The 57,671-nt window shown below is 45.8% G+C and carries 45 protein-coding genes (1 of these 45 running past the window's edge); 23 read left to right on the forward strand and 22 right to left on the reverse strand.

All coding sequences use genetic code 11. The annotated features are described in order from the left end of the window. Positions 1-86 precede the first annotated feature (86 nt). Entirely contained in the window at positions 87-1,277 is a 1,191-nt protein-coding gene (locus tag L4D19_RS00110; protein WP_428450608.1) for a potassium/proton antiporter, read from the reverse strand. A gap of 510 nt (positions 1,278-1,787) precedes the next feature. On the opposite strand from L4D19_RS00110, the gene L4D19_RS00115 reads away from it, so the two are divergent. After that, entirely contained in the window at positions 1,788-1,937 is a 150-nt protein-coding gene (locus tag L4D19_RS00115) for a hypothetical protein (RefSeq protein WP_160653307.1), read from the forward strand. A 97-nt stretch (positions 1,938-2,034) separates the two neighbouring features. Here L4D19_RS00115 and L4D19_RS00120 read toward each other — a convergent pair whose 3' ends face one another. From L4D19_RS00120 to L4D19_RS00130, 3 genes are all read right to left on the reverse strand, one after another. Further along, entirely contained in the window at positions 2,035-3,834 is a 1,800-nt protein-coding gene (locus L4D19_RS00120) for an alpha-amylase family protein (protein WP_428450609.1), read from the reverse strand. A 126-nt stretch (positions 3,835-3,960) separates the two neighbouring features. Next, the gene (locus L4D19_RS00125) at positions 3,961-4,893 is read right to left on the reverse strand and encodes a MalM family protein (RefSeq protein ID WP_428450610.1); all 933 of its coding nucleotides are present in this window, start codon (positions 4,891-4,893) and stop codon (positions 3,961-3,963) included. A 130-nt stretch (positions 4,894-5,023) separates the two neighbouring features. Next, the gene (locus L4D19_RS00130; RefSeq protein ID WP_428450611.1) at positions 5,024-6,379 is read right to left on the reverse strand and encodes a carbohydrate porin; all 1,356 of its coding nucleotides are present in this window, start codon (positions 6,377-6,379) and stop codon (positions 5,024-5,026) included. A 373-nt stretch (positions 6,380-6,752) separates the two neighbouring features. Between L4D19_RS00130 and glgX the strand changes: the two genes are divergently transcribed. Continuing rightward, positions 6,753-8,702 (forward strand): glycogen debranching protein GlgX, encoded by a 1,950-nt coding sequence (gene glgX / locus L4D19_RS00135; protein WP_428450612.1) that lies wholly within the window; start codon positions 6,753-6,755, stop codon positions 8,700-8,702. Between the two features lie 93 nt (positions 8,703-8,795). Here the strand turns inward: glgX and L4D19_RS00140 are convergent, their stop codons facing one another. Then, complete coding sequence (locus tag L4D19_RS00140; RefSeq protein ID WP_428450613.1) at positions 8,796-9,902, reverse strand: tyrosine-protein phosphatase; 1,107 nt, start codon at positions 9,900-9,902, stop codon at positions 8,796-8,798. 454 nt (positions 9,903-10,356) lie between these two features. Here L4D19_RS00140 and L4D19_RS00145 point away from each other — a divergent pair, with 454 nt between their 5' ends. The 5 genes from L4D19_RS00145 to L4D19_RS00165 are packed head-to-tail and all read left to right on the forward strand — an operon-like array spanning position 10,357 to position 16,010. Next, positions 10,357-11,487 (forward strand): efflux RND transporter periplasmic adaptor subunit, encoded by a 1,131-nt coding sequence (locus tag L4D19_RS00145; protein ID WP_428450614.1) that lies wholly within the window; start codon positions 10,357-10,359, stop codon positions 11,485-11,487. After that, a complete protein-coding gene (locus L4D19_RS00150; protein WP_428450615.1) occupies positions 11,480-12,787 on the forward strand; it encodes a TolC family protein in 1,308 nt (435 codons plus the stop codon). Before L4D19_RS00145 ends, L4D19_RS00150 begins: the two co-directional genes overlap by 8 nt. Continuing rightward, positions 12,784-14,001, forward strand: a complete 1,218-nt coding sequence (locus L4D19_RS00155) for an ABC transporter permease (protein WP_428450616.1) — start codon at positions 12,784-12,786, stop codon at positions 13,999-14,001. Before L4D19_RS00150 ends, L4D19_RS00155 begins: the two co-directional genes overlap by 4 nt. A gap of 1 nt (position 14,002) precedes the next feature. Next, positions 14,003-15,283: an ABC transporter permease gene (locus tag L4D19_RS00160; RefSeq protein ID WP_428450617.1), complete on the forward strand. Its 1,281-nt coding sequence runs from the start codon at positions 14,003-14,005 to the stop codon at positions 15,281-15,283. After that, the gene (locus tag L4D19_RS00165; RefSeq protein ID WP_428450618.1) at positions 15,276-16,010 is read left to right on the forward strand and encodes an ABC transporter ATP-binding protein; all 735 of its coding nucleotides are present in this window, start codon (positions 15,276-15,278) and stop codon (positions 16,008-16,010) included. Before L4D19_RS00160 ends, L4D19_RS00165 begins: the two co-directional genes overlap by 8 nt. 109 nt (positions 16,011-16,119) lie before the next feature. Here the strand turns inward: L4D19_RS00165 and L4D19_RS00170 are convergent, their stop codons facing one another. Beyond that, the gene (locus L4D19_RS00170; protein ID WP_428451384.1) at positions 16,120-17,757 is read right to left on the reverse strand and encodes a glycoside hydrolase family 13 protein; all 1,638 of its coding nucleotides are present in this window, start codon (positions 17,755-17,757) and stop codon (positions 16,120-16,122) included. A gap of 238 nt (positions 17,758-17,995) precedes the next feature. Between L4D19_RS00170 and L4D19_RS00175 the strand changes: the two genes are divergently transcribed. Then, a complete protein-coding gene (locus L4D19_RS00175) occupies positions 17,996-18,910 on the forward strand; it encodes a LysR family transcriptional regulator (protein WP_428450619.1) in 915 nt (304 codons plus the stop codon). A 138-nt stretch (positions 18,911-19,048) separates the two neighbouring features. Here L4D19_RS00175 and L4D19_RS00180 read toward each other — a convergent pair whose 3' ends face one another. From L4D19_RS00180 to glgC, 3 genes are all read right to left on the reverse strand, one after another. Beyond that, the gene (locus L4D19_RS00180) at positions 19,049-20,935 is read right to left on the reverse strand and encodes a methyl-accepting chemotaxis protein (protein ID WP_428450620.1); all 1,887 of its coding nucleotides are present in this window, start codon (positions 20,933-20,935) and stop codon (positions 19,049-19,051) included. 337 nt (positions 20,936-21,272) lie between these two features. Next, complete coding sequence (glgA, locus tag L4D19_RS00185) at positions 21,273-22,778, reverse strand: glycogen synthase GlgA (protein ID WP_428451385.1); 1,506 nt, start codon at positions 22,776-22,778, stop codon at positions 21,273-21,275. A 10-nt stretch (positions 22,779-22,788) separates the two neighbouring features. Then, positions 22,789-24,006 (reverse strand): glucose-1-phosphate adenylyltransferase, encoded by a 1,218-nt coding sequence (gene glgC, locus L4D19_RS00190; protein ID WP_428450621.1) that lies wholly within the window; start codon positions 24,004-24,006, stop codon positions 22,789-22,791. Positions 24,007-24,372: 366 nt separating this feature from the next. Between glgC and L4D19_RS00195 the strand changes: the two genes are divergently transcribed. Beyond that, entirely contained in the window at positions 24,373-25,794 is a 1,422-nt protein-coding gene (locus tag L4D19_RS00195) for an alpha-amylase family glycosyl hydrolase (protein ID WP_428450622.1), read from the forward strand. Positions 25,795-25,850: 56 nt separating this feature from the next. Here the strand turns inward: L4D19_RS00195 and L4D19_RS00200 are convergent, their stop codons facing one another. Next, positions 25,851-26,126, reverse strand: a complete 276-nt coding sequence (locus L4D19_RS00200) for a PepSY domain-containing protein (RefSeq protein ID WP_428450623.1) — start codon at positions 26,124-26,126, stop codon at positions 25,851-25,853. A 334-nt stretch (positions 26,127-26,460) separates the two neighbouring features. On the opposite strand from L4D19_RS00200, the gene L4D19_RS00205 reads away from it, so the two are divergent. Both L4D19_RS00205 and L4D19_RS00210 read left to right on the forward strand, forming a co-directional pair. After that, complete coding sequence (locus L4D19_RS00205; protein ID WP_428450624.1) at positions 26,461-26,844, forward strand: hypothetical protein; 384 nt, start codon at positions 26,461-26,463, stop codon at positions 26,842-26,844. Between the two features lie 11 nt (positions 26,845-26,855). After that, positions 26,856-28,241 (forward strand): class II fumarate hydratase, encoded by a 1,386-nt coding sequence (locus L4D19_RS00210; protein WP_428450625.1) that lies wholly within the window; start codon positions 26,856-26,858, stop codon positions 28,239-28,241. Positions 28,242-28,322: 81 nt separating this feature from the next. On the opposite strand, the gene L4D19_RS00215 is transcribed toward L4D19_RS00210, so the two are convergent. After that, positions 28,323-29,030, reverse strand: coding sequence for an EAL domain-containing protein (locus L4D19_RS00215; protein WP_428450626.1), 708 nt, complete (start codon positions 29,028-29,030; stop codon positions 28,323-28,325). A 398-nt stretch (positions 29,031-29,428) separates the two neighbouring features. On the opposite strand from L4D19_RS00215, the gene L4D19_RS00220 reads away from it, so the two are divergent. Then, positions 29,429-30,133 (forward strand): HAD family hydrolase, encoded by a 705-nt coding sequence (locus L4D19_RS00220; protein ID WP_428450627.1) that lies wholly within the window; start codon positions 29,429-29,431, stop codon positions 30,131-30,133. Between the two features lie 47 nt (positions 30,134-30,180). On the opposite strand, the gene L4D19_RS00225 is transcribed toward L4D19_RS00220, so the two are convergent. Continuing rightward, positions 30,181-30,936 carry a DeoR/GlpR family DNA-binding transcription regulator gene (locus L4D19_RS00225; protein ID WP_428450628.1) on the reverse strand — a complete coding sequence of 252 codons (756 nt, stop codon included), beginning with the start codon at positions 30,934-30,936 and terminating at the stop codon, positions 30,181-30,183. 135 nt (positions 30,937-31,071) lie between these two features. On the opposite strand from L4D19_RS00225, the gene L4D19_RS00230 reads away from it, so the two are divergent. The 9 genes from L4D19_RS00230 to L4D19_RS00270 all read left to right on the forward strand — a co-directional run bounded on the left by L4D19_RS00230 (position 31,072) and on the right by L4D19_RS00270 (position 39,971). Then, positions 31,072-31,710 (forward strand): HAD-IA family hydrolase, encoded by a 639-nt coding sequence (locus L4D19_RS00230; protein ID WP_428450629.1) that lies wholly within the window; start codon positions 31,072-31,074, stop codon positions 31,708-31,710. A 203-nt stretch (positions 31,711-31,913) separates the two neighbouring features. Further along, positions 31,914-32,450 carry a cytochrome b gene (locus L4D19_RS00235; protein ID WP_428450630.1) on the forward strand — a complete coding sequence of 179 codons (537 nt, stop codon included), beginning with the start codon at positions 31,914-31,916 and terminating at the stop codon, positions 32,448-32,450. 2 nt (positions 32,451-32,452) lie between these two features. Beyond that, the gene (locus L4D19_RS00240) at positions 32,453-33,022 is read left to right on the forward strand and encodes a YceI family protein (protein WP_428450631.1); all 570 of its coding nucleotides are present in this window, start codon (positions 32,453-32,455) and stop codon (positions 33,020-33,022) included. 201 nt (positions 33,023-33,223) lie between these two features. Further along, positions 33,224-33,940, forward strand: a complete 717-nt coding sequence (locus L4D19_RS00245; protein WP_428450632.1) for a DUF2076 domain-containing protein — start codon at positions 33,224-33,226, stop codon at positions 33,938-33,940. A 353-nt stretch (positions 33,941-34,293) separates the two neighbouring features. Further along, positions 34,294-35,052, forward strand: a complete 759-nt coding sequence (locus L4D19_RS00250; RefSeq protein ID WP_428450633.1) for a hypothetical protein — start codon at positions 34,294-34,296, stop codon at positions 35,050-35,052. Positions 35,053-35,170: 118 nt separating this feature from the next. After that, positions 35,171-35,527, forward strand: a complete 357-nt coding sequence (locus L4D19_RS00255; RefSeq protein WP_428450634.1) for a hypothetical protein — start codon at positions 35,171-35,173, stop codon at positions 35,525-35,527. 88 nt (positions 35,528-35,615) lie between these two features. Next, positions 35,616-36,323, forward strand: coding sequence for a metallophosphoesterase (locus L4D19_RS00260; RefSeq protein WP_428450635.1), 708 nt, complete (start codon positions 35,616-35,618; stop codon positions 36,321-36,323). Between the two features lie 54 nt (positions 36,324-36,377). Next, positions 36,378-36,998, forward strand: a complete 621-nt coding sequence (locus L4D19_RS00265) for an ECF-type sigma factor (protein ID WP_428450636.1) — start codon at positions 36,378-36,380, stop codon at positions 36,996-36,998. After that, a complete protein-coding gene (locus L4D19_RS00270) occupies positions 36,999-39,971 on the forward strand; it encodes a serine/threonine protein kinase (RefSeq protein ID WP_428450637.1) in 2,973 nt (990 codons plus the stop codon). A gap of 53 nt (positions 39,972-40,024) precedes the next feature. On the opposite strand, the gene L4D19_RS00275 is transcribed toward L4D19_RS00270, so the two are convergent. Then, positions 40,025-40,474 (reverse strand): dCMP deaminase family protein, encoded by a 450-nt coding sequence (locus L4D19_RS00275; RefSeq protein ID WP_075766222.1) that lies wholly within the window; start codon positions 40,472-40,474, stop codon positions 40,025-40,027. Positions 40,475-40,744: 270 nt separating this feature from the next. Here L4D19_RS00275 and L4D19_RS00280 point away from each other — a divergent pair, with 270 nt between their 5' ends. Continuing rightward, positions 40,745-41,719, forward strand: coding sequence for a DUF2860 domain-containing protein (locus L4D19_RS00280; protein ID WP_428450638.1), 975 nt, complete (start codon positions 40,745-40,747; stop codon positions 41,717-41,719). Positions 41,720-42,187: 468 nt separating this feature from the next. Continuing rightward, complete coding sequence (locus L4D19_RS00285; protein WP_428450639.1) at positions 42,188-43,186, forward strand: helix-turn-helix domain-containing protein; 999 nt, start codon at positions 42,188-42,190, stop codon at positions 43,184-43,186. A gap of 88 nt (positions 43,187-43,274) precedes the next feature. Here L4D19_RS00285 and L4D19_RS00290 read toward each other — a convergent pair whose 3' ends face one another. The 9 genes from L4D19_RS00290 to L4D19_RS00330 form a co-directional block, all read right to left on the reverse strand. Continuing rightward, positions 43,275-45,083, reverse strand: coding sequence for an ABC transporter ATP-binding protein (locus tag L4D19_RS00290; RefSeq protein WP_428450640.1), 1,809 nt, complete (start codon positions 45,081-45,083; stop codon positions 43,275-43,277). Then, a complete protein-coding gene (locus tag L4D19_RS00295; protein WP_428450641.1) occupies positions 45,080-46,933 on the reverse strand; it encodes an ABC transporter ATP-binding protein in 1,854 nt (617 codons plus the stop codon). The genes L4D19_RS00290 and L4D19_RS00295 overlap by 4 nt, the downstream gene beginning before the upstream one ends. Positions 46,934-46,961: 28 nt before the next feature. Beyond that, positions 46,962-48,146 (reverse strand): thiolase family protein, encoded by a 1,185-nt coding sequence (locus L4D19_RS00300; protein ID WP_428450642.1) that lies wholly within the window; start codon positions 48,144-48,146, stop codon positions 46,962-46,964. A 113-nt stretch (positions 48,147-48,259) separates the two neighbouring features. Beyond that, a complete protein-coding gene (locus tag L4D19_RS00305) occupies positions 48,260-49,465 on the reverse strand; it encodes an MFS transporter (RefSeq protein ID WP_428450643.1) in 1,206 nt (401 codons plus the stop codon). A gap of 33 nt (positions 49,466-49,498) precedes the next feature. Next, a complete protein-coding gene (locus L4D19_RS00310; RefSeq protein WP_428450644.1) occupies positions 49,499-51,592 on the reverse strand; it encodes a TonB-dependent receptor in 2,094 nt (697 codons plus the stop codon). Positions 51,593-51,869: 277 nt separating this feature from the next. Beyond that, positions 51,870-52,973 (reverse strand): acyltransferase family protein, encoded by a 1,104-nt coding sequence (locus tag L4D19_RS00315; RefSeq protein WP_428450645.1) that lies wholly within the window; start codon positions 52,971-52,973, stop codon positions 51,870-51,872. Continuing rightward, entirely contained in the window at positions 52,973-53,746 is a 774-nt protein-coding gene (locus L4D19_RS00320; protein WP_428450646.1) for a thioesterase II family protein, read from the reverse strand. Before L4D19_RS00320 ends, L4D19_RS00315 begins: the two co-directional genes overlap by 1 nt. Positions 53,747-53,757: 11 nt before the next feature. Then, positions 53,758-57,120: a non-ribosomal peptide synthetase gene (locus L4D19_RS00325; protein ID WP_428450647.1), complete on the reverse strand. Its 3,363-nt coding sequence runs from the start codon at positions 57,118-57,120 to the stop codon at positions 53,758-53,760. After that, positions 57,117-57,671: the 3' portion of an amino acid adenylation domain-containing protein gene (locus tag L4D19_RS00330; RefSeq protein WP_428450648.1), read on the reverse strand. It continues 3,453 nt past the right edge of the window; only the last 555 of its 4,008 coding nucleotides appear in the window; its start codon lies off the right edge, out of view; the stop codon is at positions 57,117-57,119. The genes L4D19_RS00325 and L4D19_RS00330 overlap by 4 nt, the downstream gene beginning before the upstream one ends.

Raw genomic sequence — 57,671 nt, forward strand, 5'->3', positions numbered from 1 at the left:
ATCAAAAAGAGTAATCAGGTTTTTTATCGGTTAAACAGGCGGCGAAGGTGATCCTTCGCCGCCTGTTTAACCGATAAAAAACCTGATTACTCTTTTTGATTCAGCCCTAGCTTATTTGCCAAAGGTTCAATCGCCCATCCCTGAACAATCACAGATATCAACACAATAAAGAACACCATATGCATCATTTGCTGTGCCCCTGCGACGCCTTCAGCTGCTGGGATCAAGGCAAAGACAATGGGTGTTGCACCTTTCAGTCCGATGGCAGAAATAAAGAATTTCTTCTTGGCGCTGACTGTTCTAAATGGCAAAAAGCTAATAAAGACCGCCAGCGGACGAGCAACTAACATCAATATCAATGCAGGAATAATGGCTATCCATACATCACCAATAAGCGCCTTGGGGAAAAACTGCAAACCAAGAATAATGAACATCAATGCCTGCGCCAGCCATGAGAGGCTATTAAAGAAGTGTTTACTTACTTCCTTGCCCCGTCGCAATCCATTGCCTATCACGACACCGGAAACATAGGAGGCAATCAAGATATTTCCGCCCAGTACATCACTGCCGTAAGCAGCAATAACAAAACAGGCCAAGATAAATACCGGAATCAACCCGTATTCTTCAAGCTTGATTTTATTTAGTAAGGTCACGCCCCCCAGCCCGACCAGATAACCGGCACCGATCCCCGCGACGATTTGCTGGACCAGTTCAATGCCAATGTCGGCAGCTCCCATCGACTGCCCGGTACTGACAATCATCCCGGTCAGGATCACTACCAGTAACAGTGCAACGGGGTCATTGGTGGCCGATTCAAACTCAAGAACGGTATCGGTACTTTCTTTTAGCTTGAGCTTTTTCGATTCGAGAATAGAAAACACCGCGGCGGCATCGGTAGACGATACGACGGCGGCAAATAACATGCAGGTCAGGAGATCAAAGTCGAGCACAAAGTACAAGATCCCGCCCATAATGCCTGTGGTCAATACGACCCCAGCCGTTGACAGCATTCCCCCCTCTTTATAGGCAACGAGAATACTGGACTTAGAGGTATTCAGCCCTCCGACAAACACAATGACATTAAGAGCCAGAGATCCAATAAAAGACGTCAGCTCAAGATCATCGTACACAAAGTCGAACTCGCCGTTGCCGAACAACAAGCCAACACCGATGAATATCAGTAAAGATGGCAGGCCGAGAGTCTTCGACGGCTGATGAAGCAAAATACCTATTGCCGTCAATACGGCCATTCCCAACATTGTGAACTCTGTACTCAAATACAACACTCCTAAAATGTTCCCTGAACGAAAATAACCTGGAGGCATCGATATTCAGATATAAGGCAAACAAAGACTGAAGCAATTTAAAGAAAGCACCATAAATCGCATTTAGTTCAGGGGTAATTCAACTAAACACAGCCAAATTCATAAAAGCTTAGACTGACACGCACTAATCTGCCATTTAAAAGTAATGAGTTAGCTCATTAATATCAACAGATAAAAGACATGCAGACACATTTTGCAAACAAAAAAGGACTTAAACCAAAAAAACACCCAGAAACCCAATAATAATATGTTTTATTACTTCAAGGTGTTCAGTATCTACTTCTTCCATTCTCAGAAGGCGAACCGCCATGTAGGATAGAACCGTATTACCCTGTTGCTTTAAACCGGAAAAATCATCACTCCTGTGTAATAAATGGCAAGAAACATGTTCTATATGTATACCCAAATAACCCCTGCCGGGTTTATTTGGATGTAGACGACAAGCTGTTTACGAGGAGAAGAATGATGAAGTTGAAAGCACTACTGATTGCCGTCAGCTTATTCTCTGTCAACATTGCTGTGGCATCTGATCACTGTAGCTGGTACATCGAAGATCGTGGCTGGTGTACACCGTATTTCCCGACGAGTGATCCTTACCCTCCTAAGAAATAATTGAAAATTATCATCTTAAATAACAAAGCCGCTGTATATATCAGCGGCTTTACTTTATTGATCTGACCTGGACTTATCTGCTCAGATAGTTGAGAAACTAGCTCATGGCAAACGCCTTCGAAGCCAGCGGCGGAATTTCGAAACAGACCGTACCTATTCCATCCGCTACTGATAGTGAAACGTCTTCATTGCCATACAGCTGCTCTTTCAGCTCGTAAGTTCCATCTCTGAGACCCCATGCATCAATTAAAGCCGCAGGTAAAATAACGTCTGTGGTGCCATGGTCGTGATCGGCAAAGTTGGCAATGATCAGCAGTTTTTGCTGTTCGTCATATCGACTGAAACAAAATAGCTGATCGTTATAGCTCGGATTGTTCTTCCGGTTATAACGGTGTATCTCTTGGTATTGACCCGTCATAGCCGAGTTAGTCAGCGAGAAATTAAGCAGGCGCTGGTAGAAATCGCGTAATGTCTTTTCTTCATCCGTGAGTAAACCGCCGTCAAACTCACCACCGTTCATCCAACGCTGGTGACTAGGAACGCCATAATAATCAAAAATCGTCGTACGTGATTTAAGACCAAACCCGGCATCATCAGCACCGGCTTCACCAACTTCCTGCCCGAAATACACCATGGTCGGCGAGGTACTCAACATTGTCGACACCAGCATCGCAGGTATGCCCTTGTTGGCATCTCCGGCAAACTCAGGGCTGGCGACTCGCTGTTCGTCATGGTTATCAAGAAAGTGCAGCATATGGTGTTCAATATCTTCCAGCTGCTCTTGCACTTCGACAATCGCATCGGTAGAGCCCTTGCCCTGCATCACTAACTTCAGGCTGTCATACAGATCCACTTTGTCGTAGAGATAGTCCATCTTGCCAAGGTGGATATAGTCACGATATAGGTGCGGCTGGTAGACTTCAGCCATCAAGAAGGCATCCGGGTTTGCCTGCTTGATTGAAGAGTTCATAAAGCTCCAAAACTCAACCGGTACCATTTCCGCCATATCATAACGGAAACCGTCGACACCAAGCTTTAGCCAGTACAAGGCGATATCACGGAATTTAATCCACGAATCAGGTACTGACTTATCTTGCCAGAATAAGTAATGCTCATTGTGGTCTTTTAGCTCATACCCCTTTGGTAACTCATCAAAATCTTTGGTCCCATCAGGTTTGACACCATAGTTTACCTTGACCGTTTCGTACCAGTCATCGAAGTTTGGCTGAGCCAAGCGCGAACCATTACCGGTCCATTTGGCTGGGTACTCTTCGTAAGGAACTCCCAGATCCGGATGAGCATCTCCCCCCAAAGGCTGATAGCCATTTTCCGGAACTGGCAGCTTGAATGCTTCGCCCGGAATATAATAAAAATTATTATCCCGGTGATAGGCCTGTGTCGTATCATCTGATGCGCCAAAATCCTCGACACCGACCGGATTCGTCAGTCCTTCATAACGTCGTGCGACATGATTCGGTACGATATCAATGATGACTTTCAGGCCATGTTGATGGCTACGCTCTATAAGAGCCTGAAACTCCTCAAGACGCCTGGCCGGATCGACAGCAAGATCAGGATTAACGTTGTAATAGTCTTTTACTGCATATGGCGATCCCGCGCGCCCCTTTACGACACTGGGATGATCGGCACTGATCCCATCCTGGCTATAGTCTCGTACTAACGCATGGTGAGGCACACCGGTGTACCAAATATGACTTACACCCAGCTGACGGATCTCGCTTAATGCTTTATCCGTAAAGTCATTGAATTTCCCGACACCGTTTTCCTCAATGGTGCCCCAGGCTTTATTGGTTGTGTTGGTATTTCCAAACAAGCGAGTAAATACCTGATAGACAACATGCTTATCAGGTGTTTTGAGTTTCTTAACGTCAGTCATGATAGGTTAACTCAGAAAGCTAATAGTGGAGATTAGAGAGATGCGATAACGGGTAAAGGCTTACCCGTATTCTCAAACCACACCAGGACAGATGGTCATCACCCTGGCGTGGTCAGTTTATAGCGGCTACTTTTTGATAAGCTCAACGAAAGTCGTTTCAGCTGAACGAGATCCGGCACGCTTGGCTTCTTCCAGGAGCTGAAGCGCTTTGTGCATATCATTCTTCTCAACAGCGGCTTTAATTTGAGAATTATAGAAGGCCTCTGTTTCAGGCAGCATAGCCGGTGTATTTACCGTATTGGTGCTAGATTGCTGTGTCGAGGCTGCAGCTGCAACAGGCACAGGCGCAACAACGGCAGTAGTTGGTGCCTTAACAGGTGCTTTTTTCGATACTGGAGCCGTTGCCGGTGCTGAAACAACGAACTCGTCGGCTCGGTAAGAGCGCAAATTCAGCGCTTTCAGATCCAACTCTAGTGAACCGAATTTCTGATGTTGAATGACAGGATCGGTCACCATTGGTCTCGCCAGGCCAAGCTCTTCGGCACGAAGACGCTCCGGATGAGGGATCGTAATCTCGCCTTCTCGGTATTCCAATGGTGAGTAAACAACCATATACGGGGTTGTTTGCTGATTCATTTCGAAGCGATGACGATAACTCGACAGGCTGAACAGATTAGAGTTCTTTACCTCAAAGTCATCAAGCTCAATAGTCTTAACTGGGTTGAAATTCGGATCAAGCAGCAAAACCTTCGGCGCAAAAACACCAGCCGACTTCATCCAGCTCTTCAGATCAACACGCATGCGTTCCACGTTCTTCGGCAGCGCAAAACCGGCATAATAACTCTTGCCATCGCTGAACTGACCCACCTTCGAGTATTCATCGATAACAAAGTCAATACTCTCACCATGCATCGGTATCCAAGAGAACTCACTGAAAGAGTTGCAGCAAACCGAAGCCGTGACAGCAATATCCTTTACCGGCTCAGCAGAAGGGGAAGCCGCACAGCCAAGTAAGCTTGCCGCCAGCAGAGCGGCAAGTGTTGTTTTAATTATTTTCATCTTTGATCTCCCATACCCTAACTTCATTTCATGGGTATATATCTATTAGCATCCGGACAAATCTACAGCAGAATCCAATAGATATATACTCAAAAAGGCAGCCCGCGGGCTGCCTTTAACACTAATTGGTTTAGAACCAGATTTCAGTGTGAACACCAACAACAACTTCGTCGTCACCGTCCTTAATACCGATGATGCCAGCACTCGCTTCATCGTCAGCTTTGATGTAGCTTACGTAAGGTTTGATCTGTGGGCGACCGAAGTAGTCAGCATTAACTGTGAACGCTGAAGCTAGCTCTAGGTTAATGATGTCACTCTCAACAGAGTCACCAGAACGGTCCCAGTAACCATCTTTACCTTCTTCGTGACCGTAAGAAGCTGTCATTTCAAGACGTAGGTTGTCGTTCACTTTGTAAGAAGGACGAACAGCTACAAGGTAACGCTTAAGGTCATCTGCACCGAACAGCTGGTCTAGTGCAGCCATGTAAGTAAGCTCAGAACCCATCTGTAGTTTATCAGTAATGTTCAGCACACCGTATGAAGTCAGGAAGATTGACTGTGCATCATCGTTACCGCCAGCCCAGCTACCGAAGTTTACGCCACGGTTTTGTGCAACGCCTTCACCGTATGCGATAGCCGTTTGAGTCCAACCGTCTAGACCATAGTAGTCGCGGTTATAAGTGATAGACGCACCGATGCCGCTGTCAGAATCTGAATCTTTGTTCGCCTGAGACATCACTTTCAGGTCGAAATCAAAGCTACCGCCAAGTGCCTTAACACCGTAGTAGTAGAAATCAATCGATGTCAGTGTAGAGCGGTCACCTGCACCATCTTTCTTAACTTTACACTTGTTAGGATCCGTAGAAGTCGTTCCGTCATCTTGCTTACAGTCCAGGCTGTAAGAATCTGCAGCGCCTGCATCTGGGTCAGCAGTAACAACTGCTAGACCAGCTGTGTTACCAGCAAGTTTTGTCTGGATACCAGCACCAACACCAGAAGACTGCTTCCAGAATTCACCAGAAAGGATACCAGCAGAACGGTTCAGGAAGCGCTGACCACCCCAGATAGATGTATCATCACCCAGGAATGAAATGCCACCAATCTCAACAAAAGTTTCTTTCACTTCAAACTGAGCATCATCGTTAGCTTTCGCGCTACCAGAAGATGACATAGCGTAAGAGTTACCGTTACCGAACTCAGAGCGAACAACAAAGTCAGACCAAACGCCATTCTGGTGCTCAGTGTGTTTCTTAATTACAAACTCAACCTGGTTAGTACTTTTACCGTGAGTACCAGCAGTTTTGTAGTCAGGCTTACCGTATTCTGTATCAACTGTCTCGCCTTCTACCATACGGTAGTTCATAGAGCCATAACCGTGTACTTCCCAGCCGTCAGTAATTACGTCTGTTCCGGATTCTGCTGCTACGTTGGCGGAAGCTAGTGCGGTTAGTAATGCCGCTGCTACAGGTACTAACTTGTGTTTCATAGGAATGTCCCTTCATAATTATTGTGTTGGCTACTATCTGGCAGCCTTTCTTTCGGGACTCATATTCAGCTTTCATTCAGACAAACACATCCTCCTAATACCGGGGGGAGTAGGGAGGAGTAGAGGGGCGTAGTAATTAGGGTGTAGCGATGTTTCGTGATACGCCTCACGAAGATCAGGCGTAATACTGTAAGAAAAATACGAAAACTAAAAGAAAAATAAGAGGCCAGTCACTTATTTGAACTAATAATGAAATAATCAGTAATCTTAATTAATTTCAATTTCCATCAAAAAAAATCATTCCTTGACTGACGAGATTTTCCCGATTTAATAACAGGTATAAATAGGTAAAATAAGCAAAGAGAAGTACCAAATGTTTGCTAAATTAGCTCAACCTTATCCACTAGGGGCTACATTGTGTGATCAAGGTTGTAATTTTTCAATTCACTGCCCAGATAATCAAGAAATTAAATTAATTCTGTTTGACGCTGAAAATAAAAGAACAACCATTGAACTTGGCAACGAATATATGGGATGCCGGTATGTATTTGTTCCAGGCGTAAAAGCAGGACAGCGATACGGCTATCAAATTAGAGACAAGCACGAACTCCGGCTAGTACTCGATCCGTATGCCCAAGCACTGGATACCCCCCCCTTTTATGTAGAACCTTTCACTGCAGATAAGAGCTGGGAATTTGCAAAGTCTGTTGTTGTTGATCACCAATTTGACTGGCAACAAGCGACACTACCGCAAGTTCCTTATGAAGAAACCGTGCTGTTCGAAACCCACGTCAAAGGGTTCACCAAGCAACACCCTCAAGTCGACGAACAGCACCAAGGTAGCTATCTCGGTTTATGCCAACCCCAAGTTATCGAGTTCTTTAAAGATCAGGGAATTACCACCCTTCAGCTATTGCCTGTCACTTCCTGTATGTCAGAGCCGCATTTGCTGAAAATGGATAAGGTCAACTTCTGGGGTTACAACAGCCTGTGCTTCATGGCCCCCGAGCCACGCTATGCGGCTAACGATGCAGTCACCGAAATGAAAACTATGGTCCGGGAACTGCACAAAAACGGCATTGAAGTGATTATGGATATCGTATTTAACCATACCGCTGAAGGTGGCGAAGGCGGCCCTAAATTCCATTTCAAGTGCCTGGATAAAAACTACTACCTGCAAGATAGCAACAAGAACTATCTCAACTACACAGGTTGTGGCAATACCGTCGATCTCACTTACCAGCCTAGCCTCAATATTGTGTTAGATACCCTGCGCCACTGGGTAACCCACTATCAAATTGACGGCTTCCGCTTTGATTTGGCCGCCACACTGGGACGAAAACGAGACCGCTTTGACACCCAAAGTGCCTTTTTCAAAGCCATCGCCCAGGATCCTATTCTACGACAAATCAAACTTATTGCCGAACCATGGGATGTGGGCCCTGACGGCTATCAGCTTGGTCACTTCCCGCGTGGTTGGAACGAATGTAATGACCGCTTCCGAGATACGGTAAAAAGCTACTGGCTGGAAGGCAACAATAACGTCAAGGAGTTTGCGACCCGACTGATGGGGTCTCGTGATATGTTCAGTGCAGGAGGCTGGCCGGACAAACTTCCCGTCAACTTTATCTCATACCATGATGGCTTTACCCTGCATGATCTTGTCTCTTACAATCATAAGCACAACCATGCCAATGGCGAGAACAACCGTGACGGGCATGGCGACAATCGCTCTAACAACCATGGTGTAGAAGGTGAAACGTCCAACTATTCCGTGATATACAAGCGAGAGCGACAAAAACGTAACCTGATGACAACCTTGCTGTTCAGTTTTGGGATCCCTCACCTACTTGCCGTGGACAGCCTTTCGCACACCCAGGGCGGCAACAACAACGCCTACTGCCAGGATAACGAGATTAGCTGGGCCGACTGGGATCTCAGCAAGGATGATAAGCGCTTCAATACATGGCTAACGCAAATGCTGGCAGCGCGAAAACAGATAATGAGCCCATTTATTAAGGCCTTCAGCGGGCATGAACGCGGCCATCACCGTATCCACTGGCATCGTTCCAACGGTCAGATGATGACGGCCGAGGACTGGCAGGGACTCAATGCTTTTGCCCTCTATCTAGGGTTATACAAAACAGGCAACGAGCTGATGTTCCTGGTCAATAGCTCTGATATCCCTACCCGCTATCGCTTGCCTAGCGGAAGTAAATGGTCCGTCGTTTGCGATACATCCGAATCTCGCCTCAACCAGCGACAGGTTCAAACGACCTATATGCAAAGTGCCAAATCGATGACGATTCTCTATCGCGAATAATCACTGTCAGAGGCAGCGGACGAACAATAGCCCAGCTCATGCTGGGCTTTGTTATAAGCCAAGAAGGAAATATTGGTTAGAAACAGGTATCAACTACGCGTTACAGGCCAAATTCCGACAGGCTCTGTCAATGACTGCGCCTGATAAGCCTAAACTAGGCAGATAGCGCTTAGCGACAACATCATTGTCAAAGCAATCCTCCCCCAGCGCGCGACACAAAGCCTGCTCGAGCAGGCGGAAGCTTCGGTACTCCCCAATAGCCATCTCGTTGGTCTGCAAATAATTCTGCATTATTTGCGCTTTGTCGGCCCCCATCAATAGCTGAAGAAAGCCAATAATCACGCCGGTTCTGTCCGAACCCAAACGACAATGCACATGGTAAGGACCAGGGTTACCCGCTATGTATCGGATCACCGCCTGTATTCCGCTTTGAAAACCAAGCTCCTCGGCATTAAAACTTTCATCCCGATCTGACATAAAATAGACCGTCTCATAGGCGACCGGTACGTTTACAACCTGCTGCTCCAACCACAGTGTTTTGTAATAGCAGGCTGGAGCCGAACGGATATAACTGGCCAGTTGTTGTGATGTTTCAGATAAATTAATCACGGTACGAACACCGTGCCGTTCAAGCAATTTCATCGCCACACCCTGACGTTCTCGTTCAATATCACACAGAGCAACATGCTCAGAACGGGATGGAACAAGCGGATGATAAGATCGAAAAAGGTTACCCTCAGCGATATTCCCCCCTTCAACCTGACGAAAGTTTGCCAAGGTATATTCGGACGAGAACTCTGACGCTGATTGTTTGACTTTAAATGAACGTTGGCTATCTTCAGCTATTTGGGTCAACTCTGTTTGGCTGATATTTTCCGGCAGCAACAAGTAATTGCACCCGCCGTTACCTTGACTATCAAAGCTTTGGTTATTGAAGTAATAGCCAACCGGGTATTCATTATTAAACGGAAGCGGCTGAGACTCATCATCCCCCCATAGACAGTATTCTATATAACCTGAGTTACCAATTTTGTTCAGTTCATCTTTCGGTTTTCTCAGCACAAAGCCGTTGCCGTTTTTTTCAAATTTGAATGCCACCTGCTTTTGCCAATTACTGAAAGTCCCAACCAGATAAAGCTCATCTCCCCGATAAGGCAGCGTGAAGACAACATCATGCTCTGTATATTGATAATGCAGCATTTTCTTCCCATAAAATTGTATTTGTTAATACCGCAATTCAGCCTGTTTATAATGAAATCAGCCAAGGTTGCAATATCCCTAATTTCGCAGACAGTCAGCACAATCATTTGATCACTATCACAATAATACTCCGTTCATTAAATCTGTTCTTTAGCACGCCTGATTTGTATGATTAATGCCTATATTCAATTTTATTACGAGTTAAAACTGAGTGCCAGAGCTAATGTCACCAAGTGTTTCTACAAGAGGTCTTAGCGGCTCATGCATGAACACTCTGCCAGAAAATGATAACTACTTATTGACTTACGATAACTAATTACTGTTTAATGCTCCTGAAAATCAAACTGTTTCATACAAAACATGACAAATAAGTACAAAGAATCGTTGTCTGTTTAGGCATACTTTCGCTGCGATTTACACTCTCTTTATCACCTTTTCAACCACGGAATTGATTATGAAAAAACGCTGGATAGCAATGTCATTGACTATTGTTTGCTTGGCCGGTGCCGGGTATTACTTATATCCAGTATCGGAGACTGATAACACTCTGCCTGTCATTACGTCATCAATCGGGACGATTGAAAAGCAAGCAGTAGCTGTTGGACAGATAGTTCCAGCCCATTCGGTACAGATAAAATCCCAGATTGAAGGAATTGTCGGCGAGGTATATCACCAGGAAGGCGATAATGTTGAAGTCGGTACACCTCTATTTAAAATTCGTCCCAATCCGACACCTGCGCGCCTTACCCAGGCAATGACTGAACTGATGGCAAGCGAAGCCGAGCTAGAATCCAGTCAAATTCAGCTAGATAACCTTAAACGTCTTGTCGTTCAGAAAATCGTACCGGAAAACTACGGGCAATATATTGAAGCTAAAGCCAAAGTGAAGCGAGCAATTGCCGATCTTCAGCAAAAGCAACAAAACCTGGATTTAATCCGCAGTGGCGAGTCTTCGATAGGAGCATCGAAGCTGACATCGACTATCTTCGCCCCCATCAGTGGTACGGTTCTCAACCTAAAAGTAGAAGTTGGCGAGCCAATCATCTCAACTGAATCCAGCCAGTCCGCAACGGAAATGATGTCACTGGCGGATATGAAGGACATGATTTTCAAAGGCAGCGTCAGCGAGCATGATGCGGCGCAACTTCATGTCGGCATGCCCGTTACACTGATCCTAGCTCCGTATTCTGAACAAGAATTATCCGGCATCTTAAAAAAGGTTGCCGTCCAGTCAGAAAAGCTGAATGCGACAACAAGCAATAACAACCAGAGCTTTGATAATGGCTTTGAGGTTGAAGTCGGTGATATTCAGTTCCCGGAAGACATTACAATCCGTTCTGGTTTCTCGGCAACAGCCCAAATAACCCTTAAAAAGGTTGAATCGGTTACGACCATTCCAGAGCGTGTCTTGCAGTTTGAGGGGGAAACACCGGAAGTGCTGGTAGCCGACGAATCTGAGCAAGGCTTCCATACGAAACCTGTAAAACTCGGCCTGTCTGATGGCATTAATGTTGAAGTGGTCTCAGGCCTGTCTGACGGAGATGAGATCGTAGATTCAAGTATGATGGGAGGTCCTAATGTCTAACCATCATTTATATGAGCGGTTCAAATATGCCGTCATGCCAAAAGCACTATATTCCGGACTATTTCTGCTACTGATAAGCACAGGTATGCCAAGTTACGCCTTGACGATCGAACAAGCCTGGAACGCAGCAAAATCTTATGACCCCAACTACCAGAAAGCACTGATTAACGAAAAAGTAGGTGAGGCGAATATTCGCAGCAGTCGTAGTCAGTTGCTTCCGGAATTATCACTTGGTGCCAGCAGCAACTGGTATGAACACGACAAAGTTAGCAATGGCTACAACGTGACTTTAAATCAGGTTCTGTGGGATAGCAGTAAGTGGTCACAACTGGATGCATCTGAAGCATCTGCATTGGAATCGCAATTAAGAAGCCTACAGGCACACAACGACTTGGCTGAAAAACTCATTACTGCCTATCTGGAACTGGCCAAAGCTCAGGGAGATCTACGCCTTGCGGAACAAAAGCTAAAAGAAGGAACTAAGATGCTCAATGTCATTGAGCAGAATTTTAAAGCTGGCAAGGTAATGTCAACCGAGTTCGAAGATACCCGGGCAAATCAGCTTGATATTGAAGCCGCACTGTTGGCACGACGCTCAGAGCTTGAGCAAAAGAAAGCTGCCCTCGCAGCCTTGATAAACCACTTTCCACAACAAATAGATGAAATTAGTACCAAGAATCTGACCCAACCGCGCATGGCTGTTGAAACTGAAGCGGAATGGCTAACCATGGCAAAAAATAATAGCCCCGAGCTACTTGCAGCCAAACAAAAACTCAGAACGGTCGAGTTCAAGCAGGAACAGGCGCAGTCTGGTTACTATCCGGTCGTCAACGGGCGGGTCATGTACAGCGATAACGACAACGCCCGTCATAATGATTTAAACGCCAGTATCTCTGTGAGTTTACCGCTTGATCTAAATGGTGCTACCCGTGCCAGTGTTGATCTTGCCAAACTGGACGTTTTGCAAGCGAAACAAGATGTTCGCTTGGTCGAAATCAATATCAGGGAACTAGTTCAAAGTCGCTTTAATCAGATCGACCTCGATTGGCAACGTGTTGAAATGGCACAAAAGCAGATTCGCTCGCGAGAAAAAGCGCTTGAAAATAAACAAACCGTTTATAAAGCCGGACTTGCGGACGCTGACGATGTGATCACTGCACACAATAACCTGTTTGACAGCCGTAACCTGTTGCAATCATTGCTGTACCAATATTGGTTACATCGAGTCGCATTGTTTAAATCTGTTGGCCAGCTTAACGACAATACCGTTAAGCATATCTCACAGGCATTACAATCATGAGTGCAATGCTTCAACAAACGCTACAAACTCTGCTTGCCCACCGGCTACGAAGTTTACTGGCGATAATTGCCATTATATGGGGGGTTGTCTCGGTATTGGTGCTGGTGGCGCTTGGTGAAGGATTCTATCAGGTTAATACTAAGTCATTTTCGATTCTGATGAGTGATACTCAGTCGGTTTATCAGGGAGTGACCAGCAAGCCCTGGCAAGGACTACCAGCCAGACGGGAGATAAAGATCAGCGAAGCTGAAATGCGCCAGCTGGAGCATCAATCAGCAGTAAAAAAACTCTCGGTCATTTACCAAAACTGGGAGGCATCCGTTACAGATAAGCATGGTCGCAGTTTACCCGGCTACGTCCGAGGTGTTGACAGTCACTTTGTTGCCTGGCGCAAGTTCAGGCTAATCAAGGGCTCACGTAATATCACTCCAAGCGACATTATAAATCACAACCGAGTGGTCGTAGTAGGCTGGCAATTAGCGAATATCGGCGGTTTATCTTTAGGCGGACAACTAAAAGTAAACGGCATTCCTTTTACAGTCATCGGCATAACCGAGCAAAGTGAAGGAGGCGTTCGTATGGATAATGACGAACAACAGGTCATGATGCCAAGTCCTACCTTTACCGATTTATGGCAGAAGACCCCTTCCATGTTACTGGTTGAACCCGCAGAGGGGATCTCCGGCGTTGTTCTGAGGAAAAGCCTGATTTCATTCTTTGCCAAACAGCAGCATTTTGATCCGACAGATAATCGCGCGCTATATCTGCCTGACTTCAGCCGGGAGGCCAAGTTCTTCATGTCATTGCTTCGTGGTATCCAGCTCTTTCTTGGTGCCAGCGGAACTATGACCCTAGCCGTAGGTGCACTTGGTGTTGCCAACATTATGTTTTTATCGGTAACAGAGCGTACACGTGAAATAGGTATCCGTTTAGCGATTGGCGCCACGCCAGCATCCATATTGCTGCAGTTTATTACCGAAGGGGGCTTATTGGTATTAGCCGGTACCGGGCTTGGACTTTTGATCTCTTATGGCACAGTGATACTCATGACGACAGTCGGAATACCTGACTGGCTCGGTATTCCGAAAATTACCCTTGATGCCGTGATAATGACCCTTGGCGTTACCGGTGCATTGGCGCTCGTCGCGTCTTTCTTTCCGGCGAAAAGAGCATCCGCATTAACTCCCGTAACAGCCTTGAATGCGAGGGCATGACATGTTTGTAATTCGACAAATATTGCAAGAGATGGCTGCCGAAAAATCCCGTCTGTTCCTGACGATCCTAGCCGTAGTATGGGCAACGGTTTGTATTACAGTAATGCTGGCTGCGGGTGAAGGTCTGCGTCAGGGACTGATTAGAAGCTCAGAAAGCGGTAACGGTAAATTGATTTACTTGAATGGCGGCTATGCGATTAAAGATTTCGGTCGGTTTCATCAGGGAGAGCAGCTCAAGCTAAAGCCCGAGGATATCGGAGTGATCCGTGCACTACCGTCTGTTAACAGAGCCGAACCGAGCGCCCTTTGGACGACAAATGTAACTCATGGGGATAATGGTACCTGGCAGTCGCCTTTGGCCGTCTTTCCGGGATATAAAGATCTGATGGACTTTGACATAGCACTAGGTGGGCGTTGGTTTAATCCAATGGATATAAAAGAACAGCGCAAAGTCATCATTCTGGGCCAGAGTGCCGCCTATCAGCTCTTCAGTGATAATGATGATTTTGACTGGATTGACTCACCGAAATTGACAACCAACCCGGTTGGTAAAACCGTCAAGGTCGGCAATGAAACGTTTACTTTGATTGGCTTATTAAAAAGTGATAGCTCTTATATCGAAAGTGGAACCCCTCTGGATTACGCCGTTTTTATCCCTTTTTCAACGTGGCAGCGCTTCAACCCCAATGGCGAATTAAATGCTATCAATATAGAGCCGAAAAAAACCGTTGACCGGACTGTGGTTGCGCAGAAGGTAAAACAGGTGATCGCACGAAAATACGGGGCCAGTATGGAAGACGATCAGCTTGTTCAGACGCAGGATTTGTTATTGCGTCAGAAAACCATGCGTCGCTTCTTGATTGGACTGCAGAGTTTCCTTGGCATTATTGGCTTAGTAACCTTGGGCGTTGCTGGTATTGGGATTGCCAACGTCATGTACGCAACAGTAAAACGGGCGACCCGTGATATAGGGATCAGAATGGCGGTAGGTGCCACACCTGGCGATATAAAGCGGCACTATCTATTGCAATCTTTACTGACCATGACAATAGGCGGCGTGATCGGGCTAATGTTGACATTTAGCCTGATAGAACTGCTTCAAAGTATACCGCTCGACGGCAACGTCATTTATGACGAATTAGGGAAGCCTAAACCTGAGCTGTCAATGCCCATAGTAGTAATTGTTGTTATGTCCTTGGCCCTTGTTGGCATTGCTGCGGCATGGTTTCCAGCCAATCGCGCCGCCACTATTACGCCATTAGAAGCATTGCAAAATGACTGAGAGAAATAATCAACCAAGCGGGACAAGTATGTCGACATCGACCCCAATAGTACAATTACAAGATATTAGTAAGCACTATCAAAGTGGCGAGGAAACGGTTCGCGCACTGGACCAAGTTTCACTTGAAATAAACCGGGGGGAATTCCTATCGATTCTGGGGCCGTCGGGTTCAGGGAAATCAACGTTAATGAATGTGTTAGGCTGCCTCGATAAGCCCACTTTGGGTAGTTACCACCTCAATAATGAAGATGTTTCAGTCATGACCAGTAAACAACTGGCGATGATACGCAACAAAAACATTGGCTTCGTTTTTCAGGGATTCAACTTGCTGGAATATGCCAGTGCGTTGGACAATGTCGCGCTGCCTTTAGTCTACCGAGGGATAAAAGCGAAAGCGCGGCGAGAAAAAGCAGCATATTTATTGGAACGTGTCGGGCTGGGCGATCGTATGGATCATAAGCCAAACCAGCTGTCTGGCGGTCAAAAACAACGTGTGGCTATTGCCCGGGCGCTAGTTAACGATCCGCAGATCATCTTAGCTGACGAACCAACAGGGGCCCTAGACTCACGATCAGGCGCCGAGATTGAAGCCCTGTTCAATGAATTACACCAGGAAGGAAGAACACTCATTGTCGTAACTCACGATACCGCGCTAGCAAAACGCACACACCGCATAATTAACATCAAAGACGGACAAGTGGTTGGAGATGAGCGTCTTCACCAGTAATACGACTTACCACTGATGACCATAAAAAAAGGCTCTATTCAAACAACTATTGAATAGAGCCAAGACAATGAATGGAGCTATAGCGAGTTAATCATTCATGTTGTATTGGTTATGCAGGCAGCAGCACCGCAAACGACTCATACGGTTTTAGCGTTACCGCTTCCTCTATTTGCTGACGATAGTCATAGTTGGAAATAATACATTCAACATTAGCAGCTTGCAGCTCTGCCGGTATATTCAATACCACCTCTTCAGAGGTAAAGTTATTCAGAACAAACAGGCGGTGTTGCTCATCAACACGGACATAACCGAACACTTTATCGTGATCTTCAAATACAGGTTCAAAGTCACCATACACAATCACCGGTAAAGCCTTACGAAGCTCAATCAACTTCTGATAGTGATAGAAGACGGAGTTCTGATCTTCCAGGGCCGCTTCTACGTTAATCTCTGGATAGTTAGGGTTAACCTTTATCCATGGCTGAGCCTGAGAGAATCCGGCATTATCCGTTTGGTCCCAATGCATTGGCGTTCGGGCATTATCGCGGCTATTTTCATGTACCGCAGCCAGCATTGTTTCAGGTGCGACACCGTTTTCGGTTCGCTCTTTGTAGAAATTCAGGGTCTCGATATCACGGTAATCATCGATGCTGTCGAAGGCAACATTGGTCATACCGATTTCTTCACCCTGATAGACATAAGGGGTGCCCTTCATCATATGCATCGTTGTCGCCAGCATCTTGGCCGACTCTACACGATATCGACCGACGTCACCGTACTTAGAGACCACACGCGGTAAATCATGGTTATTCCAGAACAGGGAATTCCAACCTTCCTCAGCCAATTCTACCTGCCATTTAGTCAGGGCACGTTTGAACTGAGGCAAGTCAAGATCGATTGGATTCCACTTGTCACCGTATTTCCAGGTCAGAGAAATATGTTCAAACTGGAATACCATCGAGAACTCGTTGCGTGCAGGGTTGCTATACAGCTTGGCAATCTCAGGAGTAGCATCCCAGGTCTCGCCTACCGTTAACAAATCTTTTTTACCAAAGGTCGCCTGGTTCATTTCTTGGATCAACTGATGAAGACGCGGACCATTACCCGTGATCTTCTTGTCAATTTCCTTACCAATCAAATCAATCACATCGAGGCGGAAGCCACCGATACCCTGATCGATCCACCAGTTAATCATCTTGTGTACTTCTTCCTGAACCTTCGGATTTTCCCAGTTCAGATCAGGCTGTTTCTTTGAAAAGATATGGTAGTAGTATTCACCCGTCGTCTCATCAAACTCCCACGCACCACCGCCAAACACGGAACCTTGATCATCTGGCACAGAACCATCTTCTTTTGGCTGACGCCAAATATAGTAATCGCGGTATGGGTTGTCTTTTGACTTACGTGATTCAATGAACCACGGGTGCTCATCGGAAGTATGGTTTACCACCAAATCCATGATAATTCGAATGTCACGCTGTTTGGCCTCAGCCAGTAGCTGCTGCATGTCTTCCATGGTGCCAAACTCAGGGGCGATATCCTGATAATCAGAAATATCATAGCCATTGTCATCCATTGGCGAGCGGTACACTGGTGATAGCCAGATCACGTTAACACCTAGTTTTTTCAGGTAATCCAGCTTGCCGATGATCCCCTGCAGATCCCCCATTCCGTCATTGTTAGAATCACAAAAGCTACGAGGATAAATCTGGTAAACAACAGCATCATGCCACCACTTCGGCGTCATCTTCATGAAAATTGGCTCCCTAAAAAAGGCAAAATCAAACAAGTGATATCTTTATTGCCGATATCATAAAGCTGTTTCCTGTGGATTTAAAATACATAAAACCCAAGGTGATATAGGTAAAATCTATATCAAAGCAGAATTAGGCGACCATGATCACAAGAATTAGGCATTGCGCATTTTATTCCATTCAAATAAATGTGAGACTTGTCGATATTATTTTTCTGTTCTTCTTTTCCCTATGGATAAAAGCTACAAACAATTTCTTGTCGTTGCCGAACTGGGCAATATCAGCCTGGCAGCCAGCCACCTTGGGCTCAGCCAGCCGACACTAACAAGCAACATAAAAAAGCTGGAAGCGAGCTTTGATGTCCCGCTCTTTATCCGTAAATCAAAAGGCGTAGAGCTCACCGAGTATGGTCAGCTCTTGCAGGAGCAGGCTCTTGAACTACAACGTCGCCATGATGCCCTGTTGCACAAAATGGCCGATCTCAAAGAGCGAAAGACCGAAAAGATCCGAATGGGGACAGGCGATGCCTGGTGGGAAGTTTTCGTCAAGCAAGCACTGCAACAATACAGCCACAATTACCCTTCTATCTCTATTCAGCTGGAGTTCGGTAACCACCTCAAGCTAATGGATATGCTGATCCATGGCCAAATTGACCTGTTTGTCGGGCACGAAATCATCGGCCTGTCACGACGCTGTAATGTCAGCTTTATACCTCTTCTCCAGGACAAAGAAGCCCTGTTCGTTCACCAGTCCCATCCGTTACTGCTCAATCAGGGAAAAGACTCAGATACCGAACTCTACCCGTTGCTTCAGGTCACACCGGACTCCGAAAGCTATCAGCACCTCATCGAGAATCCGCAGCCCAAACAACTGGAGCGGGAAAGAAAAAAGGTCTCTGAACGCATCGTCTATGAGATCAACTCACTCACTGCCAGTATTGATATCCTCACGACCACCACCGCGATAATGCCCTACCCGCTGAGTATGGCTGATTACTTCTCGTTGTCGAATGTCGTACCGCTCGCACTAGATCAGAAAGCCCAGACCGGAACTGTCGGTATTTACCATCTCAATGAGCCCCTTGTTGATCATGTCAATGACATCAAGCATCAGCTAATCGCCTGCGGACAGCAGCTCAGCGAATAACCCCATAAATAAAAAAGCCTGCGATACCGACTAAGGTTTCACAGGCTTTCATATCTAGGTTCTAGGTTCTAGGTTCTAGGTTCTAGGTTCTAGGTTCAGGGTATTAAGCCCTGACTGTATGCAACCAACTTAATTTCGTTACACTACAAAAGTCGCCACTTTATCATTCAGGTTTGTCGCCTGAGTACTAAGGTGCTCAGCCTGTCGGCGAGCCTCGCTGGCATCATTTGCTAACTGATCGGTCACATCTTTAATCGTGGTCGTATTTTGAGTGATTTCATCGGTAACATGTGTTTGCTCTTCCGCAGCTGTTGCAATCTGGGTCGCCATATCACTGATCATGGCTACCGAATCATTGATTTGCTCCAGTGCCGCCGTCGCCTGATCAGCATCTTCTACCGAGCACTGCGCCAGTTGTGAGCTGGTTTCCATCAGGTTAACGGCTTTAGACGTCGTTTGCTGTAATGTCGCAATCATTGACTGGATTTCTTCTGTCGAGGTATGAGTTCGCTGAGACAACACTCTTACTTCATCTGCCACAACAGCAAAGCCACGCCCCTGCTCGCCTGCGCGTGCCGCTTCGATAGCCGCATTCAAGGCCAGCAAATTCGTTTGTTCAGCAATCCCCTGGATGGTCGACAAAATACTGTTGATCCCCTGGGCATGGTCATTAAGTTCACTGATAACCGTTGTCGCTTCGCTCACTTCAGTAGCCAGATTATTGATTGATACCTTGCTCTGAGCCACCAGCTCGCTGCCGCTGTGAGTATGAGTTGTCGAGTCTTGCGCCGCCCGGGCAGTCTGTTCTGCATGAGAAGCAATCTCCTGAGTAGCTGAAGCCATCTCTGTAACAGCCGTTGCCACCATAGCGATCTCATCTTGCTGGCACTGTAGATCACGAGCCGACTTATCTGCGCGTTGTACCCCTTCACTCGACGTCTGGCTTAGCTCAACACCTTGGGTACGAATATGGCCAATCAGCAACTGCAAGCTGGCTACAAACTGGTTAAAGTTCGCTGCTAACTCGCCTACTTCATCCTTACTGTCCAGTTCTATACGCTGGGTTAAATCGCCACCGCCCTGCGCGATCAATGCCAAGGCGTTGGATACTTGCTTCAGAGGCCTGAACAAATACCCACAAAGCAGGTTAAACAAGAAGACACAAATAATCACAACCAGCAGTGTCGTCAGCATTTGATCATAGAGCGTACTATAGAGGGGTGCCACGACAGAGTCATAGTCAATCACAACAACAGTGTTTAGCCCCTTGCCTTGGATAGGCGCAACAAAGACAAAGCTTTCATTTCCGTTTAGTACCTTCTTCTCAATATGCCCTTCACGAGCTAACTTCTTGATCAAGGTATCAGTCAAATCGCTGTCAATCGCGCTGGTCATCTTATTCAGCAATAACGAATCAGCATGAGCAAAAACATTCCCTTCGGCATTAGCGATGAACATGTACCCTTCACCAGGCAATGTCACCTCCTCCAGCTGTTTGATGATGTTCGCCATTTCGACATCCGCACCAAGCACTGCACGCTGGCCAGACACTGTTAACGCCTTGCCCATTGAAACAACCGTAGCGCCTGTTGCTGCCGCAATCGTCGGGTTTTCTACCGTTACAGCGCCATTAAGTTTAATGGCATTTTGGTACCAACCCCATTTGCGCGGGTCGTTGTTGCCCGGAGGAAGCTGGACATCATTGGCATTTACCTGACTTCCATCACTAAAGGCAAGAAACACATTGTCGAATTTTGCCGAGTCCCGAACCTGTTTTAAATGTTCGGTCAGGGCATCATTTGCCGCATTCGTTGGCATCGCCGACAGGGCCGACGCTTTTGAATCCATCCAATCAATAACGTAATTGTTATAGGCCGATGCAACACCGCGAAGCCGATCATTAAGATCATCATCAAGACGACCCAGCGAGGAGATAAATGAAAGTGCTGTCACCAGCATTCCACCCAAGATAATGGCGATACTGGCCGAAAGCGCCAGTTTTTGCCGAAGAGTTAGATTAGACATTGATTCCCTTTACGATTCTTATAATACAGCTATACGCATATAATTTTTTCGGCAACATAAACAGTGCCGTATACGACTTGAAAATAAGCCCCCCGACTTAAGCGAAGATCAAATGCCCGCCATTTATTTCAAGCTTCGAAATTATTACACTTTTATTATAGTGTTCAAAGTATCAGCAGTATTTTCTTGACTCACGTCGACAAAATAAATGCCATAAAGGGATAATCAACCATTGTGACGACAGGTTTTATTCCAGAAAAAGCAAAGCCCTCATGAAAGAGGGCTTTGAGGGGATATTGCTTGCTACCTTATTTGCTCTAACTGAGCAGCAGCTGTTCTACGCTAAATACTCGGGAGTCTGAGGGGAAGCAACGCGCCCCTGCTCTTGTCCCATGTACATACTGACATATTGCTCAGCCGATTCTTTCCACTCAAACTTACAGGCCATTGCATTTTGCTGCAGGCGCTTAAATTCTTGTGGTTTCTGGCTGTATAGCAACAGGCTGCGCTGAAGCTTAATTAGCAAGGCTTCCGGCGTCGGTGCATCAAAAATAAAGCCCGTTGCCACCTGCGGAGTCTGATCATAGTCGATCACGGTATCCTTCAGACCACCCACCCCACGTACAATCGGCAAAGTGCCATAGGCAAGACTATACATCTGATTCAATCCACACGGCTCAAACTCAGATGGCATCATAAAGAAATCTGCACCGGCCTCGACACAATGTGCCAGCGGATTGCTGTAGGCCTCGACAAACGCAAACTTCTCTTTATGCACCTCACTAATATCACGCAGTGCCGCAGCAAGTTTCGGATCACCCGTACCAACTATCACCACCTGTACATCATTGACCAGGAAGTCTTTCAACATCGGAATGATATAGTGAATACCCTTTTGCTCGGTCAGACGGCAAACCATTCCATAAAGCGGTACATCTTCAACCGGTAGGCCGACCTGTTGCTGTAAATCACGTTTACACGCTTTTTTACCTCGCACCAGGCTAACCTTATTGGCTTTAAAGCTCTGCTTAATAAAGGGATCCGTTTCTGGGTTCCAGTCTTGATAGTCACAGCCGTTCACGATGCCGTAGAGATCAGCAGCACGGGCCTGAAAGTCGGCTTCCATTCCGTGCGAGCCTAAATGCGTGAGTAATTCAGAGGCATAATTCGGGCTGACGGCATTGACCTTGTCGGCATAAGCGACACCGGCTTTTAGCATGCTGACATGGGAAGGGTCGATTTCGGCATTGATATAGCGACGCTGAATCAGCTCAGGGATCAAACTGTACTGATCGTAATTAAATACACCTTTGAATACCGCATTATGGATTGTGATCACGCTTTTCGTCTGGGCAAAAAACGCATCATCGGCGTACCGAGTCCGGAGCAGGAAGGGAACCAAACCAGTATGCCAATCATTACAATGAACAACATCCGGCTGAAAGCCCATCTTCTCACACAAATCCAACGATGCGGCACTGAAAAATGCAAACCTTTCACCGTTGTCAGAATATGCCTGGTTGTTTTCCGCATACAGTTCGGGGCGCGCAAAATACTGAGGCGCATCGACTCCGTAGACAGTCACCTTGCCACTCTCCAGCACCTTCACCTGATAACTCACAGGTGCCGGCTGAGGAACTACATATAACTCGGTATCAAGCAGTGTCTCTGCCTGCTCAGAATTTGCAACCTTCTGATACAGCGGCATGACAATACGAACATCATGCCCCATTTCTTTAAGCGCTGAAGGCAATGACTTGGCAACGTCAGCCAAACCACCGGTTTTGACCAAACCTTCGACTTCAGACGCCACAAATAAAATCTTGAGCGATTTTCCTGACATCGGTTTCTTTCTAGTAACCAACTTTTGCTCCTTTTGGTATCACGACAATTCCTTCGTCTGACACATGGTACTTCTTCTTATCTTCTTCAAGATTTTCACCGATAATCGTACCAGGTGCGATATGAACATTCTTATCGATAATAGCACGGCGAATCGAACAGCCTGCACCAATCTTTACATCACCCAGAATAACTGACTCACTGATTGTTGTGCCATGATCAACATTGGTACGGAAGCCCAATACTGACTTATAAACTTTGGCACCGCGAATATAACTACCAGCCGATATCATGCAGTTATTGGTATCAACCTTGTGCTCGTCACTATCTAGCACTGTTGCGGGCGGGAGTGGCGGATAGAAAGTGTGCAGCTGCCACTGACGGTTATAGAGGGAAAACGGTGCATCTTCTGACAGCAAATCCATATGTGCCTGCCAGTAAGACTCGATGGTACCAACATCGCGCCAGTATCCTGTGCTCTTTTCTCCCGGGATCACATTGGTCGTAAAGTCATAGACAAATACTTTACCCAGCGGAAACAGTTTAGGAATAATATCTTTGCCAAAGTCATGGCTTGATTGTTCGTTGACTGCGTCTTCCTCGAGCTCTTTGCTCAGTACACCAGTTTCAAAGATATAGTTCCCCATGGAAACTAACGCATGATCAGGATCTCCCGGTATGGACTTCGGATTCTCAGGTTTTTCCTCGAAACCAATCATGCAGCCATTGGCATCCACTTCTATCACCCCGAAAGCACTGGCTTCACTCAGCGGCATACGCAGGGCCGATACCGTTAGATCCGCCTTCTTCTCCAGGTGATAGTCAAGCATCTGCTTAACATCCATTTTGTAGATATGATCACTACCGAAAATACAAACTTGATCCGGCTCTTCGAGTTCAACAAAACGCAGATTCTGGTAAATAGCATCTGCCGTGCCATCATACCAGCGCTTACCCATCCGCATCTGTGCAGGGATCGGGTCAATAAACCGGCCCGTAATACCTGAGACATTCCAGCCTTTCTTCATATGTACGTAAAGTGACTGTGATTTAAACTGAGTCAGTACATAAATCTTCATCAGATCAGCATTAAGGAAATTATTTAATGCGAAATCTATCAGGCGGTAACTACCTCCAAATGGCACTGCAGGCTTTGTACGCGTATCCGTCAACGGACGCAGACGCGACCCTTCTCCACCTGCCAAAATCATTCCTAAAACACCAGCCATAGTGTACCTCCTTGTTAGTAAGCAATCATGCTCATATATACCACATTTCCATGCTTATTGAGAATGCTTTTGCAGTGAATCTTGATTGATACATTACAAAAGTAAAAATTTATTACAACGTTCACACTTATTGGTATGACAACTACTACTTTCAAACCGACAGTGACTGCCTCGTCTTCGAATTTATTGGTGGGAAATATCAATAACGAGATTTTATATAATTGTCATAATTCGCGGAGCGCCCGAATTTGCTAGCTAAACGCCTCTACTCCCCCTGTCTCCTACCTCTTTGGAAGGTAGATAGCTGAATACTTTTTCAAATACAGCCAGTAGACTTTCTGTAGATTGTTAATGGAAGCACAAAACATGACGACGAGCTTTTCAACTCACCTATCGCCAAAGGCAACCAATGTTATTCTCCATGCCTTTGACTGGCCTTACAGCCGTATAGCTGAAAATGCCGAAGCCATTGCCAAATCAGGCTTCAAAGCGGTACTAGTATCGCCACCGATGAAGTCCAAAATAACGAACAAAGGCACTCAATGGTGGCAACGATACCAACCACAGGACTACCGGGTTATTGACAACCAACTCGGCAATACTGCTGATTTCGAGCAGATGACAACAACCTTAAAACAACACAACTTGCTGGTTTATGCCGATATTGTATTCAACCACATGGCCAACGAGTCCGATCTTCGCGCTGATCTTGACTACCCTAACGCGGGCATATTGCAACACTATGACGAGAAAGAGGAATATTTTGAATCAATAAGGTTATTTGGCGATTTATCTCAACCGCTTTTCACCGAAAGTGACTTTGTTCAGGCGTTTCCGATCGAAAACTGGAAAGATCCATGGCAAGTACAGAACGGTCGAATTAGCAGCGGGCATGAAGATCCCGGGCTACCGACGCTCAAATGCAATAATAATGTAGTAAAAGTACAACAATCCTACCTAACAGCGTTAAAGCTATTAGGTATAAGTGGATTTCGTATCGACGCGGCCAAACATTTGACCCTTGAACACATTCAACAGGTTTGGGACGAAAAGATCAGTGAAGGCACCCACATTTTCGGAGAGATCATTACCGACGGTGGCGCAACGAAAGAAGAATATGAGCTATTTCTCAAGCCATACCTAAAAGACACCCGACTTGGCGCATATGACTTCCCGTTATTTCATTCTCTTTTCAACGTGTTTGAAAAAGGAGAGCCAATCACGGATCTCGTCAACCCATACTCTGTCGGTCAGGCGCTTGCTAATGATAGAGCTATTACCTTCGCAACGACCCACGACATTCCCAACAATGACGTGTTCCTTAACCAAGTCATGACCGAGCACAACGAGCGACTGGCCTATTGTTATGTGCTGGGCCGTGACGGTGGCGTACCACTGATCTACTCGGACTTGGATACCAGCGGTATTCTATCGGATAACGGAAAACCAAGATGGCTCGATACCTGGCAGGATCCTATGTTGCAAAACATGATCCGGTTCCATAACCTTACCCATGGCGAACCGATGCACAGCTTCGATCATAGTGACGATATGCTGATGTTCCAACGCGGGGATACCGGTATCGTGGTGATCAACAACGGTAGCAAGGAGAACACTATTTCGCTTCCGGCAGGTAACTATATAGACTTGCTCGATATGGACGGCACATCAATTGAAACCGCTGAAGTAGTGACATCCGGGAAGGCGTGTCCAGACAATAAAAACAACGATACGTGTTATCAGATAAGGCTTCCCGCTAAATCCTGCGCAATGTTAGTCAGAACCTAGCAGAAAAACAGCAGACAGTTGGATAGGTTAAAGGTTGATAGCCGAGTGCTATCAGCCTAATCAATATCAGTTATCTTGCCCGTATAAAGGTCGATTTCAAGCTCTACCTTACGGCCTTCTTTGTCTCGCGCTTCAACTTCAATTTCGTTCTCTTCGCGCTCCACCTTGATCTTCCTGAAATCATGGTAGCCCTGAGTTTGGAGCATTCTCATCGCCTTGGGGACGGTCAACGCACTGGAGGTTGTCTCTTCAACCGGATCAGCCATTGCCGGTACCGCTGCAAGCAGGCTGCCAAGGCATACCCAAGACGCAAAAACACTTAATACTTTCATACTACTTCCCACAAAAAAGCATGTGATAGCTCATCATACCAGAGCAATCAAACTATCAATGATCACAAGCGCCAAATGATTGTGATTCATATCACATTCTCTGGCTTGCATAAGACAAACCCACAATTAGATCATAGCGAGTGGCAAGTAACATTCTTTGCACAAATAATAAGACCTCAACACTTTATTGTTATCCAAAAAACAGATCTCTCATGATAAAGGCTATCGACCAGATAGTATAAACTTAAACGTAAACCATTATTGCACCTTGCACATTTCAACCCTAGATGATAATAATTATCAATTCGATCACTGCAAGGGGTTGGTTCACTACATGGAAAAAAAAGCACGGCTCTATAGCCAATTTTTCAAAACAGAAGAGCGATTTCTTAATCACCCTGTCATACCTGGGTTCGAGCCTGATATCATTATCGAGTTTGTCCAGTCAGGGCTTAATCTCGCCTCCTATTACTGTCGTCACTCGCCTAACTATAACCCTTTGCTTCAAGAACTCTTTTTACGCCGAATATTCTTTCATCTCACAGACGCCATTGCGCATAGAGGGCATTCGCGAATTTTCCGCCGCATCTGCCTCGATCATCTGCATTGCCCTTTACTGGCGTTGAAAAAGCACTACGGCCAGTCAGACGAAGGGAGGCGCCAGCTTCATTCTCTGCAACGTAACCTCTTGCAATTACACCACACCTCCGGATTCTAAGGATATCTATCATGAACTCCCGTTATCGCATCGAAAAAGACAGCATGGGCGATGTTCACGTCCCGCAAGATGCCCTCTATCAGGCTCAGACCCAGCGAGCTGTCGACAACTTTCCGATCAGCGGCATTACCATGCCCAAGCAGTTCATTCAGGCACTGGCTTTTGTCAAACAAGCAGCGGCACGCAGCAATTTGGAACTCAAATTGCTCGAGCATGATATTGCCCATGCCATTATCGACAGCTGCCAGGAAATTATTGACGGCCAACATTTGGAGCAGTTTCCTATCGATGTCTTCCAGACGGGGTCAGGAACCAGCTCAAACATGAATGCCAATGAAGTGATAGCCACTCTGGCCAGCCAGAAAAGTGGTAAAACTGTCAGCCCCAACGACCATGTCAATATGGGGCAAAGTAGTAATGACGTCATCCCGACCACTATTCAGGTCAGTGCCGCCCTTGCCAGCCACTTCCAGCTATTTCCCGCCCTGCAGCACCTGATTGACACGATTGATAGCAAAACGGAATCTGTTGGCCATGTGGTAAAAACAGGCCGTACCCACTTGATGGATGCTATGCCTGTCACACTCGGCCAGGAACTGCAGGGTTGGAAGATACAACTTGAAAAAGCGCAGTTGGGCATCACACATGCACTGGAAAATGTAACAGCACTGGCCCAGGGCGGTACCGCGGTAGGTACCGGGATCAATGCCGAGCCAGAATTCGCTGCTATTTTTGCCAATAATATCTCTGTCTCGACAGAAATCAATTTCTCCTGCAGCGATAACTTTTTCTATAACCTGGGCAGCCAGGATGCCATTGTCGCCTTATCTGGCCAGCTCAAGACATCTGCGGTGGCCGTCATGAAAATATCCAATGACTTACGTTGGATGAACTCAGGACCGCTTGCCGGTCTGGGAGAAATAGAATTAGAAGCCCTTCAGCCGGGCTCCTCTATCATGCCAGGTAAAGTGAACCCTGTGATCCCCGAGGCAGCGGCTATGGTTGCCGCTCAGGTTATCGGCAATGACACCACAATCACCGTTGGCGGACAATCAGGTAATTTCCAGCTCAATGTGATGCTGCCTGTGATCGCGCTTAACCTCATACAGAGTATTGAGCTACTTGCCAATGCATCCACGCTGCTGGCAGATAAAGCCATCGGTAGCTTCACCGTCCGGGAAGATAACCTGCAGTTGGCTCTGGCAAAGAACCCGATATTGGTGACAGCACTCAATCCGGTAATTGGCTATCTGAAAGCCGCAGAAATAGCCAAGAAGGCCTATAAAGAACAAAGGCCGATTATCGATGTCGCGGAAGAGGAAACAGATCTCAGTCGTTCAGAGCTTGAGTCGCTCCTCAACCCCAAAAAACTCACCGAAGGTGGCGTTGCCCACTAGGCTTGACCAATGATGATTCTCTCATTTTCTGCTGATAACAGTGGAAAATGAGAGGGCTGCGACAATAGACATTCGGCTCTATCAAATCGGCTCGAAAAGACAGGGAAGTTCGCTCACCAGCACTGGGCGGCCAATGTAATAACCTTGCATATAATCGACCCCCAACTCCCTGACCGTATTGAAGTCGTTCTGGCTTTCGATCCCTTCCGTCAGTACCTTGGCATTGAGTTCATGTGCCAGGCTAATAACAGCCTGAAGTTCTTCCGGCTTACCATCTATGTAGTCCGTCAACAAGCTACGATCGACCTTAATAATGTCCGGGTTAACTTTCCTGACACGGCTTTCCGATGAAGCATCGACACCATAGTCATCTATCGCAATACGGAAACCGTAATCCTGCATATCCTGAAGCGAACTCACCAGCAGTCGGTCATTGGCACAGGTATGCTCGAGGATTTCAAAATAAATCCTGTCATTCGACAAACCCAGCTCCTTGACTCGGGAAATAAGCGAGTTATACCCATATTGCTGACTACCGGCATCTAACGCTGCAATGGGCGTCATATTCAAAAACAATGCACCGTCAGAGACAAAACGCGCAAAATTCCGTAGGTGTATAACCCGGGCCAAACGATCAAGGTTTATCCGATCACTGGAAGGCATAAAACCTGTACTAAAGAAAGGCTCTGTCTGTAACTGCAGTCCATCCTGACCATAAATTCTAAGCAACGCTTCATAACCAAACAGCGCACCAGACGCTGAGACTATTGGCTGGAAAGCACTTTTCATCGTGTTTCCCTTATAGAAAGCACTGCAACTCCCGACCTCCGATAGAGTCAGGTGCTGTTCGAGCTCATCCCTTGTTCTTAATATTCTCGCCACTGACTATCCATAGTTGCCGATGTGATATAAACAAACATAATTCTTCCCGCATACTTTCATAGCAACCGTACAATATCTTAGGAAGCAACTCACATAATTCCTTTGGACTATACAGATTTTTCAGATCTACATTCGTTTCACTAATGAGACAGTATTTGATTTTCAGTCAGTTATGACGGGTAACACTATGTCTGACAACCGTCTGCCTTCAAAAATACATAGGAATGAAAGAGAAGTGTCATAATTCCTCACTATGCTCTGCGCTTATACAAAAAGACAGACGAAAAGATGAAAGGAAGAGCAGTTTGACACACACGAACCAGGCTATGAGCAGCAAGCCTTATCTGGCTGTATTTGATCTTGATGAAACACTTATTGCAGCTGACTCTGCTAGCCTATGGAGTGAATTTATCGCTGAAAAGGGACTGGCATCTGATACCCACCTGGCAGAAGAACGCGAATTAATGTCTGCTTATGCCAACGGGACGATGGACATGGATAGGTACATGCAGGCAACCCTAAAACCTATTATCGGCATGGACAGCAAAACGCTGACTCAACTGGTGGCAGAGTTCATCGAGAGGAAAATCAAACCGGCATTTTATGCCGATGCTATTTCTCGAATTCAATGGCACAAGCAACGCGGCGATATAGTCTTGGTGATTTCGGCAACAGGTGAACACCTGGTAAAACCTATTGCTAAGTTGCTCGGTGCCGATGATGTCATTGCGATAAACCTCGAACAGATTAACGGCATCATCACCGGCAGAACAACCGGAACACTCAGTTATCAACAAGGAAAGGTGACAAGAATGAAAGCATGGATAGACGATCACAACATCCAGTTTAAAGGAAGCTATGGCTATAGTGACTCAATCAATGATTTGCCAATGCTTGATGCCGTCGACCGCCCATTTGCCGTCAATCCAGACCCTGCGTTGGCACTACATGCACAAATGCAGGATTGGACGATAATGGACTGGCGTCATGAAAACAACATCTTACGATAAGATCCAACCTTCAGCCGAGATAAGCCCTTTCTCATACAGATAGGGCTTTATGCTTTAACGATCTCGACCCCGGCTTCTGACAACTCAGCCAAAATAGCCTCGTTAGCATCTTTGCTGGTCACCAGAGCCGACAGTTTATCGCACGAAGCAATAAAGTGAGTGCCCACTTTATCCAACTTACTGGCATCGGCTAACCCCACCACAGTCTCAGATTGTGCAATCATGACTTTCAATGTCTGAGCTTCTTCCAGATTATTGATCATTAATCCCGAACTGGTATGCAATGCAAACACGCCAAGAAAGCATAGATCGAAATGGATTTCCTGCAGCATCGCATTAGTTGCAGCACCGACAGACATAATCGCAGGCTTAAATACTCGCCCACCGACGAGGATAAGCTCGATATTTTCATGTGAAATGAGCTGGCTGGCAATGAGCGGACTGGGCGTAACCACAGTAAAAGGAAAATGCGTCGGCAAATTCTGGGCGATGTGCAAACACGTTGAACCGGAATCAATCAGGACGGTTTGTCCCGGTTGAATGAATGACAGCGCTTTAAGGGCTATGGCCTGTTTCGCCGGCTCGATCTCATCCTTTCGGTCCCGATAGTCGACCAGATCGTGCTGGCACGGCAAGGCACCACCATGCACCCGCCGCAACAGTCCTTGCTGGGACAGACTTTTCAGGTCACGCCTTACTGTGTCTTCCGACACGCCCAAGTGATGGCTCAACTCCGTCGCATATACCCTCCCCTGCGCCCGCAGCATCTCTAATATTCTATGTTGCCGTTCTTGTAATAACATCTTGCCGTTCTCTGCATGTTTTTACGTGATTTTACTGTATTCATACGGAATTTCCAGTTGCAAGCCTGCATGACGTTGCGCTAACATGCATGAAATGAAGTGTTTTTGCGTGTTTTTGCTTTTTTGAGAGGCTCTATGGTAGATGTTCAGGCAATCTTATTCGATTTAGACGGTACGCTTGTTGATTCAACCTCATGTGTTGAAGCTGTTTGGGAGAGCTGGGCAGCAAAGCACGGTGTCGATACAGACAAACTGCTGGCAGAAGTACATGGTTGCCGGGCCTTGGAAATCATCCCAATGTTCAAACCAGAGCTGAATGTCCTGGATGAAAATGACAAACTGCTCAAGCAAGAAATCGAGCATGCATCCGAAGTAACACTCATCCCGGGCGCTGATTCCCTATTACATTCCCTCGAAAATTTACCATGGGGAATCGTTACCATGAGCTCAAGAGAACTGGCACTTGCCAAACTGGAAGCCACAGGGCTGCCGATGCCTAATGTACTTATTACTGCAGACGACATTACCCACGGCAAGCCTAACCCCGAATCGTACCTGCTGGGAGCCGAGAAGCTGAAAGTCGAGCCATCTCAATGTTTGGTGTTTGAAGATGCTATTTCAGGGATAAAAAGTGCAAACAGCGCCGGAATGCAGGTAATTCAAATAGTATTTTCTGGTCATAGCGACATTCAAACCGATATCCTAAGCTATATCGAAGACATGACGTCAGTCTCAGTTACTGTCACCGATAAGAAACTGACTATTTGCATATAACTTATTCATTCTAATCAAGTATTCAAAGAGCAGCTCTAGTGCAATTCCCCCTGCCTGAGCTGCTCGCCTTCCCCCTCTTTCGCCCCCCTCAAAATAGTTCATTCAAATAATTTGATGTTGTTGTTCAACTTGCGTGACTTATGTTTCACAAATTAATAACTAAAATATAGCTATTCAAGTTTGGAACAGATTGATTTGCCGTAATGAAAAATGCACCGAAACCTTATGACTGGCTATCTATTACTATTCACTGGCTCTCTGCCGTTGTGATCATCGGCTTATTTGCCGTTGGGCTGTGGATGGTTGATTTGAACTACTATTCTCAATGGTATAAACCGGTTCCGCACTGGCATAAATCAGCCGGCATCTGCCTAGCTTTTGTCACCCTTTTCCGCCTTGTTTGGAAAACCCTAAAAGGCCACCCGGCCATTGAAGGTGCCCGTTGGGAGCAAATGGGAGCAAAAATGGCTCATTGGGTTATCTATGTCATGCTATTCGGGCTTTTTATTTCGGGCTATCTGATTTCCACTGCCGACGGGCGAGCCATTGAAGTGTTCAACTGGTTCTCGGTTCCAGCGGCAGGTGAACTGTTTCCTAACCAGGCAGATATTGCTGGCGAGGTTCACTACTACCTTGCATTCGGCCTGATCGGGCTGGCTGCGCTGCACGCACTTGCTGCTTTAAAGCATCACTATATCAACAAAGACAATACGTTAAAAAAAATGTTGGGAGTAAAGTAAACATGAAAAAGCAACTACTGGCTCTAGGTCTACTGACTGCGTTCTCTATTCCGTCTATTGCTTCTGCAGCAGACTACATGATTGACACCAAGGGAGCACACGCTTCCATCAACCTCAAAATCAAGCATCTCGGCTATAGCTGGATCAAGGGACGTTTTAATACTTTCGACGGTACTTTCAGCTACGATCCAATGAATATCTCGGCATCCAAAGTAAGCGTGAATGTAGATACCACCAGCTTTGATACCAACCACGCAGAGCGTGACAAGCACGTACGCAGCGAAGATTTTCTGGACGTAAAAAAATATTCAACGGCGACATTTACCAGCAATAAGGTAGAGCCAAAAGGCAACGGTGAAATGACTATCACCGGTGACCTGACCCTTCACGGCCAAACCAAGCCAATTGCCATCGATGCCGTGTTTGTCGGTGAAGGCGAAGATCCGTGGGGAGGCTACCGCGCAGGCTTTACCGGTACAACCCGCATTGAGCTCAAAGACTTCGGTATTCAGGTAATGGGTGAATCAAGCTACGCCGATCTTGAGCTACATGTCGAAGGTATTCGTCAGTAACATCCATCTTTAACAACACACTGTCCTTTCCTTTTAATCCGGCATTTTGCCGGATTTTTTTCTCTGCGTGTACAATACTGATAATCAAAAATAGTTACCTATAGTAACAGATTGAAATATACCCTCTGAGCTAGGATGATAGGCCCAAGCTCAAGGGAATATCGATAACAAAGTTATCGCGTTAAAGAGAAGGTAAAGAAAATGACACCACAAGAAAAAGAACTGATTCAAGATGTTGCCAATAAACTGAAGCAAAGCCCGGACAAAACCAAGGATGCTGACGCTGAGAAACTGATTGGCGATGAAATCGGTTCCCAGCAGGATGCCATCTACAAGCTGACTCAGGCCGTGCTGGTACAGGAGATGGCGCTCAAGGAGATGAAACAGAAGAACGAGTACCTTGAGAAATGTGTTGAGCACCATAAATCTGAATCAAACCGAGGCACTTTCAGCAAAATGATGGGCGGCAACCGCCCGGCTCCTCAACCACCTAGACCGGCACATCAACCAAGCGCATTCGGCAGCTTCATGCAAACAGCCGCAAGCGTCGCAGTTGGTATGGTAGCCGGTAATATGATCAGCAATGCCCTATTCGGCAATGATGAGCCAGCAGCGGACGAGATGGCCGCTGCAGATGCTGCACCAGATGCCACTATGGATGAAGGCCTGGCATCTGCTGAAGAAAATGCTGGGGGCTTCCTGGATGACTCATCTGGCTTTGCCTCTGACTATACCGAGACCAGCGGTGGCTTTGGTGATGCCGGATTCGGAGAAAGTGGGTTTGGTGACTCGGGCTTTGGTGATGCTGGGTTTGATGACAGCTTTGCCAATGCACCATCGGATGATGCAGGCTTTGGCGGCGGTGACAGCTTCTTCGGCGGCGGTGATGACTTCGGTTTTGGTGACGACGACGTCTAAGACTGAATATTATTCATAGACTAGAGGCTCAACAGCTCACATGTTAGCTATACCCAAACTACCTCAAGATGCAGGATTCAGAGTGAGTCCAGCGAGCTCAGTTCAAGGAAAATGACGGTAGGAATGGCTATTCCCTTTCAACGTTATTTGACACAGAAATGGGTTCGCTGGCTCTCTCCCAAAGGGCGAGTTCTAGTTCTGTTAAGTAAATAGGGGCTTCTATGCGTTGTTACCGATTATTAATTTAGAGCCACTAGATTTTCAAATCGGTGCCTAGCCTACAAGCCAAGTAATTCTCGCTGAAACGAGCATCTTGAGGTAGTTTGGGTATATTGAGTTTCTTATTATAGAAGATGCAGCTACTTCTCCTCATCTCCATTTTCATTGGCATGCTGGTGCTCGTTCGCCAGCTTGAGTTTTTTGCTGCATCCAAGTTGGCGCAGTACGGTAAATACCGTTTGCGCTACCTTACTGCCTTTATCGGCACCCCGGTTCATGAGCTCAGCCACGCCTTGCTATGCGTGCTTGCCCGGCACAAGATCCATGAGATCAAGCTGCTGCAATTAAACGGCAGTAGTCAACTTGGTTATGTCCATCACAGCTTTAATCCCAAAAGCCTTTACCAGCAATGCGGACGGTTCTTCATTGGCATTGCCCCCATCTTCGGCGGCCTGCTAACCATGGCTATCATGTCGAAAATCATCTACCCGCATTACGGCTTTGGACAGTTGGTTGGAGCCAACCAGAACAAACTGCTAGCTATCAGCAGTGTTTCTGGCTACCTGGATGTTTTTGCGCAGAACATAGGACACGCTCTGGCGCTCTTTACCGAGCTTTTCAATCAGGGAAAACTGAAATTTATTGTATGGTTTTTCGCGATGGCGTCCATTACGAGCCATATTTGTCCTTCTGCCTCAGACATGAAGGGGGCGGCAATCGGCGCCCTATTCCTATCGGCCCTGCTCGCTTTTCTCTTCTTCGTTGTAAATATTAATATCTACAGTATCGCCTTAACAACTATCAGTCTGCTGCTGGGTATCCTGACGCTGTTTTTCCTGGTGCTTTTCGTCTATTTTCTACTGATTATCGTTATTGCCAAACTGCTGCCTTAATACCGGCGCTTCATCTTTTTCATTTCTTTTTGCGTAATTTTCTCTGGATTTCCGTCCCTCGTTATTTGCTCTGCTGATATGGATACTAAGCGCATTCCCAAACAATGAGATAGACAACATGAGCATTCAAGACACACTACATTCAGAGCGCATCCGCAACCAATTAAAGAACAACATGATTGGTGTTTTCCTTAACTTTATCCTGCCCGGCCTCGGTCACTGCTATGCCGGCAAGGTAATGTTCGGCCTTATCTTCATGCTGATTTCTGTGGTATGTATTTTCACCGCATTTCTCATTGTACCCGGCATTATTTATCTTGGTATCTGGATCTGGACCATGGTGGCTGTCAACCGCCTGATCAAGAACAACAACGAGCAAATCCTCAGCAAGGAGCTGGCAGCGCTTAACCAGGAAGAAGGCACAAAGCCCCTTGCCAATGCAGCCGAAAACGCCACAGTAAATGAGGCCAACTAACCACTCCCTCCCCAAGGGCTTAAGGCAAGATGTAACCTTGCCTTAAATCCCTACTTACTTTATACGCTTGCACTATAACGGGTTTTCTATGCGCCCTTTTATTCCTCGCCACTTTCACCAAGCGATAACAAGAAATACAGCTGGAACCGATTTTATTGTCAGCGATATTCACGGTCAGTACCGGCAACTTTACCGCGAACTGGCTCGCTGTCAGTTCCGTCCCGACAGAGACAGGCTGTTTAGTACCGGGGACTTGATCTCCCGCGGCCCGCAGAGCCCGCACTGCCTGGAGCTACTTTTACAACCGTGGTTTTGTCCCGTACTGGGCAACCACGAACAACTATTCCTGTTAGGTTTTTCCAATCAGACGTTCTGGGACAAGCTTATCGATAACGGAAGCAGCTGGTTAAAGGCTTTCCTCCACCAGCCGCAAATGCTGCTTCGCTGGCAGACCCTGATTTCACTCCGGATGCCACTAGCATTAACTCTGTCATTTGGTCATCAGCAAATTGGCATTAGCCATGCTACTGCCCCAAGGGACTGGAACGAGGTTGTAAAAGGCCAATTGAGTACTGAAGAAGTATGGCGAATGCTATGGAATCGAAGCGATATCAACACGGGGGGCAAAACATCTATACGCAATATTGATCTGACACTGCATGGACATAACCCAAGCTGTAAACCGGTCTACCGTCAGAACCAGTGCTGGCTATTGAGTGGCGTTGGTAACCAGAGCCTGGTGGTCAAACCGATCAAATACTATACAGAACATCAGAACCAGTCTGATTTTACATAAAAAAGTAGGATTTCTCTGTAAAGTCACTTTATTATCAGTTGGTTAATGATTCCAATGAGTATAGAACCGAACATGGTCAAACCGTCAATCACTCGCCTGACAGAAAGAGACGATGCCACCCAGCTTCTCGAAGGGTGGCGTTCTCGAGATAAGAAAGCCGAACAACTCTTTTTTGCCGCTGCCTACGAGGATATCAAGGCCATTGTCAGACGGCTGCGGGAAAAAAACGATCCGAGCAAGACTATATTGTGCGATGCATCAGTTACCGAGCTAAGCCATGAAGCTATTTTAAAGCTCAACCGCTGGCGCAATGACGAAACCCCCTTTACTCATCGCAAAGAGTTCATCGAGTATGTACGCCGCTCGGTGTGGCACTTGTTGTTCGCCGATCCCGGCGAAATGGCCAAGCGCCAGGAGTACAAACTAGCCTACCTATCACAGCTTAACGATACGCAGGATGACAGCATCACGCCCGATATGTCCCAAAGTCACGATCTGCACAAGGCATTGCTGGAGCTCAGAAATCGCTATCCCGAGCAAGCCGAAGTCTTTGAGTATAAGCATTTTGCTGCCGTCACCAATAAAGAAATCGCCACCTTGCTCAAGGTCAGCGAAAGAACCGTCAACAACCGCTTGCAGTTTGCCACGCACTTTTTAAAAAAAAGCCTGACCTAAATGGAAATATCCGATCTCTACGCCGAACTTCTTGATCTATCTCCCGATGAGCAGCAACTGCGTCTCGCTGCCCTAAGCAAAGATTACCCAGCTGAAGTTGCAGATCTTGCCGATATGCTGGCACTGTCGCTTACCGGCATCACCCAACTGGGTGAAAATTTAATTGCCAGTGAAGTAGGCACATCCAATCCGCTAGCCTCGCTCATTGGTCAAAAGGTCATGGGGTTTACCCTTTCCGAAGTACTGTCGGAAGGCGGTGCCACCGGGATGGTTTTTCTCGCCCGGCAAACTGTCGAATCGCCCACCGGTAATGAACAAGCCCAGCACTATGCGGCCGTGAAGGTTCTGCGCCAGAATATTCTTACCGCCAGCGAGACCGACAAACTGTTTTTTCGTGAAAGCAGTAACCTCATTGCGGCAAAACACCCGAAGATTTGTCAGCTTTTTGGTGTCGATAAGATAGACAGTCATGACTGCATCGTTACCGAGTACATTGATGGCAAAATGCTGCATCAGTATCTCGATATGAAAAGGCTTACCCGCACCGAGCGCCTGATGTTATACAGGCAAGTACTGGAAGGAATGGCTTTCGCCCACAGCCGGGGGCTCTACCATGGCGATATTAAGCCACAGAACATTTTGGTTGATAACCGCGGTCAGATAAAAATCATCGATTTGGGTTTTAGCCGCCAGTTCGACGATAATCATGCCATCAACCCGGACAATGCCGTCCATTATATCAACGCATTCTCTCGTCACTGGAGTGCACCTGAGCAGCAGTCCCGGGTGTGGTACAAAGCGCGATCGGATATCTATTCGCTGGGTGTCCTTTTGTTCTACATGCTCAGCCAGAGGTGGCCGGATATCAACGGTTTCGATACCGACTTCTCTGCCACTAATGCTCTCTGCACCTTTGCAGATATCGATCCTGAGCTGGCTGCGATCATCGGCAAGGCAACGCAACCAGAGGCTATAGAACGTTATCGCGATGCCGATGAGCTACTCGAAGAAATCGACGCCTATCTGGCTGGGCGACCTGTTGATGCCTATTCAAGCAAAAGTAGCTATCGGTTAAAAAAGGCCATCAAGCGTCAGCCTTTCCTATCCTCCAGCCTGCTGGCATTGATATTGTCAGTTGTCGGAGGAACGGCTACCGTCACTCACCAGTACATCACGTTACTCAATGAGCAGCGGTCGAACCGCCAGGTCATCAATCAGATCAGTAACACCTTGGCTTTCACCCGCCCGGCACTGACCGATACGATAAAAGCGCCATCGATCAACGATTTATTCACATACGCCGCTCAGCAATGGCACCATAGCCAACAAAACCTGACCCCGGATGCGCGCTACCAAACGGGGATCATTTACGCCAACGGCCTGATTGCCCTAAGACAATATCAAGTTGCTATCGAGTTGCTCTCTTCACTCATGGAGCAAATTAAACATACTCATGAGCCGACCGAGCGAAGCCATTACATTACAACCTTGCTTATCCGGGCTCAGCGCCTATCCGAGCAACTCAACCCTGCCTGTAACCCGGATTATCAATCACCAGACTTTTCACCATTGTCATGCCCGAGCAACCAGTTGGCTCAGCCATACTTTGCCCGGTTTGACAGCCAAGGCACATTTTCCTTGGCTGAGTTAGGATTGCTCGCTGAAATTCTCAAAGTCCCGCAGCAGACCACTGATGACATTTATCTGTCACGGTATCAAAAGCTATCTAAAAGCTTGGCCATGCAAGTCACCTTACAGACTGCTGAGTGGAAACAGCTCCCGCTTGCCCAGAAGAAAGGAATCTATGACCTGCTAACCGGACTGGACTCCCGCTCTGCAATTCTCCTCATGGGATCACGTTTCACATGGCTGACTGATAAGCAAAAAGAGGCGCTTGTACAGGAACCTGCAAACTGGATATCTGACGATCTCACTGCCAGTGAAAAATACCAGATCCTAGATCTTGCCAGTATGGTTGCCTACAGCCTTGGTAATAACGATTTTGGCCAAAAATACGACGATCAAAAACAGGCTCAGCGTAAGCAGTCGCTGCCGTTCAACGAACTTCACTTGTCATTCCAACCGGTGATGGGAATAAGCTGGGAGAGTTACGATGAGAGCCAGCACCAGTTATATGAGTCGGTCAAAGAACTGACAAACGGCTTCCGCGAATCGAATGCCCATGCCCATAGTGCCTTTGACAATCTGGTAAATGCCTATTTGTTAATTGGCGATCTCAAGGGTGCAAAAGCGAGCTCGCGGCTATTATCGTCATCTTATATGTACTCCAGCCAAACCAATATCAATGCGTACGGAACCGCCCCTTCAGACATGACACTTGCGATCTGGTATCGAGACTGGAGTGCGTTTCGCCAGGCCTACAAGCGCTATAACGGGATCCGGAAAATTTATCGCAAACAATACCCGGAGCAAGAACTGGAGCCAGAGCGTTATTTTGATCTGTTTGCGGCTATTCTTAATGGCAGCGCTGCTAAACAAGATATTGAAAGCCTGAGACAAAGCTATTTGCCCTATACAGACAAACTAGCAGCTAATGTGTATATCCACTACGCAAGACTGCTCACAGGTGAAACTGAAGCTGCTATTGCTGGCTTCAAGGAGTTGATGCAGAACAATCAGGATGATACCAGGTTGTTGTTCACCCATAACAACCTCCCGGCATGGGACGATGCAAGCGCGCTCTATGGCAGGCTGCTTATCCTTTCGGGGCAAGAAAAACGTGGAATCCGCTACCTAACAAAGAAGCGTGAATTCAGCATTTTGAAGCACCCTGAATCATTGTATAACCTGCTGCCAAGCCTCTATCTGGCAGAAGCTTATGCAAAGCAAGGAAATCATAAGCAGCTCAAGACAGAAGTGAGCAATATAACCCCCTATATCGACAGGTTGGAATTTCGTGATGATCTTAAGTCACTCGTTGACAAAGTTATGAGCAGGCCATATCCCGACTAATAAAAAAGCCACCTTTCGGTGGCCTTCAGATATTTTTATCATTAATAACAAGGTTATGATTTTGACAACTCGTCAAGTGGCAACCAGTCTACCTCAACACCCGCCTGGATAAACATATCCTGGCTGACTTTGATTTTATCTCCCCAGCGAGAAAGAAAATCTTCCGTCTGCTCCGGGCAATGCACCGAAGAAATACCGGTTTGAATAATTTTTGCTGCACAGTTAGGGCAAGGGAAATGAGTTACCCAGATATCACTGCCCGCCAGATCACGCTTGGCAAACAAAATGGCATTCTCTTCGGCATGCAGTGTTTTTAGCAGCTTCATCTCACGATCATCCGTGTCGGCACTGTCCGAGATACCGTGCGGATAACCATTGAATCCAACCGAGACAATTCGATTACCGTGAGTGATCACCGCCCCCACTTGTGTCGAAGGATCTTTACTCCAAGAACCGACCAACTCGGCCATTTGAAAAAAGCGCACAGCCCATTTAGAAATCATGTTCTTTACCTAATTTTGTCGATTTCAGTTATTTTGCAAAACTTACCCGCTCACCTCAAGACCCAAATAGAACATTATTGCTAACTAATATTCATTCGAGTCATTTATATACCCAATAACCCCACTTTCAGCTAATAACATTATTTTTATTAAGCTAAAATGAGCTGCTCCGATCACTTGTCAAATTAAACATGGCAATTTGAAAAGACATTAATTCGACAACATCTATCGATAATTTCACCTTGAACTTACGAACAAAGAGAATTCGAGATGAAAAAAACGTATTTGGTTTGCTGTATGGCACTCATTAGCGGACATACAATGGCTGAATTAGGCGAACCTGGCTTCTCAGGGGAAGTCTCTGCGCTTGTGGGATTTGGTTCAACTGAATCCAACTTCAATACAGACAGTGATAAAACAATCAGCAATGTCGATAACTCAGGTAAATCAGAATCTGAGGTGTTGGCTGCACCTCTTGGCCAGCTTCGTTACACATTCGGTCAACTGGACAATCATCAGATCTTTATCGGGACATCACGAGAAGACATCGCAGTTGGTGATTTTGCACTGGAAGCCGGATACCGATATGGGCTATCTGAAGAGTCTTCCATTTCACTCTCATTCCTGCCGACTATTATGGGCGGTGAAACATGGGAAGATCCGTATCTGACAGGTACCGATCGCCAGACAACTGATATTTCAGGCAACGCTTACCGCCTCCAGTATGACAGCATCATGGACTCACCGTTCTCGTTGGACTTGGCCTATTACACTAAAGATATCGATACTGAGCGATCGGGCTCCCAGTACACCAGCGAGCAGCAAAAACGACTGGATCGCAGCGGCAACGGGCTTTACTCGAAAATATCCTATAAATACATGATCAACAACTCATCGCTTCTTCAGCCAGCACTTATTTATAAGACCTTCTCGGCAGATGGCGATGCAATGTCGAATAAAAGCTACGGCGTTGAGCTGTCTTACATGAAATTTGTCAACCGACATGCATTCTCTATCTCGGGTAAATACCTCAATACAACTTTTGATACCGTCAACCCTGTTTTTGATACCGAGCAGAAAGATTCCGAATACAGCTTCTTCGCCGGATATGAATACGACGAATTCATGGGATGGGATAACTGGGCATTTAATGCTATCGCTGGTTATGACGTAAAATCATCCAACATCAACTTTTACGATGAAACCGAATATATGCTCGGTGCCGGTGTGACCTATAAATTCTAATAACTAGGGCTAGCGAGTCATAAAATTCACTAAACACTCAGCTCGCTAGTCTCCTTTTAATGCATCCTTTCCCTAAAGGTTTCTATAGTACTCAGCTGTTAACAAAGCCACGACTGAAGCTACTTGAGCTCCAAAAGGTTTTTCTGAGTTTAGGTTACCTCTGTCACATCCTTGCATGTAATAAAAGCGCGCAAGACCATAATAATTGCAAGGTTTTTCGTGGGCAATCCCTTTTCGGATTGATTGTGATTTTGAATTACCTATTAAGTATTTACCAAGTCACCCTGCATCGCCTACAAGCCTCTCAACTAACATGAGCCTTATCAGCAAAGATAAGTGACTGATTAACCATTGTTCAAAAGTGGCTACCCTATTGAAAAAAAAGACATTACAAATTAAAATGATAATTATTAACACTGGGAAGCAATATGTGATTTCAACTTACTAACAAAGACTTATCATGAACATATGACAAAACCAACGATTAACATCAATATTGAAGACATTTCTAGTGGCAGTAAAATCCCATTGTTGAATGTTGATGGACAGCAAAACCTATCTGAAGGGGTATTTGACACTGCTTCTGAAAGCTATGAAACCCTTCAGTTTGATAGATCAAAGCTTAACATATCAACTTATTCATTTTCGGGAATTAAGATAGTTATTTTCGAAGGCAGAATTTACCAAGAAGTTACAATACCTATCCAGGATAATAGCGAATACCTGTCACTGGCTTTTGTAAAAAGTGGCACCATTACAACGAAATCCAAACGATGTAGCTTTGAACATATAGCCAAAGCAAGAACAGCTAACCTCTGCTGCCACTGTCACTTCGAAGGCACTGCATCTTTTTCTCCTACAGAGCATTTGCAAATTGTTTCAATTTGCTTTCCAAAAGGATACCTATCCGAATTCGATACACTTATTACACAGTGTAATAGTTATAAAGCATATGGCTATATGCATATTCCCATGGTCAATAATCTTCCCATGCAAGAATGTGTAGATATGTTATTAAATCCGCCAATAACAGATAATGTTAAACAAGTGTTCCTTAAAGGAAAAGCATACGAGTTAATATCTTTGAGTATACAGTCTATGTATACTCAACCAATATCAACTTGCGGCGTTAGCGATAAGGAAAGACATAGGGCTTATCAAGCAAGAGATATTCTTGAAGAATCTTTACTCAATCCACCAAAGTTGCGAACACTTGCTCATCTAGTCGGCACAAATGATTGCAAGCTTAAAAAAGATTTTAAAACAGTTTTCAATACAAGTCCTTATGCCTATGTTATTAGGCGGCGTATGGAAAAAGCATATCAGCATATTATTACTAGCGACATGGCAATCACAACTATTGCCCAAAACCTTGGGTATAACAATGCGAGTCATTTTTCATCTACTTTCTATAAACATTATGGCGTCAAACCGAGAGATCTAAAGCATCTTCGCAAACGTAATTAGAAGTATAGTTAACCTGATATATTAAGCATTTTCTCCTAAAACTTGTCCTGCCGAGTAGACGATACTAGACAGGACATTAGCCATTTAATTAGTTGTTCGCTACTAGATGCCAATTCTTAACTCTTTGTTGCGCTTGCCACATAGAGCAGTAACGGCCAGAGTGGGCGATAAGCTCATTATGCCTGCCCTGCTCTACGAGCCGACCACGTTCCACAACAACAATGTTGCTAGCAGAGGTAATTGTCGACAAACGATGCGCTATAACAATGACTGTTTTATCCTTAATTAACATATCAATTGCGGACTGAACAGCAACTTCACTTTCAGTGTCAAGTGCAGCCGTTGGCTCATCTAGAACAAGTATCGGCGCATTTTTCAAAATAGCTCTAGCGATACTGATACGCTGACGCTCTCCCCCTGATAACCTAGTTCCAATGTCGCCAACATGGGTTAGATAACCTTGAGGAAAACGAGTAATAAACGTATGGCAATTAGCGGCTTTTGCCGCTTGTTGCACTTCCAGGTCGCTTGCTTCAGGTCGAGCCATTCGAATGTTCGCCAAAATCGTATCATCAAAAAGGTAAACATCTTGAAAGACCACTGACACTAAACTATTCAGTGTTTCAGGCGGGATAGCACGAATATCAACGCCACCAATCTTCACCACTCCTTTTTGCGGATCAGCATATCGCATCAGTAATCGCGTAACCGTCGTTTTTCCGGCCCCAGAAGGTCCAACCAACGCTGTCATGCTCCGCGCCGGAATTGTCAGGTTGAAATCTATCAAATCTGGCTTATTCGAAGCTTTATATGAAAAGTCCACCTGCTCAAAAGTGATATCATAGCGTAGTGGAAGTTGCTCAGGCAGCTGCGGCAGTTCCGGCACCATCATTAACGCTTCAATACGTAATAAAGAAGCTTCCACTAAGTGAATAATCTTGGTGTAGTTAATGAATGAAGCCAATGGTTCAGCATATCTAACTATAACAACTAACAACGCGGCTAAAACGGCAAGATCTGTCTCACTCTCAACTACCCAGTATGCGCCGCAACCAAAAACAATTAATAACCCCAGTTCAAAGACACTGGAAATTAGTAAGTTTGGCTTAGTTCCTTTCTCCTGCCCCTCAGTTTGTACCTTCTCAAGGTAAGCCAAACTTTCTTGAAGCCTTTGTGCCTTTTCACCCACACATCCTGTTGAACGCATCACTTGTATACCTTGTGTGTACTCAAGAACATTAGCATTCAACTGCTGGTGAGCATCGACATAATTACTAATTCCCGAATTAAAACGCGGTGCCAACCAACGGTACAATGGAATTAAAGTCGGGAATATTAACATCAGCAACGCCCCAAGACGCCAGTCGTAGTAAAGTGTGCACACTGCTACGATCAATGGACACAACAAGGCATTCAGCAACATGTTGGCAATTGTGAGGGTATAAGCCATATTTTCATCAACATTACCAAGCAGTGTTGCATTTACCTCACCAGCACGCTTGTCTTTCAGACTCTCTAATGGCACCACTCTGAGTTTTTCACCTAAGCGAGTTCGTAACTGATGAGAGTTTTTCGCCATATCACCACGAAAATCAAACCCTTGCGATCCCCATCTCGCCACCAAACTCAAGAGTGTCAACAGCGTCATCAGTACAAGCCATAGCACTACTGCCTGAGCATCTTGAGTAGTAAAAATTGCGACAAACATAGGCAGTATGCATGCTAACGCCCCTCCTTGGAGCACTGCCGCCACTATCAACAACCACATGCTACGTTTTAGTTTGGATCCATAACTGCCACTAATAACAATCAGCCGCTGCCATATCTCCCACCATGTAAGTGAACGAGAAGGCTGGATCTCATTAGCATTCTGTTCAAGTTGATCTGCATGACTCATCGCATTTCTCCCTTGAGCTGATTGTCTGATACTGCTGATATTTCACTAACCAGCCGCTGTTCAGGTATTGCGTTAATGTTGCCGTCTTTTCTGGATAACTCCTCTTGATTCAGAGCCCAAGACTGAGCCTGCTCATAGCTTTCCCACAGACGGGCATAAGTACCTTTATTTAGGATTAAATCATTGTGCTGACCAGATTCAGCAAGGCTTCCGTCATCAAAGACAAGGATTTGATCAGCATCTTTTATTGTGGTCAGGCGGTGGGCAACCATAATGACAGTTTTACCTTTCATTAATGCTGCCAGCGCTTCAACAATGGCGGCTTCATTTTCTGGGTCGGCAAATGCTGTAGCTTCATCAAGCACGAGAATGGGGCGATCCTGCAGAACTGCTCTCGCTATTGTAATACGCTGCTTTTGACCTCCTGAAAGAAAGGCCCCTCGCTCACCAGCACAGGTCTCGTAACCATTTGGCAATTGCATGATAAACTCATGAGCCTGAGCAACTTGTGCAGCCTCAATCACGTCTTGCATTGTTGCGCCCGGATTACCAAGACGAATATTATCCGCGATACTATCAGCAAACAAAAAAGTATCTTGAAAAACAAAGGAGACATGCTTCATTAAACTTTCCGAAGTCAAGTTTCTTACATCCACTCCTCCAATCGTTATTGCTCCTTGGTCTACATCCCAAAAGCGCGGCAACAAACGCGCTATCGTTGTTTTTCCGGCCCCCGACGCTCCGACCAGAGCAGTAATGGTCCCATCAGCAACAGTAAAACTGACATCCCGCAATACATAATCACTATCTTCGTCATAGCGAAAGCTTATGTTGTCAAAACAAATATCATACCCTTGCGGCACACTTTCATGCTCCGGCTGAGAAAGCGTTTTTTCACCTAATACCTCATTGATTCGAGCAATACTTATCTTCGCTTTACCTATGAGATGTTGTAAAGAAATTAAAGGCATCATTGATTCAGCCATTCCCGTGCCAATAAGCAAAGTGGCTAACCAAGTAGAGAACTCCAGGTCATGGTGCCAAAAAAGCCAAGCACCGCTCCAGAGCAACATCACAAGTGTCGGCATTGGATTCAATAACGCAATAGAGAAACGAGAAGAGAAACTGACACTCCGATACCAATTCACGACGACTTCTCGGTAAGCTTCCAACGCTTGGTAATAACGACCAAATGTGCTGCTTCCCGTATCAAATGTTCGTACCACAGGCATAGCCTGTACATATTCAACAACGGCCGCACTGACTTGTTCTCGTGTTTCCATATAGCGCTTTGAAAGATCACCGTGATCCTTCCTTGCAACGCCAAGAACAATGAAACCTGACACCAGCAACCCAACCGTTACAGCCGCTAGCCGCCAGTCAAGTATCAACAAACCAAGTAACGTCATGATTGGCGCTGCGTACGCTCGGGCATAGAGCGGCGTACTGTCTGCGACGAACACATGAAGTTCTTTGACATCATCTTGGATAACTTTACTGAGCTTACTCGCACCAGTTTGCTGGATGTACCCCATAGAAACATGTGCAAGATGCTCACTTAGCTGGGTACGGAGAATCGTTTCCAAACGAAATGCAGCACGGTGCGACTTCGCGAAAGAACGCAGCCTAAGCACATAAGCAATGACAGTAAAGCAGACTGCCGCTAAGATCTCACGACTCGGCCAAGCTTGATCTGTTTCTATCATCGCTCGAATAGCAAGCGCCAGCGCAAACAAGCTAGCTAACACCGATAACGAGCTCAACACCGATAACGCCATCGCAAACCTTATCTGCCCTTTCACAGGCGACATTATCTGCCAATCATCTTTAGTTGATTGTTGTTTTTTCACACAAACAGTCCTTATAAATTGCGAATTATCATGACAAACGTTCAACAAGTATTGCCGTCGACTGACCACCTCCGGCACATACTGTGGCGATACCAAGTGACTCGTCTTTCATTTTCATTGAATGCAGGAGCGTAACAAGAATACGTGCGCCCGATGCGCCAATAGGATGCCCCATCGCCAATGCTCCACCACGTGGGTTCACTTTGTCAGGGTCCAAACCCAGGTCTCGCATAATTGCGAGAACCTGAACCGCAAAAGCCTCATTGATTTCAAACTGATCAATGTCTTGGATAGTCATTCTAGCCCTCTGCAATAACTGATTAATTGCAGGTACTGGGCTCATTCCCATCATTTCTGGCAAATATCCTACCGAAGACCAGGCAAGAACCCTCGCCATAGGCTCAATTCCCTCTTGAGCTGCACGTTTGGCAGACATAAGTAATACGGCAGCCGCGCCATCGTTAATTCCTGACGAATTTCCAGCGGTAACAGTTCCATGGGCAGTAAAAGCAGGAAGCAAGGCTGAAAGGGATTGTTCATCGACATTACTATCAACAAGTTGGTCTTTGTCAGCAATTTGAACCTTTCCATTAGCCAAATAATGGACTGGCACTATTTCTTGCGCCGATTGCCCGGCAAGCGCAGACGCTTTTAATCGCTGCGAAGACAGTAGTGCATAAGCATCTTGCTCACCACGGCTTATCTGATAGGCTTTAGCAATGCGCTCAGCCGTCATACCCATTTTTTCACCGTTAATGGCACAGGTTAATCCGTCTTGCATCAAGCTATCCATCAGGCGCAATTCACCCAAAGCCTCTGGCTGAATTGTCGAGCGATTAAGTAGAAAAGGGGCATTGGACATACTTTCCGTTCCGCCTGCAATCGCCACCTCTGAGTCTCGAAGCGCGATACACTGAGAGGCCTGAATAACGGCCAATAACCCACTACTACAAACTTGATTTAAACTGTAGGCGACCGCAGAAGAATCAATTCCGGCTTGCATTGCTATCTGCCTTGCTGGATTCTGTCCATGACCAGCCTGAAGCCCCTGCCCCAGCACAACATGATCTACGATACGAGAAAGTGATTCAGCATGAGTGACACTCTTGCAAACCGCTAAGCCTAGTTTTGCTGCGGTCAATGAACTAAGTTGGCCCTGAAACCTTCCCATTGCTGTTCGAGCTGCATTCACAATAACTATTTCTTCAAGCATTGCTTAAATCCTATATTTAGCAGCCAATATCGAACTATGCCCTTTCCCATATTTATGGAAAAGAGCACTTCACTTACCAAATGAATTGTGAGAACGATAACTGGCCTGTTTAGCTATTGCGCAGCGGGTTGTTTCGGCTGCTCAGGTATACTTTTCCAACGCATCACCACCAAGACACAAAACAGTCCTAGTAATAATGCAAAAAGCTGGAAAGGTAACTCGGCTTTTATCTGATATAACAACGCCGAAAGCAGAGGACCTACCACATAACCACCAGCCTGAGTCCCTGCAGCAAGACCAGAAGCAGCTCCTAGCTCATTGCTATCGACAGCTAATGTCACCGCAGTATTGAAACCGGTGGTCATCATGCCAACGGATACACCAAACAACACAAAGAGAGCATGCATCTGCCATAGCTGTTCCGGCAAAGCCATCAGGAAGAAAGCCCCTGCACCGGCTGTCAGACCAACTACAATCTGATTTGCTGGCGATAAACGCATTCGGCCGATTATCAGCAACTGCGTTACAATAGTAGCAATAGCTGAACAAACGAAGCCAATACTCGTTTGTGCCGCAGCATGTTCTGGGCCGAGTTGGAACAAGTCCTGATACCTGAATGCGGTAACCTGCATCAACCCGGAGAAAGCAATAAAATATGCCAGACCGGTAAGCAGCAAAAAGAAAATACGCGAATCAGTTGGCTTCAGCTTAACTTTGCTTTTACTGGCCGACTTTGTCTTTCCTTCAGGCATAATCACAAGAACAAGTACACCTGCTACGGCAGAAATAACGGCTGAAACATACAAAGGCAGGGTGATAGATAAGACCACTAACAGTGAGGCTATCCCTGGCCCGCCAATCATCCCAATGCCATATGCAGCTTGGATAGAAGCCATTGCCGATGAGCGGTTCTCTTCACCAGTAGACTCCGCAATCGTAGCCTGGACTGCAGGGAAGACCCCACTAGACAATAGAGCATAAAACAAGCGCGCTATTGCCATAAAGAAGAAAGCCGAAGTCGCCGTAATAACTCCGAATCGCCCTAAGTCGCCAAACAAGCCAAACAAACCGGTAGAAGCTGCATAACCAAGAAAACCAAAAGCAATGATCTTCTTTCGGCCCCATTCATCACTTTTTCTCCCCCAATAAGGGGCAGAAACCATAAAAGCAAGCGCTGCTGAGGTGAAAATCAACGCTACTTGATAATCGGGCATTCCGATTTGTCGCCCTAGCGGCGGTAGCACAGAAAATATGATGGATTGGCCAGCTCCGACAGTCGCAAGCCCGCACAGTAATATCCAAGTCGTTATTTTAGGCATAGCTGATACCTTATCTTTGTGATCAAACCGGCATTAGAAGTCTACAGACAGACCCAAACCGAGTGTTCTTGGTTGACCAGCGCCGGCTATAGGTGCAGGCCCAGGGAAAGGTAAGGCATAGTAGTTAGTCACGTATGCTTCATCCAACAAGTTTGAACCAAAGATATACATGGTATAGTTATCAATTTTATAGCCGATATGAGCATCAACTAAACCGTAACCATTAATTTTTAAGGTATTGGCTGCGTCAGTATAAGTTGATGAGCGATAGTTATAAGTAAGATGCCCATATAAGCCTTGATAGCCATCGTAATTCAACGTAAGCGCTGAAGTAAACTGGGGAGCATTTGCCATTCGTTTACCAGCAAATTCATTGCTTTTATATTCAGCTTTGTTCAGCCCGGTAACACTAGTTAGCGACCAGTCCATATTAATGAACCAATTCATATCAAACTCTGCACCATAACTACGGGCTTTATCGACATTGAAAAATGAAATTTGATTCAATGCGCTAATGCTTCGCCCATGAGCATCTTTGATATCCAAGTAAAATAGGTTCAAGTCTAAAATGAGCTGATTTTCAAACCACGACGATTTTACCCCTAACTCATAATCAATAGTTTCTTGCGGGTCATATTTAGCATTATCTGGGTTGAGCTCAGTAAAATTGAAACCTCCGGATTGATAACCTTTCGAAACACTACCGTAAAGCAAATTTTCATTGCCTAGTTGATAACCAAATGCTGCCTTAGGCAACCAGACATCCCACGATGCATCTCGGTTATATTCACTAGTCATTTCCATACCAGACATGATGGTACTATTCGATGAGTCAATTTTCTTCTCGTCTTTTTGCCATCGCAGTCCAAGCGTCGCTTCAAGTTTATCGGTTACATTAAACGTACTCTGGCCAAACACTGCGTACTGTTCGCCGGTAACGTCAGTCATATTATGTGACTCCATAGGTCCAAAGAGCGAATTTGGAACAACAGTGCCATTATCCTTAGCGTCGTATAAATTATCTTGATAGAAAACCCCGCCAATCCAGCGTATATCACTATTATTGGAATTAAATCTCAATTCATGTGATTGTGTTTCAATATCGGAATCATCAATGAATTTTGCGCCATCAAAGTTTCCCAAAGCAGGAGATACTGACCCATTAGTGCGATCCATGTCTGAAATATGCTGCGCAGAAGTCTGTTGGTTGGCAGCTAGGTAAGTAACAACAAATCTATCCGCTTCATGTTCAACTTTAAGAGCCTGTTCTGCCACTTTAACACTATTTTTTGCATCAACTTCTTGACGCGTTATTAACGAACCATCATTTTCAGCATAAAAAGGGAGACCGCCATCATCTCGGTCCTCACCGTTAAAACTCAATATAACGTGAGTCCGATCTGAAATATTCCATCTAAAGTGACCATTATATTGATTAGCTTTAGATTCATCATAGTCAGATCTGGAACCCGGATAATTATTAGTTAAGTGGCCATCACTATCGCGAAAACGCCCTGCGATATTAAAACTCAGAACATCTTCAATCAAGTCTTGTCCATATGCACCGTAAATCATTCTAGTGTTACGTTCAGCGATTTCCGCGACCAACTTGCCTTCAGGCTCACCGCTTGATTTACGTGTTATCACGTTGATAACACCACCAAGGCTGCTCTGACCATATAAAGTACTCTGTGTACCACGAAGGAACTCAACACGCTCAACGTTCAACAAACCTAAATCCATACCATAAACGGAGGAATGCGGTACACCATCAATATAAACAGTTATTGGTGACTCTTGAGCAAATGCTGATGTCGCTAAACCACGATAGCTGGGTGAAGAAAACACACCATAGTTATTTGAAATGGCAACGTTTGGCAAGGTCTTCATAAATGGCTCTAGGCTATAAATGCCCTTTTGCTCAAGCTCTTCTCCCGTCGTAACTTGCACCGACACTGGAATTTCCCTTACATTCTCTTCCATTTTGGTGGCTGTCACCGTCATTACCTCTGCAGGACGGTTCGCTGACGATGAATTATTTTGCGATTGAAGCTCTGAAGAAGCTTGCGCTTTTATAGATAAAGCGAACACCACTGATGCGGCGAGCAGTGTCATACGAATAGGCATTATAGATCCTTTGAAAATATGGTCACCCAGAAAGCGTAACGATAGCCATTCTCATTAAGGATGAATATTAGAAAAGGGAGCTTTTACAACAGAATGCGGAATTTCAGTAAAATTTGTTGCTTTCACTGAACAATGTATGACTGACAGAACAATAACCAGATCCAATCAATGTTGCTGGCAACTACTAGTGATAAGCTTATAAATACATACAGTGAGGAAGCTTCCATGCTTCCATTTGGCGACATCCATTTGAATTAAATACAGTGATTCATTTTCTTTAGCTGACTGCAATATAACGCTTTCGCATACCGAGGAACGGTTTTTCAATTGCATACCAAGTCAAAGTGGACAGCATTAAGCTCGCAGGCAAAACAAGTAATAATGTTGTAATAAGAGCATCATAGTATGGGTCATTGGTGACAGTCAGCCACCACTGCCCTTTCTGAATGGTGCTTATCACCACGTAATGCCATAGGTAAACTGAAAAGCTAAGCATTCCTAATGATTTAAACACCTGACAAAGGCGCGTAGGTAACCATTTCACCACAGCACAATAACCTACGATAAAGCTGACACATATTATAGCCTCAACGAGAGGAATAAAGATTCGCCATACTTCATCAACAGGCCATCCTCCTTGGTGATTAAACCAAAACGCCAAAAATATAAAACCCAATGCACCCAAGGCTAAATAAATTGGATGCTTTATTTTCTTTCCAGAAGCCAGTGCATTTCCAGCTAGCATACCAAGTAAAAACTGATCGGCTCTTCCCAGTAAAGTCCAGTAACTCATATCACGCGGACTGGCACCGTGCATCACCCCAATAAAACGTAGCAAAATCATCAATACCAATAACGCTAATATGAATTTCATCCCATTACGATTAAGTAATAACATAAGCAATGGAAATAACAAATAAAACTGGAATTCAACGGCTATAGCCCAAAACATTGCCGTAAAAGGCCAGATATCAAGCCTGCCATTAATATTCCCCATCATAACAGCTGTTTGTAAAAAAGATTGAAAGTCAAACTGCTTAGGGAAAGCGCAAATACCAGCAATCAAGAACAGCATCATCAACGGATAAATACGTAGCATTCGATTATACAGAAATATCCTATATTTTATGTTTTTACCCGTACTTCCATATGCCAGTAGAAAGCCACTCAAAACCATAAAAAGAGACAACGAAACATGAGCTTCTGCCAATAGCGCCATCAATGGATTATCAGTTTCAATCCAGTGAGTAAAATTAAACGGTTTGTCGAAGCGCAGTTGGTAAGAAAAAATGTGTAACCCATGATAAAAAAGAATCATGAATGCAGCAAAGCCCCTAATATGATCTAATTCGGGCATATATTTTATGTTCTTACTTTGCATTAATACTTCACCTTAAGCTCACCAAATGCATTCAAAAGATATTGAAGATCTGAGGCCATTAATTCTGATACTACTCTGCCCTGTTCATGAATGAAGAAATGTTGACCTTCTAACAAAGAGATCACAACTTGTTCATGTGTATTTTTCTGCCATAAGTCTAACTCTCGATAATCAACCTCAGCATCATTTTTGGCACCAATAACGTGGATTGGAATCGATATTTTCTTATTTGCGTCATAACGAAGTAACCACTCACTTAATGAAAAATCAGAACGTATTATCGGCAATAAAAAAGACATCAGCTCTTCATTTTCCAACACTTCTGGAGGAGACCCATTCAAAAACATCAATTCTTCAATAAGTTCCGCATCAGACAAATTAACACGAGGTCGGATCCCTTTAGCAATGACTGGAGCCTGACGTCCTGAGACAAATAATGCATGAGGAACAACACCTCGCTGTAGGGCATAATCGGCTAAATGAAAAGCCAACCCAGCCCCCATACTATGACCAAACAACGCAAAAGGTCGTCGTTGTTGTGCCAGCAAGTCAATAAACAGCTCCTCTGTTAATTCAGGCACGCTTGCCACTAGATCTTCACAGATACGAACCCCGTGCCCTGGAAATTCCACGGGATGAACCGCAATCCATTCAGGCAAATAATTGTCCCATTGACGGTATATACTGGCATTTCCTCCTGCATACGGTAAACAATACACATCTATTTCTACTGATGTTTTGGTAGACGGAAATGGTAGCCATCGGTTTGACATAATAAAATCACCTAGAAAGTAAAACTCTGCCCCTTCGCTCGACGTTGACGAGCAGCTGGCGCTTTTTTGTTATTCAGTTCTTCGTCTAATGCTCTAAGGCATGAATAGGTAAATAACCATGTGACAGGAAATTCTCGTTGCAGTGCCTTTTGTAATTTGCCATGGGCAGCTACCAGAGTGACCGAAGTAGCTCCAGCTTCAAAAAAATTATCCTCAGGGTGTAAATCGGCAAGCTTCATCGTTTCGCAAAGAATATCTTTCAATACCCGTTGCGTCGGAGAAGAATCACAGTGGGGATGTACTTGCTTAAACTCAACAGCAGGTAATGCTCTGCGATCAACTTTTCCATTCACGCTCAAAGGTAAGGCAGGCAAAACAACGAAGTTATGCGGAACCATGTAATAAGGCAGAAATTGAGCGACATATTCTTTTAGAATTTTGGTATCAAGCGCAGAGGAACTCCGAGCAACAACATAACTAATCAGTACACTCTGGCCTGCGTTCTTTTGTACTTCTACTACCGCACGCTCAACCGCTAAATGTGACTGCAACACCTGCTCTATTTCACCCAGCTCGATCCTGTGCCCGCTGATTTTGACTTGATGATCATTACGCCCAAGAAACTCTAACGTTCCATCTTGCCAAAACCGAGCTCTGTCTCCCGTTTTATATAGACGTTCTTGCCCAAGCATAACGAATGCGGCAGCAGTTTTTTCCTCATCACCCCAATAACTTTTTGCCAGTCCAGCCCCGCCGATATAAAGATCCCCCTCAACCCAGTCAGGTCTGTCACTCATATATTTATCCAATACGCGATAATATTGATGTGATAATGGCTGACCATATGGTATTGAAGCCCAGTGACTTGGAACATGATCCGCCGATTGCCAGTTGGACCAAATAGCAGCCTCTGTGGCACCGCCTAAAACAACGACACGAGCATTGGGAGCAATTGCTTTAATACGTTGCGGGAGACTAAGTGGTGCCCAATCACCACTCAGTAGGACCAACCGCAATGAGGCGGGGAGTTGCAGGCTTTGGTTTTCGCACCATGTTACGAGCATCTCTAACAAAGCAGGCACAGAATTCCATATCGTTACCTGACTTTGATGCAACTTTTGGTACCAATGTTCTGGATTTCTCTCACTGCCCTCTTCAGGAAAGAGAACACTTCCCCCGGACAACAGTGGCATAAAAATATCATAGACAGATAAATCGAAATTCAGTGCGGAGAGGGCAAATGTGCGATCTTCGGGAGTTGCGCCAAAGCGTTCCGCCATATCATCAAGCGTATTTCGCACTGCGCCATGTTCCATTTCAACCCCTTTGGGTACCCCCGTCGAGCCTGATGTGAAAATAATATATGCCGAATGCAATCCATCATATGTCACCGCACCCGCTTCAATCTCGCTCTCCTGCTCCCGAAACGGCCCGATAGTCATAGTGGCAAGCTCACAGGTATTCGCGATGGAACCCGTGTCGCAGTGCAAGGCCAGCACGGGCTTCGCTTGTCCGATAATATTTTTATAACGCTCTGGCGGAGTATCGACAGACACCGGTACATAAACCGCACCAATCATATGACACGCGACAACTGCTGCAACTTGCCCTGCCCCTTTCGGTAGCATGACTAACACACGGTCACCTAAAGCGACCCCTTTCTGCTGCATTTGTTTGGCCAATACGCAACACCACTTGGATAGCTCTTCATAAGTCAGGTGATCACCGTTCCCGTCAATAACCGCAACACGATTCTTAAAACGAAGCATATTATCGATAACCGGCTGCTGCAGAGTATGCGCCTCAGTAGAACAATGCTCATCGAAGCAATGAATTTTCCGGCGTAATGTCTTCTGGTCAGCAGGTAATGTTCGTACTGGTGGCTCAGACCAAACTGCGTCCTCCCATGCCAATTTTTTCAGGCACCGAAGGTATTGTTCCAGCATCACCTCAGTCGCGGTTACATTAAGGGCTTGCCTAGAGATATCCCAGTTAAACAGCAGTTTTCCATTTTCTTCTCGAAGCTGGTGATCAAAGGTTACTTGGGGTGTCTGACTTAACCCGTACACTTCTTGCCAGCCTAAAGATTCAAAGTTTGTACTTTCTTCTCCCATCAATAGACTGGTAAACACAACTGGCATGAGTGCCCCAGAATAATTCTGATTCATGCGAGCTAATTGACGAAGCAAATCAACACCGTCAACCAAACTATATTCTATTCTCTCAAGCAATTTGTCCTGTACCAGTCGAACCTGCTCGATAAATGGCAACCTCATATCATCAAAGTCGATAAGTGTATTATTGGTAAACTCACCGAGAATTTGCTGTACCTGCTCATGAACTGGATGACGATTGAATAAAGTAACGTTGAGCGTAAGTGCCTCGTTGGCGCTCCAGCGTGACAGGGTAACAGCAAACAGCGTCATTAAAGCCGTCGATGGTGTGACATTGTACTTTCGGCAACGCTGCTTAAAGGCCTGCCAATAATCAGCGTCCACCTCACCTCTTAAACGATGGAACCCTGCCTTGTTTTGATCATGGGCTGCAACAGGGAGCTTGGGGGCAGATGGTAACGTTTCGAGTACGCTGTCCCAGTATATTTTCGCTTCTGATCGCCGCGACAAAAACTCGTCCCCGTGCACATACTGCAAATAGTCTCGGAAAGTCACTTCAGGAGCCGCTGGCAGCGTATGCTTGTCTATCAGACTAAACCATTCACGGAACAGTAACTGACAACTCCACGCATCAAGCGTCATCAAATCAATGCTCGTGTGAAGACGCAAGCCATGTTTATGCAGCGTCGCTTTAATATCAAACAATGGCCATTGATCCGCCGGCCGAATTTGCGACTCCATCTCCGAACGAATATCTTGCAGAGCCTTATCCACTTCTTCGTTTGATGCCCCGCGAAGATCACGACAAGAAATAGTGTAGAAAGGTACTTCCTGCAATACTTTCTGATAACCGTCGTTAGAAATAACGGTGCGCAACATATCATGGCGCAGAACTACCTCGTTGAGTGCCAATTCAGTTGCCTCAAGGGTGGCTGTTGGATGTTCGAGCTCGACGTAGGAATGAGCGGCTACACCCCCTAAATTTAATACTTCAGAACGTCCTACCAAATAGGCCTGCTGAATCGGCGTTATCTCAAATGGCAGGAACCTCTCCGAATGGTTATGTACAACCCCTTTTATTGCATCTTTCTTTTCACTGGCTTGAAGTTGCTCAATCAGCGCGGGTTTATTCTGACGTAACGCTTGTTTTAACGCCTCATCCATTGCTCCTTTCGGGGCCCTGAACTTAAGCTGTCCAGCTTCTTGCCAAATTTCAATATGACGCTCGGCAAGCGTATTTAACAAGTTGGTCATCATCATAGCGCTCCCTCCTCAAACGACTGGGTGAAAGACAGTTGTGGCTGGGACGTTGGACCCGCAACACCACCGACCATGCAGGATAAAAATAACTGGGATGAAGATAACGACAGCGCCTCTCTAAGAAGCTCTGGGCGAGCATCACCGATTTGGCAAACAGAAAGCCCATTCTGGTGAGCCGACATTTCGAGTAATTGGCAAATAGCACCGGTTTCAATCAAACCAAATGGCAAACTGGCCTGTTCATACAAAGGAGCAATAGCCGACATTTCAAGAACAAATACCGCCATGAAAGGGGCATCACCCACCCAAGTGCCATTACCAATGGAAAATCGACTAAAGAGCTTATCTGGTAGCTCATTAGCAACACGTTGCAATTGGTGTGCATCAGGCTGATAGTAAAAAGCCCCGGTCATCTGTTCCGTTTCGAATTTTGGATTTATCAACAGATAAGTTTGCACCGCTTGCAGGCCGCCGGCGGATGCATAATTAAACTTTCTCTGGTCGTTTGAAAAGTAACTACATATTGGCTCTAGCCATCGCCCCAACTGTGC

This window comes from Photobacterium kasasachensis, assembly GCF_050336885.1.
In the GTDB taxonomy this organism is placed as follows: domain Bacteria; phylum Pseudomonadota; class Gammaproteobacteria; order Enterobacterales; family Vibrionaceae; genus Photobacterium; species Photobacterium kasasachensis.

Coding starts and splice junctions, on each gene's coding strand:
- L4D19_RS00145 (WP_428450614.1), top strand. CDS start 10,357: ATGAAAAAACGCTGGATAGCAATGTCATTGACTATTGTTTGCTTGGCC.
- L4D19_RS00215 (WP_428450626.1), bottom strand. CDS start 29,030: ATGAAAAGTGCTTTCCAGCCAATAGTCTCAGCGTCTGGTGCGCTGTTT.
- L4D19_RS00275 (WP_075766222.1), bottom strand. CDS start 40,474: ATGATTTCTAAATGGGCTGTGCGCTTTTTTCAAATGGCCGAGTTGGTC.
- L4D19_RS00265 (WP_428450636.1), top strand. CDS start 36,378: ATGAGTATAGAACCGAACATGGTCAAACCGTCAATCACTCGCCTGACA.
- L4D19_RS00230 (WP_428450629.1), top strand. CDS start 31,072: ATGGTAGATGTTCAGGCAATCTTATTCGATTTAGACGGTACGCTTGTT.
- L4D19_RS00210 (WP_428450625.1), top strand. CDS start 26,856: ATGAACTCCCGTTATCGCATCGAAAAAGACAGCATGGGCGATGTTCAC.
- L4D19_RS00300 (WP_428450642.1), bottom strand. CDS start 48,146: ATGCTTGAAGAAATAGTTATTGTGAATGCAGCTCGAACAGCAATGGGA.
- L4D19_RS00155 (WP_428450616.1), top strand. CDS start 12,784: ATGAGTGCAATGCTTCAACAAACGCTACAAACTCTGCTTGCCCACCGG.
- L4D19_RS00315 (WP_428450645.1), bottom strand. CDS start 52,973: ATGCAAAGTAAGAACATAAAATATATGCCCGAATTAGATCATATTAGG.
- L4D19_RS00115 (WP_160653307.1), top strand. CDS start 1,788: ATGATGAAGTTGAAAGCACTACTGATTGCCGTCAGCTTATTCTCTGTC.
- L4D19_RS00205 (WP_428450624.1), top strand. CDS start 26,461: ATGGAAAAAAAAGCACGGCTCTATAGCCAATTTTTCAAAACAGAAGAG.
- L4D19_RS00325 (WP_428450647.1), bottom strand. CDS start 57,120: ATGATGATGACCAACTTGTTAAATACGCTTGCCGAGCGTCATATTGAA.
- L4D19_RS00280 (WP_428450638.1), top strand. CDS start 40,745: ATGAAAAAAACGTATTTGGTTTGCTGTATGGCACTCATTAGCGGACAT.
- glgX (WP_428450612.1), top strand. CDS start 6,753: ATGTTTGCTAAATTAGCTCAACCTTATCCACTAGGGGCTACATTGTGT.
- L4D19_RS00240 (WP_428450631.1), top strand. CDS start 32,453: ATGAAAAAGCAACTACTGGCTCTAGGTCTACTGACTGCGTTCTCTATT.
- L4D19_RS00285 (WP_428450639.1), top strand. CDS start 42,188: ATGACAAAACCAACGATTAACATCAATATTGAAGACATTTCTAGTGGC.
- L4D19_RS00120 (WP_428450609.1), bottom strand. CDS start 3,834: ATGACTGACGTTAAGAAACTCAAAACACCTGATAAGCATGTTGTCTAT.
- L4D19_RS00290 (WP_428450640.1), bottom strand. CDS start 45,083: ATGAGTCATGCAGATCAACTTGAACAGAATGCTAATGAGATCCAGCCT.
- L4D19_RS00140 (WP_428450613.1), bottom strand. CDS start 9,902: ATGCTGCATTATCAATATACAGAGCATGATGTTGTCTTCACGCTGCCT.
- L4D19_RS00305 (WP_428450643.1), bottom strand. CDS start 49,465: ATGCCTAAAATAACGACTTGGATATTACTGTGCGGGCTTGCGACTGTC.
- L4D19_RS00235 (WP_428450630.1), top strand. CDS start 31,914: ATGAAAAATGCACCGAAACCTTATGACTGGCTATCTATTACTATTCAC.
- L4D19_RS00255 (WP_428450634.1), top strand. CDS start 35,171: ATGAGCATTCAAGACACACTACATTCAGAGCGCATCCGCAACCAATTA.
- L4D19_RS00150 (WP_428450615.1), top strand. CDS start 11,480: ATGTCTAACCATCATTTATATGAGCGGTTCAAATATGCCGTCATGCCA.
- L4D19_RS00195 (WP_428450622.1), top strand. CDS start 24,373: ATGACGACGAGCTTTTCAACTCACCTATCGCCAAAGGCAACCAATGTT.
- L4D19_RS00250 (WP_428450633.1), top strand. CDS start 34,294: ATGCAGCTACTTCTCCTCATCTCCATTTTCATTGGCATGCTGGTGCTC.
- L4D19_RS00200 (WP_428450623.1), bottom strand. CDS start 26,126: ATGAAAGTATTAAGTGTTTTTGCGTCTTGGGTATGCCTTGGCAGCCTG.
- L4D19_RS00130 (WP_428450611.1), bottom strand. CDS start 6,379: ATGAAACACAAGTTAGTACCTGTAGCAGCGGCATTACTAACCGCACTA.
- L4D19_RS00310 (WP_428450644.1), bottom strand. CDS start 51,592: ATGCCTATTCGTATGACACTGCTCGCCGCATCAGTGGTGTTCGCTTTA.
- L4D19_RS00260 (WP_428450635.1), top strand. CDS start 35,616: ATGCGCCCTTTTATTCCTCGCCACTTTCACCAAGCGATAACAAGAAAT.
- L4D19_RS00270 (WP_428450637.1), top strand. CDS start 36,999: ATGGAAATATCCGATCTCTACGCCGAACTTCTTGATCTATCTCCCGAT.
- L4D19_RS00160 (WP_428450617.1), top strand. CDS start 14,003: ATGTTTGTAATTCGACAAATATTGCAAGAGATGGCTGCCGAAAAATCC.
- glgA (WP_428451385.1), bottom strand. CDS start 22,778: ATGTCAGGAAAATCGCTCAAGATTTTATTTGTGGCGTCTGAAGTCGAA.
- L4D19_RS00180 (WP_428450620.1), bottom strand. CDS start 20,935: ATGTCTAATCTAACTCTTCGGCAAAAACTGGCGCTTTCGGCCAGTATC.
- L4D19_RS00165 (WP_428450618.1), top strand. CDS start 15,276: ATGACTGAGAGAAATAATCAACCAAGCGGGACAAGTATGTCGACATCG.
- glgC (WP_428450621.1), bottom strand. CDS start 24,006: ATGGCTGGTGTTTTAGGAATGATTTTGGCAGGTGGAGAAGGGTCGCGT.
- L4D19_RS00320 (WP_428450646.1), bottom strand. CDS start 53,746: ATGTCAAACCGATGGCTACCATTTCCGTCTACCAAAACATCAGTAGAA.
- L4D19_RS00125 (WP_428450610.1), bottom strand. CDS start 4,893: ATGAAAATAATTAAAACAACACTTGCCGCTCTGCTGGCGGCAAGCTTA.
- L4D19_RS00225 (WP_428450628.1), bottom strand. CDS start 30,936: ATGTTATTACAAGAACGGCAACATAGAATATTAGAGATGCTGCGGGCG.
- L4D19_RS00245 (WP_428450632.1), top strand. CDS start 33,224: ATGACACCACAAGAAAAAGAACTGATTCAAGATGTTGCCAATAAACTG.
- L4D19_RS00170 (WP_428451384.1), bottom strand. CDS start 17,757: ATGACGCCGAAGTGGTGGCATGATGCTGTTGTTTACCAGATTTATCCT.
- L4D19_RS00175 (WP_428450619.1), top strand. CDS start 17,996: ATGGATAAAAGCTACAAACAATTTCTTGTCGTTGCCGAACTGGGCAAT.